Origin of the sequence: Bacteroides sp. (assembly GCF_028690125.1) — a bacterium.
GTDB lineage: Bacteria > Bacteroidota > Bacteroidia > Bacteroidales > Bacteroidaceae > Bacteroides.
Genome location: NZ_JAQVBV010000032.1, coordinates 1 through 57,671, shown reverse-complemented (window position 1 = coordinate 57,671; position 57,671 = coordinate 1). Strand labels below are relative to the sequence as shown.

46 protein-coding genes and 5 pseudogenes (1 of these 51 running past the window's edge) are annotated in these 57,671 nt (G+C 38.6%); 32 read left to right on the top strand and 19 right to left on the bottom strand.

The window, feature by feature from the left end:
* From PHO71_RS18475 to PHO71_RS18445, 7 genes and pseudogenes are all read left to right on the top strand, one after another.
* Positions 1–439, top strand: partial view of a V-type ATP synthase subunit A gene (locus tag PHO71_RS18475; protein ID WP_300206157.1) — the final stretch only. 1,316 nt of this gene lie to the left of the window's left edge; only the last 439 of its 1,755 coding nucleotides appear in the window; its start codon lies beyond the left edge, outside the window; it ends in the stop codon at positions 437–439.
* 43 nt (positions 440–482) lie between these two features.
* The gene (locus PHO71_RS18470; RefSeq protein WP_300206155.1) at positions 483–1,808 is read left to right on the top strand and encodes a V-type ATP synthase subunit B; all 1,326 of its coding nucleotides are present in this window, start codon (positions 483–485) and stop codon (positions 1,806–1,808) included.
* 37 nt (positions 1,809–1,845) lie between these two features.
* Positions 1,846–2,451, top strand: a complete 606-nt coding sequence (locus PHO71_RS18465; protein WP_025076426.1) for a V-type ATP synthase subunit D — start codon at positions 1,846–1,848, stop codon at positions 2,449–2,451.
* Positions 2,448–4,265, top strand: a complete 1,818-nt coding sequence (locus PHO71_RS18460) for a V-type ATPase 116kDa subunit family protein (protein WP_300206152.1) — start codon at positions 2,448–2,450, stop codon at positions 4,263–4,265. The genes PHO71_RS18465 and PHO71_RS18460 overlap by 4 nt, the downstream gene beginning before the upstream one ends.
* Before the next feature lie 83 nt (positions 4,266–4,348).
* Positions 4,349–4,810 (top strand): V-type ATP synthase subunit K, encoded by a 462-nt coding sequence (locus PHO71_RS18455; protein ID WP_125040199.1) that lies wholly within the window; start codon positions 4,349–4,351, stop codon positions 4,808–4,810.
* A gap of 202 nt (positions 4,811–5,012) precedes the next feature.
* Positions 5,013–6,717, top strand: a pseudogene (locus PHO71_RS18450) (glycogen/starch synthase).
* Entirely contained in the window at positions 6,714–9,278 is a 2,565-nt protein-coding gene (locus tag PHO71_RS18445) for a glycosyltransferase family 1 protein (RefSeq protein WP_300206149.1), read from the top strand. Before PHO71_RS18450 ends, PHO71_RS18445 begins: the two are co-directional and overlap by 4 nt.
* Positions 9,279–9,433: 155 nt before the next feature.
* Here the strand turns inward: PHO71_RS18445 and PHO71_RS18440 are convergent, their stop codons facing one another.
* A complete protein-coding gene (locus PHO71_RS18440; protein WP_300206147.1) occupies positions 9,434–10,534 on the bottom strand; it encodes a TlpA disulfide reductase family protein in 1,101 nt (366 codons plus the stop codon).
* 138 nt (positions 10,535–10,672) lie between these two features.
* Between PHO71_RS18440 and potA the strand changes: the two genes are divergently transcribed.
* Genes potA through PHO71_RS18420 form a run of 4 tightly spaced genes read left to right on the top strand, consistent with a single transcriptional unit; the run spans position 10,673 to position 15,031 of the window.
* A complete protein-coding gene (gene potA, locus PHO71_RS18435) occupies positions 10,673–12,064 on the top strand; it encodes a polyamine ABC transporter ATP-binding protein (RefSeq protein WP_300206145.1) in 1,392 nt (463 codons plus the stop codon).
* Between the two features lie 11 nt (positions 12,065–12,075).
* Positions 12,076–12,873, top strand: a complete 798-nt coding sequence (locus PHO71_RS18430; RefSeq protein ID WP_300206143.1) for an ABC transporter permease — start codon at positions 12,076–12,078, stop codon at positions 12,871–12,873.
* A complete protein-coding gene (locus PHO71_RS18425; RefSeq protein WP_300206141.1) occupies positions 12,867–13,664 on the top strand; it encodes an ABC transporter permease in 798 nt (265 codons plus the stop codon). Before PHO71_RS18430 ends, PHO71_RS18425 begins: the two co-directional genes overlap by 7 nt.
* Positions 13,665–13,696: 32 nt before the next feature.
* Positions 13,697–15,031, top strand: a complete 1,335-nt coding sequence (locus PHO71_RS18420) for an ABC transporter substrate-binding protein (protein WP_300206139.1) — start codon at positions 13,697–13,699, stop codon at positions 15,029–15,031.
* 307 nt (positions 15,032–15,338) lie between these two features.
* Here PHO71_RS18420 and PHO71_RS18415 read toward each other — a convergent pair whose 3' ends face one another.
* From PHO71_RS18415 to PHO71_RS18395, 5 genes are all read right to left on the bottom strand, one after another.
* Positions 15,339–16,034 carry a DNA alkylation repair protein gene (locus PHO71_RS18415; RefSeq protein ID WP_300206137.1) on the bottom strand — a complete coding sequence of 232 codons (696 nt, stop codon included), beginning with the start codon at positions 16,032–16,034 and terminating at the stop codon, positions 15,339–15,341.
* 82 nt (positions 16,035–16,116) lie between these two features.
* On the bottom strand, positions 16,117–17,427 hold the full coding sequence (fucP, locus tag PHO71_RS18410) for an L-fucose:H+ symporter permease (RefSeq protein WP_300206135.1): 1,311 nt from the start codon (positions 17,425–17,427) through the stop codon (positions 16,117–16,119).
* Between the two features lie 16 nt (positions 17,428–17,443).
* A complete protein-coding gene (locus PHO71_RS18405; protein ID WP_300206133.1) occupies positions 17,444–17,836 on the bottom strand; it encodes an L-rhamnose mutarotase in 393 nt (130 codons plus the stop codon).
* Positions 17,837–17,995: 159 nt separating this feature from the next.
* On the bottom strand, positions 17,996–18,544 hold the full coding sequence (locus PHO71_RS18400) for a 30S ribosomal protein S16 (RefSeq protein WP_300206131.1): 549 nt from the start codon (positions 18,542–18,544) through the stop codon (positions 17,996–17,998).
* A gap of 144 nt (positions 18,545–18,688) precedes the next feature.
* A complete protein-coding gene (locus tag PHO71_RS18395; protein WP_300206129.1) occupies positions 18,689–19,990 on the bottom strand; it encodes a Na+/H+ antiporter NhaC family protein in 1,302 nt (433 codons plus the stop codon).
* A 417-nt stretch (positions 19,991–20,407) separates the two neighbouring features.
* Here PHO71_RS18395 and PHO71_RS18390 point away from each other — a divergent pair, with 417 nt between their 5' ends.
* The 5 genes from PHO71_RS18390 to PHO71_RS18370 are packed head-to-tail and all read left to right on the top strand — an operon-like array spanning position 20,408 to position 27,691.
* The gene (locus tag PHO71_RS18390) at positions 20,408–21,478 is read left to right on the top strand and encodes an efflux RND transporter periplasmic adaptor subunit (RefSeq protein WP_300206127.1); all 1,071 of its coding nucleotides are present in this window, start codon (positions 20,408–20,410) and stop codon (positions 21,476–21,478) included.
* An 11-nt stretch (positions 21,479–21,489) separates the two neighbouring features.
* Positions 21,490–24,522, top strand: a complete 3,033-nt coding sequence (locus tag PHO71_RS18385; protein ID WP_300206125.1) for an efflux RND transporter permease subunit — start codon at positions 21,490–21,492, stop codon at positions 24,520–24,522.
* A 2-nt stretch (positions 24,523–24,524) separates the two neighbouring features.
* Positions 24,525–25,829, top strand: coding sequence for a TolC family protein (locus PHO71_RS18380; protein ID WP_300206123.1), 1,305 nt, complete (start codon positions 24,525–24,527; stop codon positions 25,827–25,829).
* 36 nt (positions 25,830–25,865) lie between these two features.
* Positions 25,866–26,894: a sensor histidine kinase gene (locus tag PHO71_RS18375; protein ID WP_300206165.1), complete on the top strand. Its 1,029-nt coding sequence runs from the start codon at positions 25,866–25,868 to the stop codon at positions 26,892–26,894.
* A complete protein-coding gene (locus PHO71_RS18370; RefSeq protein ID WP_300206121.1) occupies positions 26,891–27,691 on the top strand; it encodes a LytTR family DNA-binding domain-containing protein in 801 nt (266 codons plus the stop codon). Before PHO71_RS18375 ends, PHO71_RS18370 begins: the two co-directional genes overlap by 4 nt.
* 14 nt (positions 27,692–27,705) lie before the next feature.
* Here PHO71_RS18370 and PHO71_RS18365 read toward each other — a convergent pair whose 3' ends face one another.
* Together PHO71_RS18365 and PHO71_RS18360 are read right to left on the bottom strand one after the other, a co-directional pair.
* Complete coding sequence (locus PHO71_RS18365; protein ID WP_300206119.1) at positions 27,706–30,747, bottom strand: ATP-binding protein; 3,042 nt, start codon at positions 30,745–30,747, stop codon at positions 27,706–27,708.
* Between the two features lie 527 nt (positions 30,748–31,274).
* On the bottom strand, positions 31,275–31,802 hold the full coding sequence (locus tag PHO71_RS18360; protein WP_300206117.1) for a DJ-1/PfpI family protein: 528 nt from the start codon (positions 31,800–31,802) through the stop codon (positions 31,275–31,277).
* 166 nt (positions 31,803–31,968) lie between these two features.
* Here PHO71_RS18360 and PHO71_RS18355 point away from each other — a divergent pair, with 166 nt between their 5' ends.
* Complete coding sequence (locus tag PHO71_RS18355) at positions 31,969–32,313, top strand: helix-turn-helix domain-containing protein (protein WP_300206115.1); 345 nt, start codon at positions 31,969–31,971, stop codon at positions 32,311–32,313.
* A 4-nt stretch (positions 32,314–32,317) separates the two neighbouring features.
* On the opposite strand, the gene PHO71_RS18350 is transcribed toward PHO71_RS18355, so the two are convergent.
* Entirely contained in the window at positions 32,318–33,634 is a 1,317-nt protein-coding gene (locus tag PHO71_RS18350; protein WP_300206113.1) for an MFS transporter, read from the bottom strand.
* Positions 33,635–33,667: 33 nt separating this feature from the next.
* Positions 33,668–35,110 carry a mannitol dehydrogenase family protein gene (locus tag PHO71_RS18345; protein WP_300206111.1) on the bottom strand — a complete coding sequence of 481 codons (1,443 nt, stop codon included), beginning with the start codon at positions 35,108–35,110 and terminating at the stop codon, positions 33,668–33,670.
* Positions 35,111–35,309: 199 nt separating this feature from the next.
* On the opposite strand from PHO71_RS18345, the gene PHO71_RS18340 reads away from it, so the two are divergent.
* The 4 genes and pseudogenes from PHO71_RS18340 to PHO71_RS18325 all read left to right on the top strand — a co-directional run bounded on the left by PHO71_RS18340 (position 35,310) and on the right by PHO71_RS18325 (position 38,080).
* Positions 35,310–36,326: a LacI family DNA-binding transcriptional regulator gene (locus tag PHO71_RS18340; RefSeq protein WP_300206109.1), complete on the top strand. Its 1,017-nt coding sequence runs from the start codon at positions 35,310–35,312 to the stop codon at positions 36,324–36,326.
* Between the two features lie 64 nt (positions 36,327–36,390).
* Positions 36,391–36,834: an N-acetyltransferase gene (locus tag PHO71_RS18335; RefSeq protein ID WP_300206107.1), complete on the top strand. Its 444-nt coding sequence runs from the start codon at positions 36,391–36,393 to the stop codon at positions 36,832–36,834.
* 227 nt (positions 36,835–37,061) lie between these two features.
* On the top strand, positions 37,062–37,520 hold the full coding sequence (locus tag PHO71_RS18330; RefSeq protein ID WP_300206106.1) for a hypothetical protein: 459 nt from the start codon (positions 37,062–37,064) through the stop codon (positions 37,518–37,520).
* Between the two features lie 44 nt (positions 37,521–37,564).
* Positions 37,565–38,080 (top strand): annotated as a pseudogene (locus PHO71_RS18325) (DinB family protein).
* Positions 38,081–38,515: 435 nt separating this feature from the next.
* On the opposite strand, the gene PHO71_RS18320 reads toward PHO71_RS18325, so the two are convergent.
* Genes PHO71_RS18320 through PHO71_RS18305 form a run of 4 tightly spaced genes read right to left on the bottom strand, consistent with a single transcriptional unit; the run spans position 38,516 to position 41,015 of the window.
* The gene (locus PHO71_RS18320) at positions 38,516–38,743 is read right to left on the bottom strand and encodes a hypothetical protein (RefSeq protein WP_300206104.1); all 228 of its coding nucleotides are present in this window, start codon (positions 38,741–38,743) and stop codon (positions 38,516–38,518) included.
* A 16-nt stretch (positions 38,744–38,759) separates the two neighbouring features.
* Positions 38,760–40,106 (bottom strand): cell envelope integrity protein CreD, encoded by a 1,347-nt coding sequence (creD, locus tag PHO71_RS18315; protein WP_300206102.1) that lies wholly within the window; start codon positions 40,104–40,106, stop codon positions 38,760–38,762.
* Between the two features lie 24 nt (positions 40,107–40,130).
* Positions 40,131–40,427 (bottom strand): transcriptional regulator, encoded by a 297-nt coding sequence (locus PHO71_RS18310; protein WP_300206100.1) that lies wholly within the window; start codon positions 40,425–40,427, stop codon positions 40,131–40,133.
* On the bottom strand, positions 40,428–41,015 hold the full coding sequence (locus tag PHO71_RS18305) for a hypothetical protein (RefSeq protein ID WP_300206098.1): 588 nt from the start codon (positions 41,013–41,015) through the stop codon (positions 40,428–40,430).
* Positions 41,016–41,180: 165 nt separating this feature from the next.
* Between PHO71_RS18305 and PHO71_RS18300 the strand changes: the two are divergent.
* The 3 pseudogenes from PHO71_RS18300 to PHO71_RS18290 form a co-directional block, all read left to right on the top strand.
* Positions 41,181–41,348: pseudogene (locus tag PHO71_RS18300) on the top strand (TolC family protein); the annotation flags it as partial.
* A gap of 35 nt (positions 41,349–41,383) precedes the next feature.
* Positions 41,384–41,569: pseudogene (locus tag PHO71_RS18295) on the top strand (HlyD family secretion protein); the annotation flags it as partial.
* Positions 41,567–41,728, top strand: a pseudogene (locus PHO71_RS18290) (transporter); the annotation flags it as partial. The pseudogenes PHO71_RS18295 and PHO71_RS18290, both read left to right, overlap by 3 nt.
* A 118-nt stretch (positions 41,729–41,846) precedes the next feature.
* Here the strand turns inward: PHO71_RS18290 and PHO71_RS18285 are convergent.
* On the bottom strand, positions 41,847–42,911 hold the full coding sequence (locus PHO71_RS18285; RefSeq protein WP_300206096.1) for a LacI family DNA-binding transcriptional regulator: 1,065 nt from the start codon (positions 42,909–42,911) through the stop codon (positions 41,847–41,849).
* 252 nt (positions 42,912–43,163) lie between these two features.
* Between PHO71_RS18285 and PHO71_RS18280 the strand changes: the two genes are divergently transcribed.
* Both PHO71_RS18280 and PHO71_RS18275 read left to right on the top strand, forming a co-directional pair.
* On the top strand, positions 43,164–44,189 hold the full coding sequence (locus PHO71_RS18280) for a sugar kinase (RefSeq protein WP_300206094.1): 1,026 nt from the start codon (positions 43,164–43,166) through the stop codon (positions 44,187–44,189).
* A 39-nt stretch (positions 44,190–44,228) separates the two neighbouring features.
* On the top strand, positions 44,229–44,897 hold the full coding sequence (locus PHO71_RS18275) for a bifunctional 4-hydroxy-2-oxoglutarate aldolase/2-dehydro-3-deoxy-phosphogluconate aldolase (RefSeq protein WP_300206092.1): 669 nt from the start codon (positions 44,229–44,231) through the stop codon (positions 44,895–44,897).
* Positions 44,898–45,105: 208 nt separating this feature from the next.
* Here the strand turns inward: PHO71_RS18275 and PHO71_RS18270 are convergent, their stop codons facing one another.
* Positions 45,106–45,363 (bottom strand): hypothetical protein, encoded by a 258-nt coding sequence (locus PHO71_RS18270; RefSeq protein ID WP_300206090.1) that lies wholly within the window; start codon positions 45,361–45,363, stop codon positions 45,106–45,108.
* A 254-nt stretch (positions 45,364–45,617) separates the two neighbouring features.
* Here PHO71_RS18270 and PHO71_RS18265 point away from each other — a divergent pair, with 254 nt between their 5' ends.
* The 6 genes from PHO71_RS18265 (at position 45,618) to PHO71_RS18240 (ending at position 53,698) form a co-directional block, all read left to right on the top strand.
* On the top strand, positions 45,618–46,517 hold the full coding sequence (locus PHO71_RS18265) for a cation diffusion facilitator family transporter (RefSeq protein ID WP_300206088.1): 900 nt from the start codon (positions 45,618–45,620) through the stop codon (positions 46,515–46,517).
* Between the two features lie 49 nt (positions 46,518–46,566).
* Positions 46,567–48,165, top strand: a complete 1,599-nt coding sequence (locus PHO71_RS18260) for an aspartate:alanine exchanger family transporter (protein ID WP_300206086.1) — start codon at positions 46,567–46,569, stop codon at positions 48,163–48,165.
* An 83-nt stretch (positions 48,166–48,248) separates the two neighbouring features.
* Positions 48,249–48,587 (top strand): hypothetical protein, encoded by a 339-nt coding sequence (locus PHO71_RS18255; protein ID WP_300206084.1) that lies wholly within the window; start codon positions 48,249–48,251, stop codon positions 48,585–48,587.
* A gap of 93 nt (positions 48,588–48,680) precedes the next feature.
* Positions 48,681–51,008: a TonB-dependent receptor gene (locus PHO71_RS18250; protein ID WP_300206082.1), complete on the top strand. Its 2,328-nt coding sequence runs from the start codon at positions 48,681–48,683 to the stop codon at positions 51,006–51,008.
* 383 nt (positions 51,009–51,391) lie between these two features.
* On the top strand, positions 51,392–53,260 hold the full coding sequence (locus tag PHO71_RS18245) for a heavy metal translocating P-type ATPase (RefSeq protein ID WP_300206079.1): 1,869 nt from the start codon (positions 51,392–51,394) through the stop codon (positions 53,258–53,260).
* A gap of 12 nt (positions 53,261–53,272) precedes the next feature.
* A complete protein-coding gene (locus PHO71_RS18240) occupies positions 53,273–53,698 on the top strand; it encodes a Fur family transcriptional regulator (RefSeq protein ID WP_300206077.1) in 426 nt (141 codons plus the stop codon).
* Here the strand turns inward: PHO71_RS18240 and ccsA are convergent.
* The 3 genes from ccsA to PHO71_RS18225 are packed head-to-tail and all read right to left on the bottom strand — an operon-like array spanning position 53,695 to position 57,668.
* Positions 53,695–55,782, bottom strand: coding sequence for a cytochrome c biogenesis protein CcsA (gene ccsA / locus PHO71_RS18235; protein ID WP_300206075.1), 2,088 nt, complete (start codon positions 55,780–55,782; stop codon positions 53,695–53,697). The genes PHO71_RS18240 and ccsA overlap by 4 nt on opposite strands.
* A gap of 21 nt (positions 55,783–55,803) precedes the next feature.
* Entirely contained in the window at positions 55,804–56,958 is a 1,155-nt protein-coding gene (locus PHO71_RS18230; RefSeq protein ID WP_300206073.1) for a Rid family hydrolase, read from the bottom strand.
* 20 nt (positions 56,959–56,978) lie between these two features.
* Complete coding sequence (locus PHO71_RS18225; RefSeq protein WP_300206163.1) at positions 56,979–57,668, bottom strand: hypothetical protein; 690 nt, start codon at positions 57,666–57,668, stop codon at positions 56,979–56,981.
* Positions 57,669–57,671 lie beyond the last annotated feature (3 nt).

The window sequence follows — 57,671 nt, the reverse complement described above, 5'->3', positions numbered from 1 at the left end:
TGAATATCCTGAATTTGAAGAATACATCAAAAATCATATCAACGATGAGTGGATTGGTAAAGTAAATGAGCTTAAAACTCGTTTGCAACGTGGTAAGGAAATCGCTGAACAGATTAACATCTTAGGTGATGACGGTGTACCTGTGGAATATCATGTTATCTTCTGGAAGTCAGAGTTGATTGACTTTGTAATCTTGCAACAGGATGCTTTCGATGAAATTGATTCGGTAACTCCAATGGAACGTCAGGAAGCTATTCTGAATATGATAATTGACATCTGTCATACGGAATTTGAGTTTGATAACTTCAATGAGGTAATGGACTTTTTTAAGAAGATGATTAATATCTGCAAACAGATGAATTACTCGAAGTATCAGTCTGAACAATATGAAGGATTCAAACAACAGTTGAAGGAATTGATTGCTGAAAGAAGTGTTTGATCAGCAATCATAATTCAAAATTTATAATTCATAATTATTAAAGATGGCAACAAAAGCTTTTCAAAAGATATATACCAAAATTACTCAGATTACCAAGGCTACCTGTTCGTTGAGGGCAACAGGAGTGGGGTATGATGAGCTTGCCACTGTAAACGGTAAACTGGCACAGGTGGTAAAGATTGCCGGTGATGATGTCACTTTGCAGGTATTTGAAGGTACGGAAGGTATTCCGACCAATGCAGAAGTGGTATTTCTTGGCAAATCACCTACATTGAAAGTGAGCGAACAACTGGCTGGACGTTTCTTTAATGCTTTCGGTGATCCGATTGACGGAGGACCGGAAATTGAAGGACAAGAGGTTGAAATTGGTGGTCCGTCAGTAAATCCGGTACGTCGTAAACAGCCTTCTGAGCTGATTGCGACAGGTATTGCAGGTATTGACCTGAATAATACCTTAGTATCCGGACAGAAAATCCCATTCTTTGCAGACCCTGACCAACCTTTCAACCAAGTAATGGCAAATGTGGCATTACGTGCTGAAACGGATAAGATTATTCTCGGCGGTATGGGTATGACTAATGATGATTATTTGTATTTCAAGAATGTGTTCTCTAATGCAGGTGCTCTTGACCGTATCGTGAGTTTCATGAATACCACAGAAAATCCTCCGGTAGAACGTCTGTTGATTCCGGATATGGCACTGACTGCGGCTGAATATTTCGCTGTGAATAATAATGAGAAAGTTCTTGTATTATTGACTGATATGACTAGCTATGCTGATGCATTGGCAATTGTATCTAACCGTATGGATCAGATTCCGTCAAAAGACTCTATGCCGGGTTCACTTTATTCGGATTTGGCAAAGATTTACGAGAAAGCGGTACAATTCCCATCAGGTGGTTCTATCACTATTATTGCGGTGACCACTTTGTCCGGAGGAGATATTACACACGCTGTACCTGATAATACAGGTTATATTACTGAAGGTCAGTTGTTTCTTCGTCGTGATAGCGATATTGGTAAAGTAATCGTCGATCCGTTCCGTTCATTGTCTCGTTTGAAACAGTTAGTAACTGGTAAGAAGACGCGTAAAGACCATCCGCAAGTGATGAATGCTGCCGTACGTCTGTATGCTGATGCTGCAAATGCCAAAACGAAGATGGAAAATGGTTTTGATTTGACAAATTACGATGAACGTACACTTGCCTTTGCGAAAGATTATTCTAACCAATTGCTAGCTATTGATGTTAATCTTGATACGACAGAAATGCTTGATGTAGCCTGGGGTTTGTTTGGAAAGTATTTCCGTCCGGAAGAAGTAAATATCAAGAAAGAATTGTTAGATCAATATTGGCCAAAAGGTGAATAAGAGAGCAATTAGTAATTAATAATTAGCAATTAATAACGTGGCTATAAAGTTTCAATATAACAAAACCTCTCTTCAGCAGCTCGAAAAGCAACTGAAAGTGCGGGTACGTACACTTCCTATCATTAAAAATAAGGAAAGTGCTCTCCGCATGGAAGTGAAGCGCTGTAAAACGGAAGCTGCCGATCTGGAGGATAGGCTCGAACAACAAATTCAAGCCTATGAAGCCATGTTCGCCCTTTGGAATGAGTTTGATGCTTCATTGATAAAGGTGAATGATGTTCATCTTGGCGTGAAAAAGATTGCGGGTGTGCGTGTGCCGTTGCTCGAAAATATAGATTTCGAGATACGTCCGTACAGCTTGTTCAATGCTCCCAAGTGGTATGCCGATGGTATCCATTTGTTGAAAGAGCTTGCTCATACAGCTATTGAACGTGAATTTATACTTGCCAAGCTGAATCTATTAGAACATGCAAGGAAAAAGACCACTCAGAAAGTAAATCTTTTTGAGAAGGTACAGATACCGGGTTATCAGGATGCATTGCGAAAGATTAAACGATTTATGGAAGACGAAGAAAACCTGTCGAAATCATCGCAAAAGATCATGAAATCCCATCAAGAACAAAGGAAGGAGGTAGAAGCATGATTACAAAAATGAATAAACTTACATTCCTGGTTTATCACAAGGAGTATGAACAATTCTTGAATAGTCTGCGTGAACTTGGTGTAGTCCATATTGTGGAAAAACAACAGGGTACTGCTGATAATACAGAATTGCAAGAAAACATACGGCTTTCGAATCGTTTGATGGCTACTTTAAAATTGCTTCAGAATCAGAAACATACAAAAGATGCTGTTATAGCAAAGGAAGGTGGCACGTCTGCTCGTGGATTGCAGGTATTGGATGAAGTAGATGCTTTACAAATGGAGCATGGAAAACTATCCCAGCAATTGCAAAGTTATGTAAAAGAAATCGAGGCGTTACAGGCTTGGGGTAACTTTGAACCCGCGAATGTGCAGAAGTTGAAAGATGCCGGATATGTAATAGGTTTCTATAGTTGTTCGGAAGGTAATTATAAAGAAGAATGGGAGACGGAATACAATGCTATGATTGTGAATCGTATTTCTTCAAAAATATTCTTTATAACTGTAACCAATGCTGGGGAAGAGATAGACTTGGATGTAGAACAAGCCAAACTTCCTGCTTATTCTTTGACGTATCTTGATACATTGTATAATACCACTGAGCAGGCGATTGAAGAGAATGAAAAGAAGTTGGTAGTACTCTCTGAAACAGAAATTCCTTCATTGAAAAAAGCTTTGCAAGAGATACAAGGACAGATTGAATTCTCTAAGGTTGTGTTGAGTACAGAACAGGCAGCTGGTGATAAGTTGATGCTCATAGAAGGATGGGCACCTGCTTCCAATAAGTTGGAAATTGAAGCTTATCTGAATGATGCACATATTTATTATGAGATTACGGATCCGGCTCCGGGAGATAATGTTCCTATTCGGTTGAATAATAAAGGCTTTTTTGCTTGGTTCGAACCTATCTGTAAGTTGTATATGCTTCCGAAGTATAATGAATTGGACTTGACTCCGTTCTTTGCTCCATTCTTTATGATTTTCTTCGGACTTTGTCTGGGAGATTCCGGTTATGGTCTATTCCTCTTTGTCGGTGCTACGGCTTATCGGTTGATTTCAAAGAAAATTACTCCGAATATGAAATCGATCTTGTCATTGATACAGATATTGGCGGTCTCGACCTTTTTCTGCGGTTTGCTGACGGGAACCTTCTTCGGTGCTAATATTTATGATTTGGACTGGCCTATTGTGCAGCGTTTGAAACATGCTGTGTTCATGGATAATAATGATATGTTCCGCTTATCACTTATCTTAGGAGCCATTCAGATTATATTTGGTATGGTGTTGAAAGCTGTCAATCAAACGATTCAGTTTGGATTCAAATATGCAATTGCTACCATCGGTTGGATTACTTTGCTGTTGTCTATGGCTGTATCAGCTTTGTTGCCGAGTATTATGCCGATGGGTAGTACTTTACATTTGATTATACTGGGAATTTGTGGTGTGATGATTTTCCTTTTCAACAGTCCGGGCAAGAATATCTTCTTGAATATAGGATTGGGATTATGGGATTCTTACAACATGGTTACCGGTTTGCTAGGTGATGTATTGTCTTACGTCCGTTTATTTGCTCTTGGATTATCTGGAGGTATTCTTGCGGGAGTATTTAATAGCTTGGCAGTGGGTATGAGTCCGGATAATGTAATTGCAGGTCCGATTGTGATGGTACTGATTTTCGTTATTGGTCATGCAATCAATATTTTTATGAATGTACTGGGAGCAATGGTTCATCCGATGCGTCTAACATTTGTTGAGTTCTTTAAGAATTCCGGTTATGAAGGAGGCGGTAAGGAATACAAACCTTTTAAAAATTGATCATTGGCAGTGGTTATCGACTGCTTATAATAAGAGAATAAAGAAAAGATTTAGAATTAAACAATAAAAAATAGAATAAAATTATGGAAATGAATTTGTTTATTGCCTACATTGGCATCGCGGTTATGGTTGGTTTGTCAGGCATCGGTAGTGCTTACGGAGTAACTATTGCAGGTAATGCGGCTATTGGCGCATTAAAAAAGAATGATAGTGCATTTGGTAACTTTCTGGTATTAACAGCCCTTCCGGGTACACAGGGTCTTTATGGATTTGCCGGTTATTTTATGTTCCAGACTATCTTTGGTATCTTGACTCCTGAAATCACAGCTATTCAGGCGTCAGCTGTTTTGGGTGCAGGTATAGCTTTAGGATTGGTTGCATTATTTTCAGCAATCCGTCAGGGACAAGTTTGTGCCAATGGTATTGCAGCTATTGGACAGGGACACAATGTGTTTAGTAACACGTTGATTCTTGCCGTATTCCCGGAACTTTATGCAATTGTAGCTTTGGCAGCAACCTTTTTGATCGGCAGTGCACTTGTATAATTTTTCCTAAGAATATTTTTTAATAAAGAACTTTCAATCCCCTTGTGTATGCAGCTTTGCATTCGCAAGGGGATTATCTTTTTCATACTTAAACTCTGTTTCTTTCCTCTTCTTAACTTATATTTTTTGCATAAAGTATTATTTTTCAAAGAATAATGCGTACTTTTGCACTCACATACTAAAAAGAGTTTTAATATAATATATGGTAAAAGATTTATTAACCCCCGATTATATCTTCGAAGCCAGCTGGGAAGTATGTAATAAAGTGGGAGGGATATATACCGTCTTGTCTACAAGGGCAAATACGTTACAGGAGAAGTTCCGTGATAGAATATTTTTTATAGGTCCTGATGTATGGCAAGGAAAAGATAACTCCTTATTCACCGAATCAGATAATCTTTGTGCTGCATGGAAGAAATATGCGCAAGAGCAAGATGATCTTTCCGTTCGTATAGGACGATGGAATATTCCGGGTGAACCAATTGTCATTCTAGTCGATTTCCAACCTTTTTTTGAGAAGAAAGACGAAATATACACAGATATGTGGAATCGTTTTCAAGTAGATTCGTTGCACGCTTATGGCGATTACGACGAGGCTTCTATGTTCTCTTATGCCGCAGGTAAGGTAGTAGAAAGTTTCTACCGTTATAATCTTACTGAAACGGATAAGGTGGTATATCAGGCACATGAGTGGATGACAGGAATGGGAGCACTTTATGTACAAGAAGCTGTGCCGGAGATTGGGACTATTTTTACAACTCATGCTACTTCTATCGGTCGTTCGATAGCTGGTAATAATAAGCCGTTATATGACTATCTGTTTGCTTATAATGGTGACCAGATGGCTCAGGAACTGAATATGCAGTCTAAACATTCTATTGAAAAGCAGACGGCTCATTATGTGGATTGTTTTACTACGGTCAGTGAAATCACTAATAATGAATGTAAGGAATTGCTTGATAAACCGGCAGATGTAATTTTGATGAATGGTTTTGAGGATGATTTTGTGCCTAAAGGTTCTACATTTACCGGTAAACGCAAACGGGCGCGCGCCTTATTACTGAGTGTAGCCAATAAATTATTGGGAACAAATTTAGATGATGAGACGTTAATTGTCGGAACCAGTGGACGATATGAGTTTAAAAATAAAGGTATAGATGTATTTTTGGAGTCGTTGAATCGCTTGAATCGTGATAAGAATTTACATAAGAATGTATTGGCTTATATAAACGTTCCGGGTTGGGTAGGAGAGCCTCGTGAAGACTTACAAGCTCGTTTGAAGAGTAAGGAGAAGTTTGATACTCCCCTTGAAGTTCCGTTTATTACACATTGGCTGCATAATATGACACATGACCAGGTTTTGGATATGTTGAAATATTTAGGAATGAATAATCGTCCGGAAGATAAAGTGAAGGTGATTTTCGTACCTTGCTATTTAAATGGATGTGACGGAATAATGAACAAAGACTATTATGATTTGTTGCTGGGACAGGATATGAGCATTTATGCTTCCTATTATGAACCATGGGGGTATACTCCATTAGAAAGTGTAGCCTTTCATGTTCCGACTATTACTACTGATCTGGCAGGTTTCGGTCTTTGGGTGAATAGCCTCAAGAATCAGCATGGCATTAATGATGGGGTAGAGGTGTTACATCGTTCGGACTATAATTATTCGGAAGTGGCAGATGGTATCAAGGGTACAATTACACTCTTTGCGGATAAGACAGATAAAGAAATAAAGGAGATTCGCAAACGGGCAGCAGAAGTTGCTGAGCAGGCTTTGTGGAAACACTTTATACAATATTATTATGAGGCTTATGACATTGCATTGCGTAATGCTTTAAAGCGTCAGTTCAATTAGAAAAACAATTTATTCATCAATAAGTAAATTAAAAACATTATGAGAATTCAAGTAAGTAATGTGAACACTCCTAACTGGAAAGAGATTACCGTTAAGTCTCATATCCCTTCAGAGTTGGAGAAATTATCTGAGATTGCGCGTAACATTTGGTGGGCGTGGAATTTTGAAGCGACAGAACTATTTAGAGATCTAGATCCGGAACTTTGGAAAGAATGTGGGCAGAATCCTGTATTGTTGTTAGAGCGTATGAGCTATGAGAAGTTGGAAGCTTTAGCAAAAGACAAGGTGATTCTGAGACGAATGAATGATGTGTATACGAAATTTAGAGACTACATGGATGTTAAGCCGGATGACAAACGTCCGTCCATAGCCTATTTCAGTATGGAATATGGTTTGAGCCATGTATTGAAAATATATTCCGGCGGTCTTGGTGTACTCGCTGGCGACTATCTGAAAGAAGCTTCTGACAGTAATGTAGATCTTTGTGCAGTAGGATTCTTGTATCGCTACGGTTACTTTACTCAGACGTTGTCAATGGATGGACAGCAGATTGCAAATTATGAGGCTCAGAACTTTGGACAGCTTCCTATTGAACGTGTATTGGATGCTGAAGGTAAACCGATGGTAGTGGATGTACCTTATTTAGACTACTTTGTTCATGCCAATGTATGGCGTGTGAATGTAGGTCGTATTTCTTTATATCTGTTGGATACAGATAACGAAATGAATAGTGAGTATGATCGTCCTATTACTTATCAGTTGTATGGTGGTGATTGGGAGAATCGTCTGAAACAGGAGATTCTGTTGGGTGTTGGTGGTATCCTGACTTTAAAAGCATTAGGAATTAAAAAAGATATTTATCACTGTAACGAAGGACATGCTGCATTGATCAATGTTCAGCGAATTTCTGATTATGTAGCTACCGGATTAACTTTTGATCAAGCTATTGAGTTGGTTCGCGCATCTTCTCTTTATACTGTACACACTCCTGTTCCTGCCGGTCATGATTACTTTGATGAAGGTCTGTTTGGAAAGTATATGGGTGGTTATCCTGCAAAAATGGGTATTAGCTGGGATGATTTGATGGATCTTGGTCGTAATAATCCGGGTGACAAGGGCGAACGTTTTTGTATGTCTATATTTGCTTGCAATACTTCTCAGGAAGTGAATGGTGTGAGCTGGTTACACGGAAAGGTATCTCAGGAAATGTTCTCTTCTATCTGGAAAGGTTATTTTCCGGAAGAAAACCATGTGGGCTATGTGACTAATGGCGTTCACTTCCCGACATGGAGTGCGACAGAATGGAAACAACTGTACTTTAGATATTTCAATGAAAACTTCTGGTACGATCAGTCTAATCCTAAGATTTGGGAGGCTATCTATAATGTGCCTGATGAAGAGATATGGAAGACTCGTATGATGATGAAAAATAAATTGGTAGATTTCATCCGTAAGTCATTCCGTGATACTTGGTTGAATAATCAGGGAGATCCTTCACGTATCGTTTCATTGATGGATAAAATCAATCCGAACGCTTTGCTGATCGGTTTCGGTCGCCGTTTTGCTACTTATAAACGTGCTCACTTGCTGTTTACTGACTTGGAACGTCTTTCTAAGATCGTGAACAATCCGGATTATCCGGTACAATTCCTGTTTACAGGTAAAGCTCATCCACATGATGGAGCAGGACAAGGATTGATTAAACGTATTATTGAAATCTCTCGTCGTCCGGAATTTTTGGGTAAGATTATCTTCCTCGAAAACTATGATATGCATTTGGCGCGTCGCTTGGTTTCAGGTGTAGACATTTGGTTAAATACTCCGACTCGTCCGTTAGAAGCATCCGGTACATCTGGTGAAAAAGCATTGATGAATGGTGTTGTAAACTTCTCTGTATTAGACGGGTGGTGGTTGGAAGGCTATCGTGAAGGAGCTGGTTGGGCACTGACTGAAAAACGTACTTATCAGAATCAAGAACATCAGGATCAGTTGGATGCTGCTACTATTTACAGTATTCTTGAAACAGAAATTTTGCCGTTATACTATGCTCGCAATAAGAAAGGATATTCTGAAGGCTGGATTAAAGTGGTGAAAAACTCTATCGCTCAGATCGCTCCTCATTATACAATGAAACGTCAGTTAGATGACTATTTCAGTAAGTTTTATTGCAAACAGGCAAAACGTTTCCAAGTCTTGGCTGCTAACAATAATGCAAAGGCAAAAGAAATTGCAGCATGGAAAGAAGAAGTTGTTGCTAAATGGGATTCCATTGAGATTGTTTCTTGCGATAAAGAAGAAGAACTGGAAAAGGGTGATATTGAAAGCGGAAAAGATTACACTATCACTTTTGTAATTGATGAGAAAGGTTTGAATGATGCAGTAGGATTGGAGTTGGTTACAACTTATATAACTGCCGACGGTAAACAACACGTTTATTCAGTAGAACCGTTTAGTGTAATCAAGAAAGAAGGCGACCTGTATACATTCCAGGTTAAACATAGCTTGTCTAATGCAGGCAGTTTCAAGGTTTCTTATCGTATGTTCCCCAAGAATCCGGATCTTCCTCATCGTCAGGACTTCTGTTACGTACGTTGGTTTATTTAAACGGTTGAAAAAAGTAAGGATTGAGTGTCTCTCTCATTACTTTCCTATATAAAATTAGCCCCTGCAATTCGAAATTACAGGGGCTAAAATTTTATGTATTAAAATGATTTATTTTAAAGCTGATGGTAACTAAGCATTGCTTCTCTAACCTTTAATTATTTTACAGATTCAGCAATTTTAGTCTGAAGTTCTTCGCCGTGAAGACCACGGGCGATAATTGTTCCGTCTCCGTCAATCAATACGGTGTGAGGAATGCTGTTTACTGCATAAAGCTGTGCACCTTCACTTTGCCAGAATTTCAGGTCAGACATTTGCGGCCAAGTCATATTCATGCTTTTAATAGCTTCTTTCCATGCAGCTTCATCCTGATCCAATGATACACCAACGATCTCAAAGTTTTTGTCTTTGTATTTCGCATAAGTTTCTACCAGGCTCGGCATTTCACGACGGCAAGGACCACACCAGCTTGCCCAGAAATCAACCAATACTACTTTACCTTTACCTACATAATCAGACAGTTTAACTGATTTTCCTTCCGGAGTTAGCATTTCAAAATCAATGAATTTTGAACCTACAGCAGTCTTTTTCTGCTTATCAATGAATTCTTTGATTTGAACAATTCCATCGTCCTTTTGGAAATTAGCCGGGATTTGCAGTAACAGTGCATCATTTTCGGCAGTTGTATTATTCATGAAGGTTTGTTTAAACATGAAGACACCAATAGGATTCGTGATGTTTTTCTCTACTCCTTCTTTGATAACTTTGTTAAATTCTTCTTCAATTTTTGCTCCTTCTTCTTGTTTAGCTGCTTTTTGTTCGTCACTGAGAGTAGTGTCACCCATTGCTTCATAAATAGCATTCATTTTCGCATTAAGTTCATCAATCTTATTTTTGATTTCCTGGTATGCATCGTTGTTCGGTGTACCGGTAGCACTACTCTTTTCGGTTCCTAAAGCAACGTTGATATTTCCATTTTCAAGGAAGAAATCGATCATTAAAGGTTCAGCACCATTTTTGTATGTTACATAACGATTGATAGCAGAATCTTGTACACCTTCGAAAGTGAATTTTCCATTAGAGATGATGGCTGTGTCAAGTTTAGTCAGATTTCTACCGGTCCTTTCCTGAAGATAAACTGTATCACCGTCAGTGGCTCCTTCCACCGTACCGGTAATAACGTATCCGGTTTTCTGACCAGTACAAGCTGCTATACTTAATGCAGCTGTAGCAATAACTAGATAAGTAAACTTTTTCATACTTTTGTAAAATTAGTGAATAAATATTTATGCAAAGATAATTTTTTTTTCTGTTTGGCATTGAAAAACACTGTTATATTAGATTAACCTTAGGAAGAAATCATAGAAATATGTACCTTTGCAGCCCAAACTTTTAGTATGAATATGCAAGAAGATAAATCCATCATTGAAGTAAGTCATGTATCGAAGTTTTTTGGCGAGAAAACAGCATTGGATGATGTGACCTTGAACGTAAAAAAGGGAGAGTTTGTCACTATTCTCGGCCCTTCCGGTTGTGGAAAAACTACGTTATTGCGTCTCATTGCCGGTTTTCAGACGGCATCAGAAGGTGTTATCCGAATTTCCGGTAAGGAAATAACTCAAACTCCTCCGCATAAACGTCCCGTGAACACGGTATTCCAGAAATATGCTCTGTTCCCTCATTTGAATGTGTACGATAATATTGCTTTCGGTTTGAAACTAAAAAAAACACCGAAACTGACCATTGGAAAGAAGGTAAAAGCTGCTTTAAAAATGGTGGGTATGACGGACTATGAGTATCGTGATGTGGATTCTCTTTCGGGAGGACAGCAACAACGAGTGGCAATCGCGCGTGCTATTGTTAATGAACCGGAGGTGCTATTGTTAGACGAACCATTAGCAGCACTCGACCTGAAGATGCGTAAGGATATGCAGATGGAGTTGAAGGAAATGCATAAATCCTTGGGAATTACGTTTGTTTATGTAACTCATGATCAGGAAGAAGCACTCACACTGAGCGATACAATTGTTGTTATGAGTGAGGGAAAAATTCAGCAGATAGGTACTCCGATAGATATTTATAATGAACCGATTAACTCATTTGTGGCGGATTTTATCGGTGAAAGTAATATTCTTAATGGTACGATGGTTCGTGATAAATTGGTTCATTTCTGTGATACTGAATTTGAATGCGTGGATGAAGGTTTTGGTGAGAATATGCCGGTAGATGTCGTTATCCGACCTGAAGATCTTTATATTTTCCCTGTTTCTGATAAAGCTCAGTTGGTTGGGGTGGTTCAGACTTCCATATTCAAAGGAGTGCATTATGAGATGACTGTACTTTGTGGCGGTTATGAATTTTTAGTTCAGGACTATCATCATTTCGAAGTAGGAGCAGAGGTGGGGCTATTGGTAAAACCATTCGATATTCACATTATGAAGAAAGAACGGGTATGTAATACGTTTGAAGGTAAACTGCTGGATGCTACTCATGTGGAGTTCTTGGGTTGTTCGTTTGAGTGCGCTTTGGTAGAGGGTATAGAAACTTCTGCGGAAGTCAAAATTGAAGTTGATTTTAATAAAGTTATCTTGCAAGATAATGAAGAAGATGGAACATTAACGGGTGAAGTTAAGTTTATCCTTTACAAGGGTGATCATTATCATCTGACTGTTTTATCTGATTGGGACGAGAATGTATTTGTAGATACGAACGACGTGTGGGATGATGGTGACCGTGTAGGTATTACTATCCCTCCGGATGGTATTCGTGTAATTAAATTAACCGATTAACAGGAAAGGAAGTGAATAAGAGGTTTTTAGTCTTTTTGTCATCACGTAAGAGTTGGACGCTACCTTACATTATTTTTTCGGCGATCTTCGTAGTTATACCGTTGATTTTAATTGTCGTGTATGCTTTTACCGACGATAACGGTCATCTGACCCTCGCCAATTTTCAGAAGTTCTTTGAACACCCCGAAGCAATCAATACTTTCGTTTATTCGATTGGTATTGCTATTATTACTACTCTTGTTTGCGTCTTGCTGGGATATCCTGCAGCTTGGATACTTAGCAATAGTAAACTTAATCGTTCTAAAACATTAGTCGTGCTTTTTATTCTACCTATGTGGGTGAATATTTTGGTGCGTACTTTGGCTACTGTTGCTTTATTCGATTTCTTCAGCGTTCCTTTGGGTGAAGGTGCATTAATATTCGGTATGGTGTACAATTTCATTCCTTTCATGATTTATCCTATTTATAACACTTTGCAGAAGATGGATCATAGCTATATTGAGGCTGCACAGGATTTGGGAGCAAATCCCGTGCAAGTTTTTTTTAAAGCAGTGCTTCCTCTCTCTATGCCGGGAGTAATGAGCGGTATCATGATGGTGTTTATGCCCACCATTTCTACTTTTGCCATTGCGGAACTATTGACGATGAATAATATCAAACTCTTTGGTACAACTATTCAGGAGAACATCAATAATAGTATGTGGAACTATGGAGCAGCACTTTCGCTTATTATGTTGTTACTGATTGCTGCCACTTCACTGTTCAGTACGGACGATAAGGATACCAACGAAGGAGGTGGATTATGGTAAAGAAGATTCTTGCTCAAACCTACTTGTGGATATTGCTTTTATTGCTTTATTCACCGATTGTAATTATCATTATTTATTCGTTTACCGAAGCGAAAGTATTGGGTAACTGGACTGGATTTTCTACAAAACTTTACTCTTCCTTATTTACCGGCGGTACTCATCACTCTTTGATGAATGCGCTTATAAATACTGTAACCATTGCTTTGCTGGCAGCTACAGCTTCCACTTTGCTGGGTAGTGTAGCCGCTATCGGTATATTCAATCTGAAAGCTCGTTCACGAAAAGCAATAGGCTTTGTGAATAGCATTCCTATTCTGAACGGAGATATAATTACCGGTATCTCACTTTTTCTATTGTTTGTTTCCGTAGGCATTACTCAAGGGTATACCACAGTCGTATTGGCACATATCACTTTTTGTACACCATACGTTGTATTGAGCGTCCTGCCACGCTTGAAGCAGATGAATCCGAATATTTATGAAGCCGCTCTTGATTTGGGAGCTACTCCTATGCAAGCATTATGGAAAGTGATTATTCCTGAGATTCGTCCGGGGATGATCAGTGGTTTTATGCTTGCTCTGACTCTTTCTATTGATGACTTTGCTGTAACTGTGTTTACTATCGGTAATCAGGGTTTGGAAACACTTTCTACCTATATTTATGCAGATGCTCGTAAGGGAGGTCTGACTCCTGAACTTCGTCCGCTATCTGCTATTATCTTTGTTGTAGTATTGGCTCTGCTAATTGTGCTTAATTATCGGGCTGATAAAGCGAAGAAAAAATATGAATAGATTATTTAATGTGCCGCTACGTGAAGAATAAAATGAAAAGAATAATACCTGTTATTTTGTTGTTGATATCTTTATCAGGATGCTATAACTCAGGAGAGCCGCGCGAACGGGTCCTTAAAATTTATAATTGGGCAGACTATATTGGCGATAGTGTACTTGAAGATTTTCAGGCATATTATAAAGAACAGACCGGCGAGGATATCCGCATTGTTTATCAGACATTTGATATCAATGAAATTATGCTGACGAAAATAGAAAAGGGGCATGAGGACTTTGATGTAGTTTGTCCTTCGGAATATATCATCGAACGAATGTTGAAGAAGCATCTGCTGTTGCCTATTGATACAAATTTTGCTCATTCGCCTAACTATATAAAGAATGTGGCTCCGTTTATTCGCGAGCAGATTGATAAATTGAGCCAGCCGGGTGAATTAGCCAGCCGTTACGCTGTTTGTTATATGTGGGGAACAGCCGGAATTCTTTATAATCGTGCTTATGTTCCTGATTCGGATGCATTATCATGGGATTGTTTGTGGAATAAGAAATATGTAGGCAAAATTCTGATGAAAGACAGCTACCGTGATGCTTATGGAACGGCCATTATCTATGCCCATGCTAAGGATTTGGAAGAAGGAAAGGTCACTGTGGAAGAATTGATGAACGATTATTCTCCTGCTGGCATGGAACTGGTAGAGAAGTATCTGAAAGCTTTGAAACCGAATATTGCCGGTTGGGAAGCTGATTTCGGGAAGGAAATGATGACGAAAAACAAGGCCTATCTTAATATGACCTGGAGTGGTGATGCCATTTGGGCGATTGAGGAGGCAAATGCTGTAGGGGTAGATCTTGATTATGCAGTGCCTAAGGAAGGGAGTAATATATGGTACGATGGTTGGGTGATTCCAAAATATGCAAAGAATCCTAAAGCTGCCAGCTATTTTATAAACTTCATGTGTCGTCCCGACATTGCTATCCGCAATATGGATTATTGTGGATATGTCAGTTCGATTGCTACTCCCGAAATTATGGAGGAGAAGATAGATACTACTCTTGATTATTATGCAGATTTGAGCTATTTTTTTGGTCCCGGTGCGGATAGTATTCAGATTGATAAGATACAATATCCGGATCGTAAAGTAGTGGAACGTTGTGCAATGATTCGTGATTTTGGGGATCAAACGAAAGAAGTTTTGGATATCTGGTCTCGTATTAAGGGGGATAATTTAGGAGTTGGAATTACTATTCTGATTTTTGTGGTAGTGGGATTGATGAGTGGCTGGATGATTTATAAAAGATGGCAACATTATAGTCGTCAGAAACAACAAAGACACAGAAGCCGGAGGAAGAATAAACGAGTGAGAAAATAAGTCACTCAGTTTTTATAAATCATTTTTAGGTATATATTAACTCATTTATTGAGTATTAATAATCCGGATGTAGAGTATTAATAGCTGAGATGAGGGGTATTAATACTTGAGAAGTGGACTATTAATACTTGACAATGGGCAAATGACAGCCTTCTGAAACCTCTAAAATCTTCTTGCAAAAGTTGAATAGAATATTGCGAAAAGCATCTCAATGTTTGAATTCAATCTTCCCAATAATTGATTTGAAGTATTGAGGTGATTTTAAAAAACATAAGGAGTCTTTTTGCACTTTTGTATGGTTGGTCTTTTAATCTTTTCGCTTCATACTTTTAATAAGTAGTTTAGTTTTCTTATCTACGCGCAAGGATTCAACTGTTTTTTGTAATGCCTTGTTATAAGTCCAGGTATCTAATTGGCTTTGCTTCAGGTATTCTAATGTTTTGTCGGGGAATTTCACGAAACAGGTAGATAGCATCCATGCCATAGCCATACGGGCATAGTACGCTTCATGTTGAAATAGATCTGCGTATTCCAACAATCTGTCAATGTACTCTTCATTTATATAATGGAAAAGCATAACAATTCCGAAGCGTTTTTCAAATTCCTTGTCGGAATATAGATAGGGTTGTATAAATTGCCAGACTTTATCTTTTCCTTTCTTTACTAATGTTTTCAGCTCACCACAAAAAATGTCACATACTGCCCAATTATCAATCCGGGGAATAAACATCTTTACATAGTTCATTTGTTCCTCAAATTCTATTTTTGCCAATCCAATAATCATTCCTTGCAGCATTGTCTCTTCATAATAATCAACCTCTGTTGCGTTTATAAAAGGATACCAATCATTTTGCTTGGCTATTCTCTTTGCTATTGTGCGTAATTGGGGAATACGTACTCCTAATACATTTTCAGTGCCGGGAAGTAGAGAAGAATGGAATTCTTTATATTTAGCGTCAGCTAATGCATTCAGTTCCTTTCGGATATTTTCTGATGTTACCATGGTTTATATAATCAATGATTGACAAAAGTATAAAAAATAGATATATCTCAAAAGGGTGATATCATTCTGTTGATTAATAATTCTAGCATTTTCTTTTAACGGTTCGATATCCATAAACGATGATTACCAGAAAACAGATAAAAGGTAAGATAAAAGATACATTGACAGCAGGTAGTAAACCTATCTCTTTCAAGTCAATAATACTCGCTTGCAATGGAGGTAGTACAGAACCTCCCAAGATAGCCATAATTAATCCTGCAGCACCGAACTTGGCGTCGTCTCCCAAACCTTTCAGGGCGATGCCATAAATAGTAGGGAACATGAGTGACATACAAGCGGAAGTGGCAACCAAGCAATATAATCCGAAGATATTTTGTAGGAAGATAGTTCCTAATGTGAATATAGCTCCAAAAATAGCTAAAATCATCAGAAGCTTTCCGGCACTTAGAAAGCGAAGTATGAAAGTGCAAATAAAACGGCTGATACAGAAAATGACCATTGCTACGATGTTATATTGTTGCGACAGAATCTCCGCACTTTTTTCATCCATACCTTGTGACATAAACAGGCGTGTACCATATTGAATAATAAATGTCCAACACATTATTTGTACCCCTACATAGAAAAACTGTGCTATCACCCCTTCTCGATAGTGCGCTTGGGCAAAAATACGTTTTAATGTAGGAAAAAAGTCGATATGATGATTATCTTCTCCTTTCTTGGGCATTCTCACTAGACGTATTAATATTAGCATAATAAGAATCAAAACTCCAATAGCCAGGTAAGGAGCAATCAGTATGCTTAGGTCACTCTCTTTTATTGTCTGAAATTCACTCTCGCAGAGTTGTGAACGGTCTATGCTCGACATTGGATTCAATTTAGCCTGGATAAAGTTCATGGCTACATACATTCCGAGCAGTGATCCCATAGGATTAAAAGATTGGGCGAGATTCAACCGCCGTGTGGCAGTTGCCTCTGTTCCCATAGAGAGAATATACGGATTGCAGCTCGTTTCCAGAAAAGAGAGTCCGCAAGTTAGTGTGAAATAAGCTATTAGAAACGGATAATATTCTCCTGTTAGTTTGGCGGGAAAGAATAAGAAGGCTCCGAAAGCATATAGACCCAGTCCTAACAGAATACCGGCTTTATAAGAATATTTACGAATAAAGATAGCGGCAGGAAATGCCATAGCAAAGTAGCCTCCATAGAAAGCTACTTGTACTAATGCTCCATCAGTAGCACTCATTCTGAATATTTTGGAAAATGCTTTTACCATCGGATTAGTAATGTCATTTGCAAATCCCCAAAGAGCAAAGCAGGAAGTGATCAGGATGAATGGGATGAGATAATTGATTCCATCTTTTGACAGGATAGACTGTTTATTGTGTTTCATAGTAGTTTGAAGTGAATTAGATGTTATATAGATGAAACATTTTTTCCATAGGTCTCCATTTCTCTGCCGAACTCATGCCGGGCGCCACTTGTTGGAATATTGACATATACTCTTCCCATTCCTGTTGCCGTGGGAGAGTATTCAGACGTGCCATTGCGGTATCCCAGTCGAAATCAATAGGAGTCTCCACAATCATAAACAGTCGGGTTCCAAGAATATAAATTTCCATTTCCAGAATACCAACTTCATGAATGCCTGCAAGAACTTCAGTCCATGCTTCTTTTGGGCTATGTCTTTTTCTGTACTCAGCAATTAGTTCGGGAGAATCACGCAAGTTAAGTGTTTGGCAATATCGTTTGACGGGAGTATCGTAGGATTTTACTTTATAACCAGTTTGAGGTGTTTCCATATAGTATTATACTGTGAATTATGTGTGTAAAGGAAAGCAATTTATTCTGAAAGAGAAAAGGCTAAGCTTATGTTCTGTAGCATAAAACAAAAATCCTCTCCGGCTAACCGGAAAGGATTTATTGCTTTTGCAAATTTCTTATAAAGAATCTGCCGAAACTTATTCAGCAGCAGTTTCTGTTGCAGGAGCTTCTTCAACTGGGGCAGCTTCTGTTGCAGGTGCTTCAGCAGCAGCCTTTGCAGCTTCTTCAGCAGCTTTCTTTTCAGCAAGTGCTTTAGCTTTGTCTTCGTTGATTTTCTTCTCAGCGTCCATACGTGCTTTAGCTTCAGCTTGTTTAGCTGCATCATCTTTAGCTTTCAATGCAGCCAAACCTGACTGTTTGTTGTTCTTCCAAGCTTCAAATTTAGCATCTGCTTCTGCTTCGCCGAATGCACCTTTAGTTACACCGCCCAGAAGATGTTTCTTCATGTAAACACCTTCACGAGAAAGGATGTTACGTACAGTGTCACTTGGTTGAGCACCTTTCAGTACCCATGCCAATGCAGCGTCGAAATTCAAATCTACTGTAGCAGGATTGGTGTTCGGGTTGTAAGTACCAATCTTCTCAATAAATTTACCATCACGTGGTGCTCTGCTGTCTGCAATTACAATTGAATAGAACGCGTAACTTTTACGTCCGTGTCTTTGCAATCTGATTCTAGTTGCCATTTTACTAATTGTTTTTAATGATTGATTTGAATTATGCCATTAACTCGTAATAGCGTGCACAAAGATACGCCTTTTCTTTTGATTGACAAATGTTTCTGTGTTTTTTCTTTGTTTACAATCATCTATTCAGGAATTTAATCTGTCTTAAGAGTATCTTCGTGGATAGCGGAAAAGGATGGCCAGCAATGCGCAAGCTCCCATTGTGAAGGGATAATAAAGGTTGCCGATGATACTGATAGGAGAGATGTTGGCTAGTCCTGCAGCTATCAACATTTGTGCTCCGTAGGGGATGATTCCCTGTATCAGGCACGAGAAAGTATCGAGAATGCTGGCTGTCTTTCTACGGTCGAGATGAAATTTTTGAGCTATATCCTTAGCAATTGGTCCTGTTGTAATGATGGCGATAGTATTGTTGGCTGTACATAAGTTGGCAATGCTCACCAGAGCAGCAATACTAAGTTCCGCACCTCTTTTTCCATTGACATGGCTGGTCAGTTTTTGAATGATAAAATCAATACCCCCATTGTATCGGATTGTTTCGAGCATACCTCCGGCCAGTAGGGTGATGATAATCAGTTCTCCCATACCGGTGATACCTGTCCCCACTGCTCCAAACCAGTCGAAAACAGCGAAACTACCGGTAGCAATGCCAATGATACCACTCGTCAGAATGCCTATAATTAGCACAAGCATTACATTCATTCCTGCAATGGCAGTTCCTAATACTATAATATAAGGTATAACTTTTATCCATTCTATATTTTGTACTTGGGCGGGAGCAGTGATAGATAGTCCTTGAAAAATATAAATGCCTAGTACGATGATTGCTGCCGGAACTACGATCATGGAATTTACCCGAAACTTGTCACGCATCACGCATTCCTGAGTTTTTGTTGAGGCAATCGTGGTATCGGAGATAAAAGATAAGTTGTCTCCGAAGAATGAACCGCCTACTACTACAGCTACCATGAAAGGAAGGGCTATTTCTGTTTTTTCCGCTAATCCTACAGCTACCGGAGTGAGGGCGACAATGGTTCCTACACTTGTTCCGATGGATAGAGAAATGAAACAAGCTGCAATGAATATTCCTGCTAATAAAAGATTATCAGGGAGAATATGCAGTGTCAGATTGACGGTGGCATCAATAGCTCCCATTTGTTTGGCAGTTTGAGCAAATGCTCCGGCAAGGATGAATATCCAGATCATGAGCAGAATATTCTTATTGGCTGCACCTACGGAAAACTGATATATTCGTTGATCCAGTTTTAACCCGGGAGTAATAGCGATGGCGTAACACGAAGAAACAAGGAAAGCTACAGTAATGGGCACTTTATAAAAGTCATTGACAAGAATCGAGGTTACGAGATAGAGGCAGAGGAAAACGAGCAACGGACTAAGTGCCCACCAACTGCCGGAACGGTTCTTATGAATTTTTTCTTCAGTCATAAATGGATATTGTGGCTTTTATTTTTATTCTAAATTCGAAATAATGATGCAAAAGTAATGCTTTTCATAAGAAGTGGCAAAAAGTATGGTTAATATCCGCCATGTTCTTATGCTTTGGAATAACTTCTTGTGCTTCACGTGAGAGTAAAATCAAAGCCTTACAAAGAAAACAAAATACCTCTTGGTCAGGCTAAGAAGATAACAGGAAGTAAATCGGCTGAATATTATGCTTCGGGACATAATAAGTAGGTGGAAAAGTACTCTGTTTGTCTGACGAGTACAGCTTTTTTGTTTTCTTTTCATACCTCTCTTTTTCCATTTCATCTCCTTCTTTTCCGCTTCAGAAATAAAATGCCGGACGATCTCGTTTCTTTGCTCTACTTTCGTGCCGTTCATAATATAATAACTTATAACAGAATGACAATGATTAAATTTTTAATGAGCATTTTCTGCCTTTGCCTGCTCACTGCGTGCGGACAAGGAGAGAAAAAATCAGAAGAACCGGTAAGGATAAAAGTAGTGAAAGCAGAAACTACAACACCTTCTTCAAATCGTGAATTTTCATTTATTTCAAAGCCTTTCAAAGAGACCGAACTCTCTTTCCGTGTAGGTGGACCGATTGATCGTTTTGAAGTATATGCCGGTAATTACTATCACCGGGGAGATATCATTGCCGAAATAGACTCCCGTGATTTCCGTATTCGTAAAGAGAAAGCAGAAGCTATATATAAACAAGCAAAAGCTGAATTTGAACGCATCAAAGTGTTGTTTGAGAAAGATAATTTGTCTGCCAGTGCTTATGAGAAAGCACACGCTGAATATACTTCGGCAAAAACAGCTTTTGAAACTGCCACTAATGAGCTGGAAGATACCCACTTGGTTGCTCCTTTTGATGGCTATGTAGGTGAAGTGTACATTGAAAAGTTTCAGGATGTGAAAGCTACTCAACCTGTTATTTCTTTTATTGATATTACACAGCTAAAGATAGAAACCTATGTCACACAAGAGATTGCATTTCAGGCCGGACAGATAAAAGAAGTGGGGGTTCGTTTTGACGTCCGACCGAATGCTGTCTATTCTGCCAAAGTAGTGGATGTTTCAAAAAGTACTACCCGTAATAACCTTTCTTTTTTAATGACGGCTTTGCTGTCTAATAAACAAGGAGAGTGGCCTGCAGGTATTTCAGGAAAAGTATTGCTCGATCTTCCTTCTTCACAGACGGCTGAGATGGTAACAATACCGCAAGTAGCTCTTAGTCATCGTCCTACCGAAGGCGATTATGTTTGGACGGTTGATCATACTACGGGAAAGGTATCCAAAAGAAAAGTTGTTCCGGGAGAATTACTTCCTAATGGAAAAGTAGAGATAAAGGGAGGATTACAAGCAGGTGAAACGATAGCAGTCAGTAAATTGCGTTTTCTTTCTGAGGGAATGCCTGTAGATATAGTCGATCAAAAACAAGTCATGCCGGTCACTACTCAAAAGTAAGTCTGAAAAATATGAAGTTTGTAAAATATTTCTTGCAGAAGCGGTCGGTGACCATTCTGCTATTAATACTGATATTAGGAGGCGGGTTATTGGCGTATGTCAAAATGGGAAAGTTGGAAGATGCTCCGTTTACTATTAAACAGGCATTGGTACTGACTCCTTATCCCGGAGCTTCTCCTTCCGAAGTTCAATCTCAGGTGACAGATGTGCTGGAGGAATCTATTCAGTCGCTGGGTGAGTTATATTACTTAAAAACAGAAAACCGTGCCGGACTTTCTAAAATTACAGTCTATGTGAAAAAAGAAATCCGTGCGGACGAAATGCAACAGTTGTGGGATAAGCTTCGCCGGAAAGTGAATGATGTACAATCAAAACTTCCTGCCGGGGCGGGGCCTTCAGTAGTGAATGATGACTTTGGTGATGTGTTGGGTGTGTTCTACGGACTTACCGGAGAAAGTTATTCATACCGGGAATTGGAAGATCAGGCAAAGTTGATCAAGAATGAATTGCTCAAAGTAAAGGATGTGGCGAAGGTAGAAGTTTATGGGGTACAGCCTCCTACTATTGATGTCATTCTCAGTCCTTCCGTTATGGCAAAAAGCGGAATTACCACTGCCGATATATCCCGAGCGTTTGATGCTCAAAATAGAGTTGTGGATGCCGGAGGAATAGATGCCGGAGTAAACAGAATACGTATTGAATCTACGGGAAACTTTTATTCATTGGATGATATTCGGGATATGACCATTGTATCACGTACAGGTGAGCATTTCCGTTTAGCAGATATTGCTGAAGTGAAAGAGAGTTATCAGACTCCTTCCGGTAATAAAATGCGGATTGATGGGAAACCGGCAATAGGTATAGCCATTTCTACTGTGCCAACAGGCAATGTAGTTGATATGGCAGAAGCCGTAAAAGTAAAGATTGATGAGTTTATAGAGATAATGCCTGAAGGCTACGAGTTGCAAACCATTTATGATCAAGGCTATGAATCGGCAGTTGCAAATCAAGGATTTATCTGGAATCTGATTATTTCAGTAGTAACGGTAATTGCTATTTTGTTGTTCTTTATCGGATTCAAAAATGGTATTTTGATAGGTAGTGGTCTGATATTCTCTATTTTTGCCACATTGATTGTGATGCTTTCCCAAGGAATTGCTTTACAACGTATGTCACTTGCCGCCATTATTATTGCGATGGGTATGCTTGTCGATAATGCGATTGTTGTATCCGATTCGGTATTAGTCAATATGCAAAGAGGAATGCGTAAACGAGTGGCTATTTTGAGAGCTTGTTCTTCCACTGCATTACCACTATTGGCAGCAACGGTCATTGCGATTCTTACTTTTCTACCAATATATTATTCACCTCATATTACAGGTGAATTACTGTCATCCTTAGTTGTTGTGATCGGCGTTTCGCTGATGTTCAGTTGGGTCTTTGCGCTGACCCAGACTCCTTTTTTCATTCAGGAGTTTGTTCGTCGGCCGAGACCCAACGAACTTAAGGCAGCACTTTTCTCTGGTAAATATTACGATAAGTTCCGGGCTTCTTTACGTTGGGTGATTCGTCGTCGCTATGCAACGGTCGGTTGCATGGTCATAATGCTTGTGTTGGCGGCCTGGAGTTTTAAGTTTATTCCGAAAGTCTTCGTTCCTGCATTGGATAAGCAGTATTTCACGCTAGATATGTGGCTGCCTGAAGGAACGCAAATAGAGGAAACGGACAGAATGGCTGTAGAGATGGCATCTTATATTCAGGAACAGGAAGAAACGGAAATGGTATCTACCTATATCGGTCGCACACCTCCACGTTATTACTTGTCGAATGTATCTTTCGGACCTCAGCCTAATTATGCACAAATATTGGTAAAGTGCAAGACTTCTAAATTATCTCGCAAATTACATGCTCGTTTACAGGATTCAATTTCGGCTAAATATCCCGAACCGTTGATCAAAGTAAATAAGTTCGAATTGAGTCCGCTGGCGGAAGCAGTCATTGAAGCTCGTTTCTTGGGACCTGATCCCGCAGTACTCGATTCATTGACGGGACAGGCTATTGAAATCATGCGCCGAAACCCCAAAGTAGCGGACGCCCGTAATGAATGGGGGAATATGTCTATGATGATACGTCCGGTATATGATCCGGTAAAAGCCGGTGCGTTGGGAATAACGAAAGCCTCCATGATGGAGTCCGTTAAGTCTATAAACGATGGCTTGCCTGTTGGTATTTATCGAGATGATGAAAAGAAAGTTCCGGTTGTGCTAAAATCGGATAATATAGATATTATGGATGCAAATTCTCTGGGAGATTTTTCTGTCTGGAATGGTGAAAAGTCCGCTCCGCTCTCACAAGTGACTGAGCAGATTGAAACGACCTGGGAATTTCCGCAGATAAGAACCTACAACCGACAGTTGTCTATGGCAGCTATGTGTGGCGTGAAACCGGAATATACCATGTCCGAAGTACATGGAGAAATCAGGAAAGAGATTGAAAGCATTCAACTACCTGAAGGGTATACCTTCTTTTGGGATGCTCAATATAAAGACCAGAGCGAGGCAATGCAGGCAGTTGCTAAATATTTCCCGTTGGCATTTCTTGCATTGGTAGTGATTCTGGTTGCTTTATTTGGTAATTTCCGCGAACCGATAATTATTATATGCGTCCTGCCTTTGTCAGTGATAGGTATTGCAGTCGGTATGCTATTGACAGGCTTTGATTTCGGTTTCTTCCCGATAGCAGGTTGGTTGGGATTGCTAGGTATGATTATAAAGAATGTAATAGTATTGATTGATGAGATCAACGTCCAGCATCGAAGTGGTATAGACTTGTATACATCAATTATTGAGGCAACAGTCTCCCGAACCCGTCCGGTATTGATGGCGGCTACCACTACCATTTTCGGTATGGTTCCACTATTATTCGATGTAGCATTCGGAGGCATGGCTGCTACTATTATATTCGGACTAACCTTTGCCACAGGGCTGACATTATTTGTGACCCCTGCATTGTATGCTATGTTTTATAAAGTAAAAGGAAGATAAAGATGAAAAAAATAATAGTTTGTTTGTTGTTTTCCGGAAGTGTTTGTTTGTCCTTGCCTGTATTAGCCCAGCAAAGTTCTTTGTTAGAGAAATATAGGGTGATGGCATTGGACTACAATCACGACCTGAAAGCTGCTGAAAAGAATATTGCCGCCAGTATGGAAGTCGAGAAATCGGCACGTGCCGATTTGAAACCAAAACTTTCCGGTGCTGCAAATTTCCAATATACAGGGAATCCTTTAGAACTTTCGTTGGATGTTCCTTCTCTTGGATTATCGAAGACAATAGAAGGAAAACAATTGAACTATGGAGGCTCTCTTTCTTTATTGCAACCGGTTTATACGGGAGGTCGTCTTTTGGAATCCATTCGGATGGCGCAACACCAGCAGTCTTTGGCTGGTAATCAGTCCAAAGTTCTGAATGATGCTGTTTGCTATCAGACGGATATTCAGTATTGGAGTGCTGTAGGTCGGTTGGAAATCGTTTCAGTGGCAGAAGATTTTCGTAATTCGATGGCTGCTTTAGTAAAGACCATTAAGGAGCGGGTAGAAGTTGGGTTTGTAGATCCGCAAGACCTGTTGATGGCGGAAGTGAAATTGAATGAGGCAGAGTATCAATTACTTCAGGCACAAAGTAACTTTGAGACTGGTAGGATGGCATTAAACTCTATGATCGGTATACAGTTGGAACAATCCACAGAATTGGATTCTCAGATACCGATGGTTGTTGTTAATGATTCATTGTGGCTTGCCACGGGTATGGGGCGTCCGGAGATTGGTGTGGCTCATGACCGTATTCGTATAGCCGAAAGCACAAAAAAATTGAATGATTCACAATTCAAACCTCAGTTTTATGTGGGAATAGATGGAAGTTATTCATCTCCCGGGTATAATTTTAAAAAAGATCTGGACCCTAATTATGCAGTTTATGCCAAAGTTTCCGTACCTATCTTTGAGTGGGGGAAACGACGGAGTGAAAAGCGTGCTTCTTCGCTTCGTATAGGTATAGCAGAGGATAATTTGAATAAAGTGGCAGATCAGGTGGAACTGGAAGTTGGCATAGCACGTAAAGCTTTGTCGCAAGCTATCGAACGGGTACGCTTGAGTGAAAGTTCGCTTGCAAAGGCAGAAGAAAATGAAGCAAAGGCAGTGGAACGTTACAATGAGGGAAAAGTATCTGTGGTGGAGGTAATAGATGCGCAGACTTATCGGCAAACATCACAAGTAAATTATGTGCAGGCAAAAGCCGCAGCGCAGGGGCATTACTCGGAATTAATAAAAGCTCTTCATGGGTATGAAAATCGATAAAAAACAGTAACTTTGTCTGAAAAGAACCGTATGAGTATAAAACAGAACCACATATTGTATAGTAGCCTGTTTTCAGGGTTAGGCGTATTTTCCTTTTTTTTACTAGCCAACTATGCGGGATTCTCCGATAAAGTGTCCGATGCTCTCTATTCGGTAGGAACATTGTTGTTCTTTATCATAGCCTTTAATCTTTTGGGATATTCTACTATTCGTTTAAGCACTTGGATAGATAATCAATATTCGGTAAATCTTCATCGTCGCTGGAAACTGATTTTCGTTTATGCGATGGTCATGCTGATGTTTTTCCTGCTCAATTATAGTTTGCTGGTAACTGCTAAGTTCTTAGTCGGAGTTTCCCGTCCGTTTGTGTTTCCTCACGGCGGATGGAGAATCTTGATAATCGTTTGGTTGGCAGAACTCGTTATTCTTGGGTTACTGCTAGCCAATCGAACTATGCAGCATACTCTTAAACTCCAAAAGCAAGCGGCGGCATTGCAGGAAGAAAACAATATTGCTCGTTATACGGCTCTTCAAAATCAATTGAATCCTCATTTCTTGTTCAATAGCTTGAATACATTGATTTCTGAAATCAGATACAATCCCAAAAATGCGGAACTATTCACACAGCATCTTTCCGATGTATATCGTTATATTCTTCAGTGCCAGAATCAACGCTTGGCTACACTGCAAGATGAATTGGGGTTTCTCGATTCCTATATATTTCTTCATCAGGTGCGCTTGGGAGACTGTATTCATGTTCACAACCATATCCCTGCCGAATGGAAAGAGATGAAATTGCCTCCTTTGACTCTTCAGTTATTGGTGGAAAATGTCATCAAGCATAATGTGATTCATTCGGGAAAGCCAATGGTTATTGAATTGACAGGTATTGAAGAACCGCTCGGACTGATTATCAGTAATGTTGTCCGTCCTAAAAAATGCGGGAGTACTTCAGGAATGGGATTGAATAATCTTTCAGCCCGTTACAAACTCCTTTGTAATAAAAGCATTGTGATTGAACAAGAATCAGACAAATTTATCGTAAAAATACCTTTGCTTCAATGAATAAGATAATAGCCGCTATTATAGAAGATGAAGTACCGGCAGCACGTCTGCTACACGAGATGATACAATCATTGCGTCCTGACTGGGAGGTAAGGATTTTGCCGGGCACTATCGAAGAATCTGTTGAATGGTTCCAATCCAATCCTCATCCGGATATTTTGTTTCTGGACATTCAATTGACCGACGGAAACTCGTTTATGTTTATTGAACAAGCTCGTCCCGATAGCCTGATTGTTTTTACAACGGCTTATGACGAATATGCTGTTCGGGCTTTCACTATAAATAGTATTGACTATCTGCTGAAACCTATTCATCAGGAGCGTTTATTGCAAACCATTGAACGTTTTGAAAACCTGACGGAGAAATATATACGTGATTTTAATCGTGAGAACCGGATATTGGAGGTACTGGAGAGCTTATCCGATACTCAGGGACTCTCGGCAGCGGAAAGCAAGAGATACCGTACCCGTTTCCTTATTTCTTCCGGCAATAAGCTTTTTACGTTGGCAGTAAATGATGTAGCCTATTTCTACTCAGAAAATAAACTTACTTTTGTAGTGACTAAGAATAATAAGGAATATGTTCTTGACTTTGCGTTGGATAAACTTTGTGAGCAGTTAGATCCGGATGTTTTCTTCCGGACTAATCGTCAAACATTGGTTTGCGTGGATGCCATTCAGCGTATTGAACCTTATTTTCTTGGAAAGGCGGTGGTACATGTAATCCCCCCCTTTAAAGATAAAATTATTGTAAGCAAAGATAAAATTTCGGCATTCAAAGTGTGGCTGAATTATTAATCCTGAGCCATATATTACAATAAAATGATACGTTTTTTCATAATGTCCGTCAATTGAGCTTTTAGTTGGCGTGCATTAATCGGTTTAGGCATATAACCGTCGAAGCCATTTTCCATGACTTTCTGTTCGTCAGAAGCATATGCAAAAGCAGTGACAGCGATAATGGGGACTTTTGCCGAATATTTGCGGATTTCCCGAGTCGCTTCGTATCCATCCATGACGGGCATATTGATATCCATCAATATAATCTGCGGATTATATTTCTTGAACATTTCTACAGCTTCTTCTCCATTCCAGGCATGAATCAATTGATATTCTTCTTTTAGTATAGAGGCAAATAGTTTGTAATTACTTTCATTATCTTCGGCAATCAGAATAGTAAACTTGTTTTTTTCTATAGTGATAGGTTCAATATCGTTTTTTTTTATGCTATCATCAGTTGCGTTTGCCGGTTTATAAGGAAGTGTAAACCAGAATGTAGAGCCTTTGCCTTCTTCCGATTCCACTCCGATACTGCCCCCCATGTGTTCTACCAATGTTTGACAGATAGATAACCCTAAGCCTGTACCTTGTGCAAAATTGTTTAACTTCACAAAACGGGCAAAAATATTTTTTTGTTTGTCATAAGGGATTCCGCATCCGGTATCGGTTACATAAAAATAGACTTCTTTATCGCGGAGTTCATAACCAAAATTGATGCTTCCTTCAGTCGTAAATTTAATAGCATTAGTTATCAGGTTGATGAGTAATTGCGATAACCTGTTTTTTTCTGTATGAATGAAGCAAGACTCTATATTAGGAATAAAATTTAATTGTACTTTATCCGATTTAAGTTTGAAACGAAGAGAATTAACCAGTTCGCTCATAGTTGTATTCAATTCGATATCAGAGTATTGAAATTCCAAAGTTCCAGCTTCAATCTTTGATAAATCGAGGATATCGCTGATCAGTTGCAACAATAGCGTATTATTGTTCTCAATGATACTTACATATTCTTGCTTTTCTTGTTCTTCGTCCGTTGATGCCAGTATACCGGAGAAACCTACAATTGCGTTAAGAGGTGTACGTATTTCATGGCTCATATTTGCCAGGAAAGCAGATTTCAGTCGGTTCGATTCTTCTGCGCGGTCTCTTGCTGTAGTCAGTTCCATTTCCATCTTTTTCCGTTTGGTGATAACAAGAGAAGAGCCTACCAAAGTAATTGGTTTTCCATTCTCATCACGTGTTTCTACAGCAGCTTGTGCCTCCACCCAGTCTATACTGTGTAAATGGTTGTTTACAGTGACTACACGATATTCTTCTTTCACTTTGTCAGAGCGACCTTCAACTAAGTCGTCATAAGCTTTTTCCACCCGTTCACGATCTTCTTTAAATATTTTGGCAAAGTATTGAGAGTCGGGTACTGCCAATTGTTCTTCGTTTACATCATTTTCTTGAGTACTTAACTCTATTGGTCTGTTTATATCACAAAGTATAGTTTTGCTTAATAAATCCCATTTCCACGGTACAATATTAGCAACATCCAATGCCATAGCCAGTTTATTATTGGTTGCACTTAATTTCTGCTGCACTTTATGAAGTTCAGTGCTATCAACGCAAAATATATCAATAATATTACTTTGGTTTGTACCCTTTAACACTACATCATAAAAAGTATCTATTTGTTTAAAGTAATATGGGAATGTGATTGCTCTGTTTTCATCCAGTGATATTTTAATGAAATGTAGAAACTCCTGCATTGATTCAGGGAAGATTTCACTAGCATTCCTGCCTATCACCTTTTCTTTGGGGTAGAAGTTTTTTTCAAAAAAAGAATTCACATTCCGGTATATCAAATCAACAGGCTCACCTTTCTCATTAGTAATTAACTCTTCCTGCATATAGAGTATCGGCATATTGTTAATCAGATTTCTGTAGGTCGCCATGACCTCTATTTCTTTTTTTTGAGCCTTTTTCAGATTGTTTAGGTGATGGATGCGGTATTGAAAGAATAAAATAAGCAGGATAATACATACAATTGTTCCCAATAAAAAATAGTTGTATTGCTCCCAGAAGGTAGGAGGTCTGTTGAAGAAAATAGTTCCTTCTGGACAGAAAGAGAGAGGGATACCTTTACGTTTCAGTACTTCATAGTTCATAATTGGAGCACCGTCTGAAGGCAAATAAAAAGGAATATCACGAGCTTGTTTACCTTCTAATATTTCTTCTATAATTTGTGTAATCTTCGCATTATATACATCCTGATCGTAGCCATACCCACCTATCATTCCCCCTCTATAATCTTTGAGAGTGATCAGACCGATTGCAAACAAAGGTGCGGAAGTCGTTCCGATAAGATTATGTGAATTAGTAGATAACGAAGTGTTACCTGCAAACGTCTGTTTGAAGGACCAGGATGAATAAAGCACTCCCGTCGTTTTAGAGTCGATGGCATAAAGAGAATCCATTAATTGGTTTACTACAATCTTTTCCGGAGAAAGGAATTGATAAGTAACATCCGGATGTTTCTTAGCCAGTTCTTCCTGAATGACGAGGTTATTAGTTTGGTTGATTTGTTGCCCATCTCCAATAAAGATGAATTTCTTCATGTTTGGAATCATTTGGCACACCAATTCTATATTTTCCCGTATAAATAGATCTGAGTATAAGAATACTAAGTTATAAGGTTTTGCCAGTTCTGTAACCGGAATACGGTCGGATAAAGCAATTGGTTTTTTTTCAAGATACGATTTTTGTGGACCAAAGTAATCCTCTTCTCCACAAAGCATGATTGGTATATCTCCCCATTCTTTTCTGATATCATCTCTCAGCATGAGTGCAGAATTTCCCAAAAGTAATATTATGCGGGGAGGGTGGTGTTTGTACTTTGTGAATATTGTATCTTTAAATTCTTGTAGAACTGCGTCATTATCCATCATCAGCAAATTCATGTGTTCGGTATAAAGTCCTAACTGAGGAAGGTTTTGTGTGTATTCTGTTACAGTCGAAATCATTCGTACACTCCAGGGAGTAGCTTCAGTATACGAGTTGATGATTAGAATGTAATCGTTTACCATTACGGAATCCTTTTGTGCAAATAATGGATTAACGTAGAATAAGCATAGATAAAAAAGAGGTAATAGTACTTTGACTATTTGTTTATAAAAAAAACTGTTTGTCATAAAATAATTCGAGCATTGTTGCCACTTTGTTTATGTAAGTGCAAAAATACTAATAATAAATGAATTAAAAGTGTTTTTAATACTAAAAAGAGGGTTGAAAAGGAATGAATTTAATATAAAATCTGAATAAAAATCTATTTTATATTCAAAGAGAATATAGGATAGGTATAGGAGCAATACATCTAATAGAAGAGAAAGATTGCATAAAAGGCTGTAATAAGAATTACTCCTGAGGCTGTTTGTATAATTATTTGTTTTAAATATTTATTTTGAAATGAAGTCTGTCAGGTGCTATTGCAACTGTGATTTATCAATGCTAATTGGCAAGAATACTAAATTCCGGGACACTTTCCTGTTGATTAAAGGTTAGTCCCGGAATTATCGTAATCAGAAACGTATGTTTTTTCCGGATTAGCCTATTTTTATTTCAATGCTTCTATAATTTGCGGCATCATGCTCCAAATTGTATTTTCATCTTGTGCCGTGAAAAAGTTTCCGTCTATTTCTGATTTTTCATCAGTAGCGGTACCATTCTGAATAGCCGGTTTGGCTAACGGATGAACTGCTACTTTCTTTCCTTTCGTTATACCTGCAAAATCAAACATCATTGCTCCGGCACAATGTCCAATCATAATTTTCCCTTTCTCTCCGAAAGTATGGATTACTTCCATTAAGTCTACGTTATAAGGTTTATTCGCGTTTTCACGGAATACAGGTACTGCGTCTCCACAAGAGAACACAAGTGCGTCAAACTCATCTTCGTGTCCTTTCAGATTGGCAATTACGTCATCTACTGTCAGACTGATTCCTGAGTTCGTTTTGATTTCTTTCTGATCCGATACGGCAAATACCGTATATGAAATACCATTCTCGAAAAAAGCTTCCAGATATTGAAATAGTCCACAACCATTTACCGGATTCACTGCTAAAACTGCTACTTTCTTTGCCATAATTATAAATTTTATAATGAAACAATAGTTATTTTTAGTAAGTTTATTACTTTTGTGATGCAAATGTATCTTTCTTCTCTGTAACAAACAAGAACGTACCTCAGAATAAGGAAGTTACATAGAAGTAACTATTGTCGGAATTCAACAAAATACAAAACGTTAAAGAATGAAAAATTTTCATCCGACAGGAAATTGTCCCGTAAGGGATGTGCTGAGCCGCTTGGGAGACAAGTGGTCTATGCTAGTGCTTATTACTTTGAATGCCAATGGAATAATGCGTTTCAGTGATATACATAAAACGATTGATGACATTTCGCAACGGATGCTGACTGTCACATTGCGTACTCTGGAAGCAGACGGGCTGGTGGAACGAAAGGTTTATGCGGAAGTTCCTCCACGTGTGGAATATTACTTGACCACTACGGGAGGAAGCCTGATTCCTCATATTGAAGGATTGGTAGGATGGGCTTTGGAAAATATGAATATTATTTTAGAACATAGGCAAAAATAGTATTTTACAGGCATTCATTATCTTTGATACGTGAACCGACTTGTGCATAATAAAGCATAACTAATTCGCATACGACCACAATCAGCCAAGTCCATTGCCACCCTCCTAAAGTATCGGCCAGTACACCTTGTAATACGGGGAAAACAGCACCTCCGAATACTCCCATCATGAATATACCGGAGGCTTTGGAGGTATATTTTTTCAATCCTTTAATAGCCAATGTGAAGATACAACCCCACATGACCGAATGACACAGGCCGACAGACACCAGAATCCACAAGTTATCGCTAATTATTGCGATTAATGTAAGTATGACTGCAATAGAAGTGGCTACCGTCAGCAGTATACGTGGCGAGATATTATTGAACAAGCTGAAAATGAGCCTTCCTATCATAAGTCCACCCCAATAAAGTGTAGCCAGTAGCGCGGGAATGCCTAAATTCAGTCCCCAAAGCATTATATGATGTTTTCCGAAAAAAGACAATCCTTTTCCGGACTCAATCAGCTCCATGGCGTGAAGATTAACATTGACACCTACAGCTACTTCGGCTCCTACATAGAAAAAGATTGCAACTACTCCTAACCTTAAATGACGGAAGGACCAAATGCTACGTTTCAGCTTTTCGCAGCTATCTGCTCTAGTCTCTTGAATATCAGGTAAGTTTAAGCGAGAAGTGATTAATGTGGTGATGACTATACATAAGGCTATCAACAAAAATGGAATCATCAGTTGGGCAGCTGTGATGCTTTCAAGTGCTACTCCTGCAAAAATAACTCCCGTTACAAAGAAAGGGGCAATGGTAGTACCGAATGAGTTGATGGCGCATACGATATTCATACGTTGTACTGGTTGTGTGTGAGGCAATTCATAAGCGGCTACATAAGGGTTGATTACAACTTGTAGCAGTGCGGCGGAAGTTCCCATCAGATAAGAACCCAACAGAAAGATAAAATAACCGTAAGGAATTCTATCCTCGGAAACTTGCAAACAAGCATCTCCATAGTTTACAACAAACCAGGAAGAAAGAGAATACATCAATAATCCCGCTACCATTACGCCCAAAGCTCGTAATAGTGTCTTTTTATAACCATGTGTGTTGATCCACTTTCCTCCCAAGGAGCTGTTTAACAGATATCCCAGAAAGAAGAAAAATGAAATAAGCGTTGTCAATGTGTTTTTTAATTCATCGACTTGCGAGAGGAATGCGATTTTCAGAGGTCCCTGAAACTGCCCATTGACAGTCGTCAGGAAACCAACTATAAAATAGATGAAAGTCAGGATAATAAATGGTCCCAGACTATTATTTTTTTGTGTATTCATGATGTAAAGGTTGAGATAATGAAAACCTTTTTATTAAGCTAATATACTTTCCAAAACAGGCATCGCACCTTTTTCTTTAATAGCATCCGCCATTTGCAGATATTGCTTTACGAAATCACCGGCAGCTTTCAAATCTGTGCTTTGAAAAGGTGACAGTCCCAGGAAGTCGATTGGATCGTCGCTATTGATCAGGGCTTCATCTTCGGTCGTCATCCATGGTTCGGCTATTTCAAACACAATACCTTTGTCATCAACTTTGTATTTGAGATAGTGACGGTAAGTGGCAAAAAGATAAGCTACTCGCGAGAGGTCTGCGTGATCCTTGATCATTTTGATCAGATTCGGCATTATATATACCGGGAATTTAGATATACCGTCGAAGCATAAGCGTGCTACCTGATCGCTGACAGAACGATTTCCGAAACGTTCAATTAATGTTTGCTTGTATAAATCCAGATCGGTATTTCCCGGTGCCGGAACATACGGTGTAATATCTACATCCATGAACATACGGACAAATTTAGCTATCCGTTCGTCGTGCATTGCATCATCTACTTTGCGATAACCGCTTAGGAAGGATGGATATGAAAGTAATTGATGAGAGGCATTCAAAAGACTGAGTTTCATGTTTTCGTAGGCAGTAACGTCCTGAGTGAATTCTACTCCGACCTCTTCCCATGCCGGGCGACCTGCAATAAATTTATCTTCAATTACCCATTGGACGAAATCTTCACAATAGACAGGGGCTTCATCCACCGTTCTGTTTTGAGTGTTCAAACGGATGATATCGTCAGGACGCGTAGCTGGTGTAATACGGTCTACCATGCTGTTTGGGAAAGTTACGTTTTCGGTTATCCATGCTGCCAGTTCCGGGTCTTGTGCTTTAATGAAACTGGTAAATGCTTTTCGGGCAGTATGGCCATTATGTTGCAAGTTATCACAAGATAAGATAGTGATAGGTCCGTTTCCGGCATCTTTCCTTCTGCGTAATCCTTCGGCTACAAAACCAAATGTTGTCTTGGGAGCCTCCGGGTGAGTCAAATCATAATTGATATTTTCATCTTCCCGCATAAATTCACCGGTACTTTTCTCAATGTTGTATCCACCTTCCGTGATGGTCAGTGTGATAATCCGGATATTTTTATCGGCTATCTTTGCAATTACAGCTTCCGGATTTTCAATTCCCCAGATTAGTTCTACCAGCGAACCGATACGATAAACTTCGTCTTTTCCGTCACGTCCGCAAACCGTTAATGTATATTCGTTTTCTTGTTTTTTAAGTGCTCTGTATAAGTGTTCATCACTTGGCAATAACATTGCACCGCAGATACCCCAGCCTTGTTGGGTAGGATTGTCTAACAACAGACTCGTGTAATATTCTTCATGGGCACGATGGAAATTTCCAACGCCAATGTGTAAAATACCGGTTTTAACCTGTGTACGATTGTAACTGTAAGAGATAACTTGTGTCTTCATGATTTCTTTTGTTTTATAAAATTCAACTTCAATTTGGTATAGCAAAAATAAGAGGCGAAATATGATAAATATCTTTTTCTCTCGGGGATTTGCCTGCAAACGATTGCGGGAACGTTCCCAAAATCTGCAAACGTTCTCAACGAATTAGGAATTGTCGTTGCAAATTCATACTTTTGCTTTAACTTAAACAGAAACTTCCATGAAGCATATCACTATCAAAGATATAGCCCGTCATCTATCTTTATCCGTTTCAACGGTATCCCGTGCGTTGATGAATGACAAGAATATACGAAAGGAGACGAAAGAAAAGGTGCTCGAAACGGCAAAAGCTTTAGGATATAAACCCAATCCGGTGGCTATCAATCTGAAGTATGGACATACGAATACGGTTGGAGTGATTGTTCCTGAAATGGTTACCCCATTCGCTTCACAAGTAATTAACGGTATACAAAGTATACTTTATGCGAATGGAATAAAGGTGATTATTGCCGAATCGGGAGAAGATCCTGCTAAAGAAAGAGAGAACCTAAAGATGATGGAACGCTTTATGGTGGACGGTATCATTATTAGTTTGTGCAGTTATAAAGAAAATAAAGATGAGTATATCCGTTTACAGCAAGCGGAAATGCCAATGGTTTTCTTTGACCGTATTCCTCATGGCATGAATGTTTCTCAAATTATCGTGAACGATTATTTGAAGTCTTTCTTTTTGGTGGAACATTTAATTCGGGAAGGTTGTAAACGTATCGTGCATTTGCAGGGACCGGATGATGTATATAACTCTATTGAGCGGGCAAGAGGATATAAAGACGCATTGTCTAAATTCAATATTCCGTTTGAAAAGGATATGTTGCTTAAAACAGGTCTGACTTTCAAAGACGGAGAAGATGCAGCCGATGCGTTACTGGAGAAAGGATTGCTTTTCGATGCAGTTTTTGCTTTTACTGATACGTTGGCTATTGGAGCTATGAACAGACTCAGGGAGTTGAATAAAAAAATTCCGGAAGAAGTTGCCATAGCCAGCTTTTCGGGAACGGTGCTTTCGACTATTGTCTATCCGCAACTTACTACGGTAGAACCGCCTTTGCTCCAAATGGGACAGGAAGCTGCAAAGTCGATTTTGGAAAAGATAAAAAATCCTTTATCTCCCAATCATTCCATTGTGTTGGATGCGGAAATTCAATTGCGTGCTTCCAGTGCTAAGAAATCTTCGTAAGTTGAGAGATAGAAGAAAAACAGAGTTGAATGTTAATTCTATTTTTATAGAGTGGTATTAGAATATGGAAATTAAAGAGATTACCTCCAATAAGAAACAATTTCTCGAGTTATTGTTATTGGCAGATGAGCAGGAAAGTATGATTGACAAATACTTGGAACGTGGTGAAATGTTTGCTTTGTATGAGAATGGGTTGAAAGCTATCTGTGTTGTAACTTCCGAAGGCGACGGAATTCATGAAATCAAGAATATTGCCACTAGTCCGGCTTTTCAGCGTAAAGGGTACGGAAAAAAGTTGATTGATTTTCTGTTTGAGCATTATCGTGATAGGTCCTCTGCAATGTTGGTTGGTACGGGGGATGTCCCATCTGCTATTTCTTTTTATGAGTTTTGCGGCTTTTCTGTCTCTCATCGATTAAAGAATTTTTTTACGGATAATTATGATCATCCTATTTATGAAGATGGCAGACAGTTGGTGGATATGGTATATCTGAAGAAGATATTTTAGTATCGGTCACAATGGAAAAAGATATAAAACTGTCTAGAAAAAAGCCATTATACTCCATTGTAGAATGGATTTTGTGGAATCATTCTGTAATTAATTTGAAATAAGGTAATGAAAACAGGATGTAATTAAAAAAATGAAGATATCAAGATGAAATACAAAATTATTAGTATTTTTGCACTAAACCATTAATTTAATATACTATGCAATACATTAATCAACCTAGGAGAATGACAATGCCATTCATGCAAATGTCAACAAGAACACAACAAAATGTCTTTGTACATATTACAGCGAAACTACAGTTTGCAATAAATGAAGTGATAAAATATATAATTCCAGAGAAAACTTCTTTATTTACAGACGACCAATATAAAGATTCTATAACAAACAGTGATTGTGTTCTTCTGCGAATAGACTTAAAAGATATATGTAAGTGTTCACAATATAGGACTTACAAAAGAGCTTTTAGTGAAATATCAAATACACCAATACAGATACCATTAAACAATAGTTTTGAATATGTACAGAATTCAAAATCTATAAAATTTCCTTCTTTATTTAAAGCAATACTCTCACCCAAATATAAAACTGAAATTTCAATTTTAATAGATAAAAGAGTTGCGAAATTATGGATAGATGTTCATAATGACTTGGTGCGACAAATTTTTGTAGCTTTCTCATCCTAATGCAGAGGTTTCTTTGTCTCTTTATTTATATAGTTATGAACTAAATTCAATTTTTGGAGGAGTAGGTTATCGGAGGCTGAACATTCGTAAATAGTTTGATAGCAAAACTACCGGAGAATTTATGGTACATTATTCCCGAAGAAACAGATTCTAATTTTGTCTGGCAGTTCGGACATTTATTAGTTTCACAGAATTTTCATGCAATAAGTACCATAACCGGAGAAAATGAGAACGTGCAGAGTGTACTTCCTATTAAGGAATATAAAAGTATATTCAATGAAATGGGAACTTTGCATCGTTCTATTGGAAAAGATTTAATCCCGGCAGAAAAATTATGGGAACAATCGGAAACTATTCATAAAATCTGTATAAACAATCTTGGAACATTGAATGATGATATTTTATTGGGAAAACTAGAACTCATCCATTCAGGTATCCTGTTGCTGAAATAAAATATGAAGCATTATCATGGAGTTTTTAAACATGAAATGTGGCATTGTGCCGAAATGGAAGATATAAAGAGGAGATTAGGATACTCTATCGTATGGATGAAAAAATGATTATGTATTATTAAATTATCAAAGTGTTCTGATGAAATAAACTGCTTCCCGATCAAGTGAAATGGATGTTTATAATTCATTACAGTTGTAATCTGGTTTCTAATAAACGTGCACTAAGTTTATGAATAAACTTAGTGCACGTTTATGCATAAATTGTATTCAAATTTATTAATAAACTATTTTGAGGGCTTATTAGCGAATCATAGGGCAAATTACAGTCTGATAGAAATAAAATAGGACATTAATTGGTTAATTAATGTCCTATAAATAGCTGTTTTAATGCTAATGGAATATTATGTTCTTAAATGTTTTTATGTATTTATTTTTCTTATTTTATTCATCCTTTTTTATTCTTTTCTTTCCTCAAAGATACAACAAAAAAAGTCATTTGTCAAGTACTTCATGAGAAAACAGTTTATTTATTGAGTTTCCCGTTCAATTCATGTGCTGAAGTTGAATGCAGAAATAAATAATAAAAGCTACATCCAGAATAAAGGCTATAGAACACCATTGAATGAATAACTTCTCTTTTTTGTAGAGACCAAAGCAAAGTCCGACTATCGAGCTTATAAGAATGCCGATGGGAAATCCGAAGAATCCTAGTGTGGCAATTCCTGCAAGCATAATGATACCCATAATGGTTAATATTCTACTTCTGTTCATATGCTCAGGTTATTGGTTATTCATTGAACCAGTCTATCTTTTTTGAGAAATACATCACAATAGCTAAAATAGCAAATAATCCTAAGCTACCGGCTAGCAATGCAAAGGTCTCCAGTTGGATGAGGACAAATATATATAGATAAAGTATACTCAATAGCCCCACCATGATAAATGCAGGTTTTTTCTTTCTGATAATACCGAGCATATATCCGCCTACTAATAGGACGGTTAATGCTGCCGATAACAGATATGCGGGATTAAAGCCGATATGTTCGGAGAAGGAGAGGAGTAGGCTATAGAATAAGCAAAGTGCCAGTCCCACTAATAGATATTGCAAGGCATGGATACGAGTCTTATTCATAATTTCGGTAAAGAAGATCACCCCAAAAGTCAATAAGATAATGAGAATAGCATACTTTGCCGAACGCATGGATTGCTGATACTGTTCCACCGGAATTTTGAAATTAACTCCAAAACTCGAATTTTCTATATCTTTGATATTTGGATTATAGTTCATTATAACTTGCGAATAGTTGCGGTTCAGATTGAGTACCTGCCATTGTGCAGAGAAATCTTTTTCGGTGACGTTTCTATTATTGGGCAGATAGTTTCCTACAAAGCTAGGTGTATTCCAGTTAGCTTTCAGATCTACCCGGGTTGTTTTTCCTAATGGAATAAAATTAATAGACTGGGAACCTTTTAATTTGATTTTGATCTCATAAGGTAATTTTTTGTCCGTTTTCAAAGCAGAAAGGTCGGCAATAGCATGAACTCCTGTATTGTTAATTCCCCTTGTATCCATTCCCGGCTCGAATATATGCACAGAATCGTTCAGAGTGATGCTGATTTGCTCGCTGATACCTCTTAGATCAGTCAGGTTCAGGCAGATAGCAGCTTGATCAAATTTCAGATTGTCCATATCTACTCTGCTTTTTATCAACTCTTCGGAACTGAATGAGCCTTTCATCGTTAGTTCGGATTGATATACATTCACTTCATAAAGACTTCTTTTAAGAATTTCCGTTTTCAACTGGCCATCAATCAGCAGTTCATCCGGGAAGAGTATTAAATTTTTGATCAACACTTCTTTCTTGGCATTGTTCTCTGTAACAGACGGATATTGGATATTCAGATAAGGTCCGGAAATCGTTTGTGCCAGACTCCATTTCTCACTAACTTCATTGATAACTTCTTCTTGCGTTCGTCCCCGTTCGGTTATCAGATTTTCAATCATGAACATAGGTATCATCAGTAGAATTACCAGTCCTCCGACGATAAGGATCTTAATCGTCTTTGAGAAACGATGCAGACATCCCATTGGTTGCTGTGTCTGCTCATTTAATTTTTCATTGAAACCGTCCATAAGAATAGTTGTGTTAATGAATGATTATGTTGATTTTAAAAATTTCTCTAAGGCTTCAATATGTGCTTTAAAGGCTTCCTTTCCTTGCGTAGTAGCTCGAAAAACTGTTCTAGGTTTTCGCCCTACAAATCCTTTGTTGCATTCGATATAGTTGAGCTCTTCCAATGCACGGGTATGGCTGGCCAGATTTCCGTCCGTCAAAGAAAGCAACTCTTTCAGAGCATTGAAATCCATCTCTTCATTGACCATCAAGACAGCCATAATACCAAGTCGGACTTTGCTCTCGAATGCTTTATTAATATTTTGAAATGCTTCTATCATTTATGATTTCTTTCTTTCGTAATGAATGTAGAATAGTATTCCATACAGTATGTGAAACCCGCCGAATCCTATGGTCCAAAATAGAAGAGCATGACCTTCCCAAAAGCTGTCTATCATTCCCAAACAAATGAAAACGTATCCCAACCATGCTATATTAGAATAGGTGAACTTGGAAACGTTCACTAAAGTTAATCCGTAAAATAAGAGCATGATGGGAGATAAGATGTCATAATAACCATGCCACAGAATAGAGATACATAATATCCCGCCGGTTAGCATTGGAAGAGAAAAATTCCATAATGTCCGATAAGCCAGTTTACTGAAAAACTTTTGCCGCATTCTCTTTGATTTATTATAGGAGAGGATAACGGCCGTAATTGCTGAAGTTGCTAGTACAATCAAACCAACTATAACCATAGATTCCAAATTAGCCTTCAGGCTGGGAATTGCAACTACGATCCATGCACCTGTTAATGCATAAATTCCAGCCATAATAGCTGCGAAACCACTGATCGAGATAAACTTGGAGGACTTTTCCATCAACTCTTTTATCTCATTTACCGATTCTAATGCTTTATCTTTATTCATATAAAAAGAACTTTGTGTCGCAAAGTAAAATAAAAGATCTCATATGACCAACAATTAATCACATTTATTTTGAAATTTGACTTTGATAGGATTATAATACTTCTATGAGACTGTTCTAAAGGTGATTGTATGCTATCATTTTCTTTTGTTATTCTGAACTTGTCGAAGTATCATCGGATTATGTAGAATCGCTATTTGAATCAGTTGGCTATTCTGGCTGATTTGTTGGATGCCAATTCGGTGCGTTTGAATATCCAATTGCACTTGGTTGCTGCACGTACCCGTGTGATTTACATTTATTATCAATTTCAGAAGCCTTGTGGACATCTTTAATACTTCATGCGGGCGTCTTTTAATAAATGAATATTATGGCAAATAAATTAGAGGAAAAACAGCAGAAATTGAAAAAAGTCAGAGTACGTAATATTATCCTGAACATGGTGTGTATTTTGCTTGCAGGTTCCCGATTATGGTGGACGGCAACTTATTTTTGGCGTTGCATCAATTATGAAGTGACAAATGATGCATTTGTAGATCAATATGTGGCTCCTCTTTATGGAACTTTACAGCAACAAAGCTTGTAATTAGGACTTAAAGAGATTTTAGGGTATTTGCTTGTGATATCGATTATTATAGCTGTTGTGTCCCATTTTATTCCATTCCATAAAACAATCCGTGTTACATTTGCCAAGACAGGAGGTGATATGGTTTAGTGAGTGAGCGGAATTTAATATTAAATAGAAACTTCCTGCCGCAAGATTGACAGTAGCAACAGTCATATTGCCGGCAGGATTGATTTGTATAATATACTTGGTTTGTTGTATCTGATTCTTATTTGCTATGATAGTATTCGATAGTTTCTACAGTCAATAAGTCGATAGGCATATAATTGATGCAAGTAACATCTTTTTTAAAAATAAGGTGATCGCAGAGTGCTTTAATCCCATTAAATCCTTGTAGTTCCGGTTGCTGAGCAATAAGGAAAGAGATACTGCCTTCTTTTAGGCAAGTCACATTCCGCTCCAGAAGGTCGTAACCGATCAGGTTGAAGTTCTTTTTCTCACGCGTTTGCATATATTCGCCAATAATATAAACTTTGGAATTAAAAGTAATTCCGGTATTCACGTCAGGGTGAGTACGGAAAAAATCGTCCAGCATTTGATTATCTTCGTCATTACGTTCTGCATGTAAATCAAGTTCCAATATCTTGCATGATGGATGACGTTCCTTCATGTATTGTTTGAAACCGATTTCCCGGCTCTCCTGCTGGTTAGAACCGACAATGCCTTCATGTATTTTCCTGAAAATAACAATTTCCTTTTCCTCTCTGGCAAGTAACATTAGCATTCTGGCGGCGAAATATCCGCTTTGGCGTGAATTCTGTCCAAAAAAGGCTAAGGGAGGTACATCTTCTAATTTTGAATCTATATATATATAAGGTATATCCAGCATTTTCAGTTGGGTGGTGAAACCTTTCGTGTATTGCGGGGCTGTCGGAGCGACCATCACTCCATCGGGCTTTTCTTTTAAAATAGCTTTGCTTGCATTGACAAACGAATGGTAATCATACGGATCATAATAGTTGATTTCTACCGAAGTATTGAAATCTGAATAAGCAGTAACCGCTTCGTAAATCCCAGCCTCAATAGCAGTCCAATATTCTCCTTCCATATGTTGAGGTAAAAGACAGCTGAAAGCATATTTTTTGTTAGAAGCGAGTGCACTGGCATACATATTAGGTTGGTAATTCAACTGCTTAAGTATTTCTTCCACTCGTTTCTTGCTGGCTTCTGAAACTCCACTGCGACCGTGAATTACGCGGTCTACTGTTCCTACAGATACATTTGCTAACTGAGCAATGTCTTTAATCCTAATTCTTTCGGGCAATTTGTCCATACGATCCCTTGTTTATGCTAAATTTATGTGCTCGTGCACAATAATAATCTTAATATTTATTCCACAAATATATAACAATTTTTGTAATTACGAAAATTATTGTATCTTTGTGTCCGCACACGAAAGGTTTGTGAGGCTTGCTTATTTATGAATTAATGATCAAATTATCAGTGTATTATACCTGTAGGTAAGCGAAAAATGATAATTTGAAACTTTATTATATCAATAATTTAGAATTTAAAACATAGAATTATGGGAAAGAAAGTAGTTACATTAGGTGAAATCATGCTTAGATTATCAACTCCGGGTAATACTCGTTTTGTGCAATCTGACTCTTTTGATGTAGTGTATGGAGGAGGAGAGGCAAATGTTGCTGTGAGCTGCGCCAACTACGGACATGATGCCTATTTTGTAACCAAATTGCCGAAACATGAAATTGGACAATCTGCTGTAAATGCTTTGCGCAAATATGGGGTAAAAACAGACTTTGTTGCTCGTGGAGGTGACCGTGTAGGTATCTATTATTTGGAAACGGGTGCTTCTATGCGTCCCAGTAAAGTAATTTATGACCGTGCTCATTCCGCTATTGCTGAGGCTGAAGCCGGTGACTTTGACTTTGATGCTATCATGGAAAGTGCTGATTGGTTCCACTGGTCTGGTATTACTCCGGCTATTTCAGATAAGGCTGCCGAATTGACTCGTCTGGCTTGTGAAGCTGCAAAACGTCATGGGGTAACTGTATCCGTAGACTTGAATTTCCGTAAGAAACTGTGGACAAAAGAAAAAGCACAGTCTATCATGAAACCTTTGATGAAGTATGTGGATGTATGTATCGGCAACGAAGAAGACGCAGAGCTTTGTCTGGGCTTCAAACCCGATGCGGACGTTGAAGGAGGTCATACAGATGCTGAAGGATACAAAGGAATCTTTCAACAGATGATGAAAGAATTTGGATTCAAATATGTGGTTTCTACCCTTCGTGAATCTTTTTCTGCTACTCATAATGGTTGGAAAGCAATGATCTATGACGGAAAAGAGTTTTATACTTCAAAACGTTATGATATTGATCCGATTATCGACCGAGTTGGTGGTGGTGACTCATTCTCAGGTGGTATCATTCACGGTCTGCTGTCGAAAGCTAGTCAAGGCGAAGCTCTTGAATTTGCCGTTGCAGCCTCTGCTTTGAAACATACTATTAATGGTGACTTTAATTTGGTTTCTGTTGAAGAAGTTGAAGCATTGGCCGGTGGTGATGCCAGTGGTCGTGTACAACGCTAATTCTTTATTTTTAATTTTTCATTCTTACTTTAATTAGAGATGGCAAAATTCGATAAAATAGCCGTATTGAATAAGATCGGCTCCACAGGGATGGTTCCTGTTTTCTACCACAAAGATGCAGAAGTTGCAAAGAAAGTAGTAAAGGCTTGTTATGAAGGTGGTGTTCGCGCATTTGAGTTCACTAACCGCGGTGACTTTGCTCAGGAAGTGTTTGCTGAGATCGTGAAATATGCAGCTAAAGAATGTCCGGAAATGGCAATTGGTATTGGTTCTATTGTTGATCCGGCTACAGCTGCAATGTATTTACAATTAGGTGCAAACTTTGTGGTCGGTCCGTTGTTTAATCCTGAAATAGCAAAAGTTTGCAACCGTCGTTTGGTAGCTTATACACCAGGATGTGGTTCTGTATCAGAAGTAGGTTTCGCACAAGAAGTAGGCTGTGATCTTTGCAAGGTATTCCCGGGGGATGTATATGGTACTAATTTTGTGAAAGGATTGATGGCTCCCATGCCATGGTCTAAACTGATGGTTACCGGTGGAGTAGAACCCACCAAAGAGAACTTGACCGGATGGATTAAGGCAGGTGTATTCTGTGTGGGCATGGGTTCTAAGCTGTTTCCGAAAGACAGAGTGGTAGCAGAAGACTGGACCTATGTAACAGAAAAATGTAAAGAAGCTCTTGGATATATTGCTGAGGCACGTAAATAAGACTTATTAAATAAATGATTGGGATTGGTAAATAGGAAAAAGGCTGATAACAGTCAGCTTTTCTAGAATATGCCTCTATTGGTTAGTTAGTTCTGTTAGTGATGAGGCATATTTATGTTTTGTTTAAGGTGTTTAAAGGGGCAAACCATCGGAATGAGTAAACATTTCGATGGTTTTTTATATAATAAAGGGAACTTGCAACATACTTTTAAGAACGGTGTATTATTCTGGTTTTGATGATTCGTCCGATCACAAGTACTGCAATATAAAATACAGCAAAGCCGATAATAGAAAAAACGAATGGACGTTGTTCGTCAAAACTCCTGCGTGGAGGTACCATTGTATAGGCTTTAGCTGTTACTAAATTCTGTGTTTTTTGAACAGAATCGGCAGTTTGCGGTACAATGGCAGTTGATATCAAGCTGCTGTCCGTTGCTGCTATATTAGTTTGTATTTCTGTAGACATTTTCTTTACCTTTTTAATTGAATACATTTATAGTTGGTTACAACATAGTATATAGACAGAGTTCAAAAGGTCTTTTCAAACAAACGGAGACAAAGGTAATTAAAAAACTACTTGGCGGTACATGAGAAACCGATTCTTTTTAAAGGATTTGATTTAAGTCAATTTGACGATTATTTAAGAGGATAGGAGCATTCATCTAAAGTATGAACTAATTCATTGTATAAAATGTTTTTAAGATATTAAAACAATATAATATGGAAACTTATCATCACGAACATAATCACCAGCTGACTTCACTCAATAAAGCTTTTATAATAGGAATAGCTCTTAATGTAGCTTTCGTTATTGTTGAATTTAGTGTGGGCTTTTACTACAATTCTTTAGGTTTACTTTCTGATGCCGGACATAATTTGGGAGATGTGGCTAGTCTGGTATTGGCAATGCTTGCTTTCAGGTTGCAAAGGGTACGTCCTAATAGTCGTTATACTTATGGATATAAAAAGAGTACAGTACTTGTCTCCTTGTTGAATGCAGTTATTTTATTGGTAGCAGTAGGAATTATTATAGCTGAGAGTATTGATAAAATGTTTCATCCGGTAGCGGTTGATGGTTCGGCTATTGCCTGGACTGCCGGAGTGGGAGTGGTTATCAATGCTATTACAGCATGGTTGTTTATGAAAGATAAAGAGAAGGATTTGAATGTGAAAGGGGCTTATTTGCATATGGCGGCTGATACGTTAGTGTCTGTTGGAGTAGTTGTTTCGGGACTTGTCATAGCTTATACGGGATGGAGTATTGTCGATCCTATTATAGGATTGTTGATTGCAGTTATTATTGTTATTTCTACCTGGGGATTACTTCACGACAGTCTCCGTTTATCATTAGATGGAGTTCCGGTAGGTATTGATTCTCAAAAGATAGTGAAACTTATACTCAAACAGCCCAGAGTACAAAGTTGTCATCATGTTCATATCTGGGCTATAAGTACAACGGAAACAGCATTAACCGCTCATTTGGTAATTGAGGATATCACTAAAATGGAACAAGTGAAATGTTCTGTGAAGACAGTTCTGGAGCAGGCAGGCATTCATCATGTGACTTTAGAAATAGAAGGAGAGGAAACGACTTGTGATGCTGAATGTTGTAAGGATTGAAATAAATCCGTACCTTTGCCGACCTAACACTAACTAACCTTTTTTAAATATGTTGATTGACTTGTTGCAGTCCTCTTATTTTTCTCTCTTCCTGATTGTTGCGTTAGGCTTTATGCTGGGAAGAATCAAAATTAAGGGGCTATCGCTTGATGTGTCAGCGGTAATCTTTATTGCTCTTCTTTTTGGGCATTTTGGCGTTATTATTCCCAAGGAATTGGGAAATTTTGGTTTGGTACTCTTCATTTTTACTATTGGTATTCAGGCGGGACCTGGTTTTTTTGATTCTTTTCGTAGTAAAGGGAAGACGCTGATTCTCATTACTATGCTTATTATTAGTTCCGCTTGTCTGACCGCAGTTGGTTTGAAGTATGCTTTTGATATTGATACACCAAGTGTGGTTGGGTTAATTGCCGGAGCACTGACTAGTACACCGGGACTAGCAGTAGCTATTGATAGTACCAATTCTCCTTTGGCGTCGATTGCTTATGGTATAGCTTATCCTTTCGGGGTTATTGGTGTAATTTTGTTTGTGAAACTGCTTCCTAAAATAATGAGGGTAGATCTGGACAAGGAAGCACGCCGTTTAGAAATAGAACGTCGTGGACAGTTTCCGGAATTGAGAACTTGTATTTATTGTATAACTAACTCGAATGTGTTTAACCGTAGCTTAATGCAAATTAATGCACGAGCCATGACAGGTGCTGTTATTTCCCGTCTTAAACATAAAGATAAGATATCAATTCCTACAGCACATACCGTATTGCATGAAGGGGATTATATTCAGGCTGTAGGTAGTGATGAATCGTTGAATCAACTTGCATTGTTGGTAGGAGAGCGCGAAGAAGGAGAACTACCATTGGATAAAACTCAAGAAATAGAATCTTTGTTGCTTACTAAAAAAGATATGATTAATAAGCAATTGGGAGATTTGAATCTGCAAAAAAACTTTGGTTGTACGGTAACTCGTGTACGTCGAAGCGGAATTGACTTATCTCCTTCTCCGGATCTCGCATTGAAGTTTGGTGATAAACTGATGATCGTTGGTGAGAAAGAAGGAATCAAGGGAATAGCCCGGTTGCTGGGTAACGATGTGAAAAAACTATCTGATACGGATTTTTTTCCGATTGCGATGGGTATTGTACTGGGGGTATTGTTCGGCAAATTGAACATATCCTTTTCAGATAGCCTTTCTTTTTCTCCCGGATTGACCGGAGGAATATTGATGGTAGCACTTTTCCTGAGTGCTATTGGTAAAACAGGACCTATTCTTTGGTCTATGTCTGGACCTGCCAATCAGTTACTGCGCCAATTAGGTTTGTTACTCTTCCTTGCGGAAGTTGGTACTTCTGCCGGAAAGAATCTGGTAGCCACTTTCCAGGAGAGCGGATTGTTGCTGTTCGGGGTAGGTGCTGCTATCACTTTGGTTCCTATGTTAGTTGCTACTATTGTCGGTCGTTTAGTATTTAAGATCAATCTCTTAGATTTATTAGGAACGATTACTGGTGGTATGACCAGTACACCAGGTTTGGCTGCTGCCGATTCGATGGTGGACAGTAATATCCCTAGCGTAGCTTATGCAACTGTTTATCCGATTGCTATGGTATTTCTTATTTTATTTATCCAAGTGATAGCTTCAGCCATATATTAAAATCATTATTAATAAGGATTGATTGCTAAAAGAATAGTTTGTATCTTTGCCGCTTCTAAATAAATAAAGAAGTGAAACAATTGATGCTCCATATAATGCGTTACTTTCTGCCGGTACTGTTTGTTTCGTACATGGCAGGCATTACATCTTTTGCCCACGTACATGTGGTCAATGGAGCGACAATTGTCCATTCACACCCTTTTAAGAAAGGGGCGGCGCATAGCCATACTACGGTTGAGCTGTTATCCATTCAACTGTTATCTCATTTGGTAACTGATGGTGTTGCTACTCTTTTTCTTGTTTCTTTAGCTAGCCTTTGCTTATTGTGTTTGTTGCTGAAACGTCCGCAACTTTTACATTATCATGCACCTTATTATGGGGTGGTAGCCCTTCGGGCACCACCGGTTGTTCGTGTCTATTAGTTTAAAATAGAAGATAATGCCTGGTTCTTTACACAGGCTCCAAATCTCTATTCTATCAAGTCAGTATTTATAAAAACGAACAACGAACGAAAAATGAAAAAATACATATTTTCGCTTGTCTGTCTGTGCTGTGCATTTTTGCCTGCCATCGAAGGACAAGCTGCTCAAGATGAGCATTCTGAATATCCGGAATTACGTAAATCCGATGCTAATATCATCGGGCATATTCTTGATAAAAACACGAAAGAACACTTGCCATACATTACGATTGCATTAAAAGGAACTACAATTGGGACAGTTACGGATGCAACTGGACATTACTTTCTAAAAAATCTTCCTGAAGGCAATTTTATACTTGAAGTAAGTTCCGTTGGTTATAAGACGGTTACCAAGAATGTAGCATTAAAAAAAGGTCGTACTTTGGAGGAAGATTTTGAAATAGAAGAAGATGCGGTGGCTTTAGATGGGGTAGTCGTATCTGCCAATCGAAGTGAAACGACCCGTCGTTTGGCTCCGACATTAGTGAATGTGGTTGATTTGAAGATCTTTGAGAATACAAATTCTACTACATTAGCGCAGGGACTTAGTTTTCAACCAGGTGTCCGTGTGGAATCTAATTGTCAGAACTGTGGATTTCAACAAGTACGAATCAATGGTTTGGATGGTCCTTATACGCAGATTTTGTTAGATTCTCGTCCTATATTTAGTGCGCTTTCCGGTGTATACGGTATTGAGCAGATTCCCGTCAGTATGATAGAGCGTGTAGAAGTAATGCGTGGGGGAGGTTCGGCTTTGTTTGGTTCCTCAGCTATTGCAGGTACTATCAACATTATCACTAAAGAACCGATTCGTAATTCAGGTATGCTGTCGCATACAATAACCGGTATCGGAGATGGAGACTCATTTGATAACAGCACTGCCTTAAATGCTTCCCTTGTGACAGATAACCAGCGTGCCGGACTATATATTTTCGGACAAAATCGTCATCGCTCAGCTTACGATTATGATGGTGACGGTTATTCGGAAATCCCAAAACTACATGGACAGACAGTAGGACTCCGCTCTTTTCTGAAAACTAGTATTTATTCAAAACTGACATTTGAGTATCATCATATGGAAGAATTCCGAAGAGGAGGAGATTTACTAAACCGTCCACCGCATGAAGCAAATGTTGCAGAACAGACCGAACATTCTATTAACGGCGGAGGATTAAAATATGATTATTTCTCTCCGAATGAGAAACATCGTTTTAATATGTTTGCTTCTGCGCAGCATATCGATAGAGATAGCTATTATGGAGGTAAACAGGATTTGGATGCTTATGGAAATACTACTGACCTAAATTGGATGGCAGGATCTCAATACATTTATACTTTTGATAAATGTCTTTTTATGCCTTCTGATTTGACTGCGGGGATTGAGTTTAATCAGGATCGTTTGGAAGATAATATGTGGGGGTACAACAGACATACCAAACAAACCGTCGATATCTATAGTGCCTTCCTACAAAATGAATGGAAGAATGATTATTGGGGATTCCTGATTGGTGGACGTTTTGATAAGCATAACCTGATTGATCATGTTATTTTCAGCCCCCGTGCTAATTTACGTTTTAATCCGACGAAAGATATAAACTTTCGTATAAGCTACTCTTCCGGTTTCCGTGCGCCTCAGGCATTTGATGAAGATTTGCATATTGAGAATGTAGGCGGTAACGTAGCAATGATTGAGCTGGCTGACAATCTGAAAGAAGAAAGATCCAATAGTTTGAGTGCTTCCGCAGATGTTTACCATCGTTTCGGAGTTTTTCAGGTAAACTTTCTGGTTGAAGGATTCTATACAAAGTTATCAGACGTTTTTGCCTTGACAGATGGAGAAGTGGTAGACGGAATTTTGAAACGTACACGTTACAATGCACCCGGTGCACAGGTAATGGGAATCACTTTGGAAGGAAAAATGGCTTATCTGAATAAGTTTCAGGTTCAAGCGGGGGTAACATTACAACAAAGTCATTATGATGAACCGCATGAGTGGAATAAAGAAGCACCGAAAGTAAAGAAGATGATGCGTACCCCGAATACGTATGGGTATGTTACGGCTACTTATACTCCGGTTAAACCTCTATCCATTGCTCTATCGGGAACTTATACGGGCTCTATGCTGATTCCTCATGAAGCGGTACCCGGCTATCTGGAAGCTCCGACCACAGTCACTACCAAAGATTTCTTTGATCTTAGTTTGAAAGCTGCTTACGACTTCAAACTTTATAAATCAATGAGTTTACAAGTAAATGCCGGTATACAGAATATGTTTAATTCTTATCAAAATGACTTTGATAAAGGTCCCGACCGTGATTCCGGCTATATTTACGGTCCTTCATTGCCCAGAAGTTTCTTTGCAGGGGTGAAAATCAGCTATTAACGAATCTGTCTACACAGCATAAAGTAAAATGTCCAGTCTTCATAGGTCGGACATTTTACTTTGAGAATAAGTAACTTACATACTTTTATATTGTCCATATTAATAGTTGCAAAGAAACAATCTCTAAATGAAACAGCAGATTGGAAAAAATCACTTCGATCGTATTTCTGCATATTATACAAATGTGGATACGTAATAAATTGTGATTAATTAAATTTATATTTATACTCCAAAGATAGTGAGATGAGCTTATTCGTAGAATCCCATGGAATAGGTATAATAATAAGAATAAATCACAATAAATAATGAGAATAGCGCCTTTGCAACCAGTTTGCATTTATTTCTCCCTATTTTTGCCGTCAAAGAAAGAAAAAAAGAAGAATATGAAAGAGTATCGTTATGAATGTTTTTCGTTCCTGATGTTGATAGGCGGGATTTTAGCTTCTCATTTTGAATTAGATTGCTTTCTCGGAAAATATGATAGATTAGTTTGGTATATCATCGCAATATTACCTGTGGGACTTCCTGTTTTGAAAGAGGCATTGGAATCATTGAGAGAGAAAGATTTTGCTAATGAGTTTATGTTAATGAGTCTTGCTACGATTGGTGCTTTCATTATCGGAGAATATCCGGAAGGAGTTGCCGTAATGCTGTTTTATGCAGTTGGCGAGAAATTACAAGAGAGTGCAGTCGATAAAGCACGTGACAATATTCGAGCATTATTAGATATGCGTCCTCAGACAGCTTCTGTACAGCGGGAAGGTAAATTCCAAATTGTTTCTCCTGCAGAGGTACAGATTGGAGAGACTATTGAAGTAAAAGTAGGTGAGCGAGTACCCTTAGATGGCACATTACAGAATGAATCGGTTCTTATGAATACGGCAGCTTTAACGGGAGAGAGTGTTCCCCGCTTGTTGAAACAATCAGAAGAAGTGTTGGCTGGTATGATTCCTTCGGATTGTATGATTCATCTGACAGTAAACAGGTCGGCAGATCAGAGTGCTTTATCACGTGTTTTGGCGATGGTGGAGGAAGCGGCAGAACGGAAAGCACCGACTGAAGTTTTTATGAGAAAGATAGCTCGTATTTATACCCCCGTGGTAATGGGAGTAGCTTTATTAATTATGAGTTTACCTTTTATCTATGGTATCTTGCAACCTACGTTCAATTATGTATTTGCTGATTGGTTATATAAAGCATTGGTATTTCTGGTCATAGCGTGTCCTTGCGCATTGGTTGTCAGTATTCCATTAGGATATTTCGGAGGTATAGGAGCAGCTTCCCGCAGGGGTATTTTATTTAAAGGAGGAAACTACTTAGATGCTATAACAAAGATTGATACCGTAGTATTTGATAAAACCGGCACATTGACTACCGGTAAATTTAAATTGGATAAAGTTATTGGAATTGTTCCTGACGTAGAGATTATACAGTACATAGCTTCTGCTGAAAGTCAAAGTACGCATCCGATGGCAAAGGCTGTGGTGGAGTATGCCAAACAAGAAAACATTCCGGTTCTTCCCGTGGAGTTTTCGAAAGAAATGGCAGGATACGGCTTGGAAACAAAGATTAACGGACAACAAGTGGTGGTTGGTAATTATCGTCTGTTGGATAAACTACATATAGCTTATCCCATGGAGTTACGTTCTGTGCCGGAGAGTCTGATATTATGTGCCCGTGATCAACAATATATAGGTTGTGCCGTATTAGTAGATGAACTGAAAGAAGATGCACACCAGGCTATTCAAGATTTGAAGAAACAGGGAATCCGGCAGATTGAAATATTGTCAGGAGATAAGGATGCCCTTGTACAGAGTATTGCCCGGAAATTGGAAGTTGATAAAGCTTACGGAGATTTATTACCGGGTGGAAAAGTGGAACATCTGGAGACCTTGAAACGAGAGGGTCGTCAGGTTGCTTTTGTTGGTGATGGTATAAATGATGCTCCGGTCTTGGCTTTAAGTGATGTAGGAGTTGCGATGGGAGCTTTGGGAAGTGATATCGCTATTGAAACAGCAGACGTCGTGATACAGAATGACCATCCATCTCAATTGGCAACGGCGATAAAAATAGGAAAGTATACCCATCGTATTGTCTGGCAAAATATTACCTTTGCATTTGTAGTTAAGATTGTTATTCTGATTTTGGGCACAGGGGGGCTTGCTACATTGTGGGAAGCTGTATTTGCAGATTCCGGAGTAGCACTTTTGTCTATTTGCAATGCAATGCGTATCGGAAAATTACTAAAATAAATGATGCTGAAAATGGATGCAAATCAAATTTATATAGAACGACTGGAGAAGAAAGGCATAAAGCCTACTTCCATACGCATATTGATTCTACGTGCAATGATGGATGTGCCGTATGCAGTTTCATTGGCAGACTTGGAAGCTAAATTGGATACGGTTGATAAATCGACAATTTTCCGCACATTGACTTTATTTCTGAGTCGCCACCTGATACATGGAATTGAAGATGGCAGCGGATCTTTGAAATATGAGGTTTGTAGTAGTGAGTGTGTATGTAGTGTAGATGATATGCATACCCATTTTTATTGTGAAAGATGCCATCGTACATTCTGTTTCAAAAGAATACAAATTCCGGTCATTGATTTACCGGAAGGATTCGTGATGGAGAGTATTAATTATATGGTGAAGGGTGTTTGTTCGGATTGTGCTAATCTTTTTTAGCCATTAGCATAACTGTGTATTCCTCCAAGAATGTAATTTACTCCAAAATAAGTCATTAGTACAGTCAGGAAAGCCAAAATCATATAGATATGGAAAAATAAGGGCTTATGGAACATGCGTAAACTTTGTGAGTGGAAAGCTACACCATACACCAGAAAAGTAATCAAAGCCCATACTTCTTTAGGGTCCCATGCCCAATAACGTCCCCAAGATATATTTGCCCAAACTGCACCTAAAAAGATTCCCGCGCCTAAAAAGAAAGTTGCCGGATAGAGTAACAGACGGCTGAGTAATGTCAATTGTTCTACTCGCTCGTTACTGTATGCAAACTTGGAAATGGAAGAATTCCTTTTCCATATACATAATGCAAGTATTCCGTTGAGCATGATAAATGCAAACAAAGCATAGGACATCATAATCAATGAGACATGTATACTCAGCCATGGAGATACAAGCACTGGCATCAAAGGAGTGATCTGAGGATTCATTTGTCCCAAATACGAAACTAGTAGTGCAAAACCGGAGAGTAAAAAACCGAATGGGAGGGTATATGGAAATTTATGATGAAGCAAACAAGACAGTAAAAGGATGCAAAGTGCCATGAATTGCATGGTTTCGTAACCATTGCTAAGTGGAATACGCCCGCTGATATACCAACGCAAGCAATAACCAACCATTTGAAATAAAAATGTAGCATATAGGGAAATGGAGAAAAATAGATTGGTGAAATGAAAGAGGTTTCTTTTATTTGCCGGAATAGGTGTTTGTTTCAAACAATAATAGATTAATCTCCCAAAAGCTAATAATCCTAATGATAAATTTACCATAAACAGAATTTTGCTGAAAGGGATACAGTTATAGAGTATTTCTGCTTCTACTTTTGTTTGGGAAAGAGATATTACATTTTCATCGTTGGGCAAAGGACGAATGAGCGTTCCATTGGTAAGCATCAAAATCAGACCTACCTTTTCATCAGTTTCTTGAATTGCTTTTGCTAATTTACTTTGTTCCTGCTCTTGCTGAAAATATTCTTGTAAACGATAGGTGGAACCGTTGAATAAATCACTTAGACGTGCGTAAGCTGTTTTTAATTCAAGTAGATGCCGTAGTTTGGTGTTCTTTATATAAATCATAGGTTCATCTTTCCATACTTCAGGGCGAAGTAGCCATCCTCCCAATACCTGTTCGGGAGTCAATCCTTTATAAGATGTACTCCCTGTGAGTTTTTGTACAAAATCGCGGGCTAAGGTATTCAATGGTACTACACGGTCGTTGTAGATCACCTGTTTATAAGCCAGACTGTCCGCTTGTATTCGTGTGAGAACGGGGAGTGTTTTCTTTTGCCCTTGCATACTTCCCGTTAAACATAAAAGAAAGGTTACGAATAATCCTCCTTTTTTTAATAAAGGGTGATTTAGCAGTCGAAGGAATTTACCTTTGCGTGAAAATAATAAACTAATCATGGAAATGCCGAGTAAAATATATCCGGTATATGTTACTCTTGTTCCCCATGGATCATAATTTACAGACAACCAACTACCTTGCTTGTCATCATCGAACGATGACTGGTAAAAACGATAACCTTGAAAAGTAAAGATGTGGTTCATAGAGATACATTCCTGAGATGAATTCTCTTCCTGTCCCAGTATGGAATAAGTGAAATAACTGACATAATCGGCTGGCGCTTCAGTCCCTGGATAATATTTCACCTGAAAACTGTCTAAGCGCATAGTGAACGGTAAGTCTATCTGATTTCCGTTTTCCTTTTCTTGAAAACATCTTTCCACCATTCCCGGTCGTAAGTGTATATAACCTTCCTTACCTCCGATAAATGTGATCATAGCCCCCACCAAGATAACAAAGAGGGAGCCATGAAACAACAATAAAGGAAGCCGATGCCATAGAGAACGTCGGATGAGAACAACGAAAGCTGTTGCGACTATTGCTCCCCACAAACAACAAAACCAAATTGTATGATATATATTCTTTTCTACGAAATCTGTCCCGTATACTTGTTCCACAAAAGTGGTTGCGGCAAGCAGAACGATGAGACAGCCATATAAAATAACAAGTAACTTTTTCAACGGCATAACTATTTAGCAAAACTAAAAGGAAGGATACTCCTTGTTTTCACAAGTTCTCACTCCTATACATTCCATCTCAATCAACCATCCCGGGCGACAAACGGGGGCATGAACAAATACTTTGGGTGTGCTTGGAAAACGTTTGTCGTACATTTTTTTAACAACAATATAATCTGCGGTATCACGTAGGTATACGATCATCTGTCCTATATGATCGAACGTACATTCAGCCTCTTGCAATAAAGCTTCTACATTTTCCCACATCCGTTTGGTCTGTTTACGAATATCTCCGGGATACACCACTTCACCTTTGTTATTGATACTTGCTGTTCCGGAGATGAATACCTGACGTCGATCTCCATAATCTACATATGTTCCACGTTCGAAGCTGACGCCATATTCGTAAGTCGGATTTAGATGAGTCGGTGCGTAAAGGAAGTGAATTTGTTCCGATTTTAAACCATCTACCGCGTATGTATCCATCTGAACCAGAACTTTAGTATCTGCGTGGCGTCCACCAATTCCTGTACTGGAAATGTAGTGAGTTTTTTCTGTTAGATCCTGAGTGACAAAGACCTCATTTCTTGCCTTTACTACGCCGGCATAATTTACATCTACATTTTGTACGAAAAACCAGGTGCGGATACAGTTGTCGGCTAATTTACAGCCTTGATCTATGAGTTGCATCACATAGTCGTTCAATAGTAAGCGGGTTTGGTATTCCGAATTTGCTGCACGATTGAAAGCGCTGCCTCCCCAGAAATGACGATAGGAACTGTGTTTTACTTCGAATAGACCATTGTGGAGAACCTGAGTCTGTACATTGGTTTGAAGATAAATCCATAAGGCGACTTTTGTCCCATTCAATGGCGGTTGTTCTACAACGGAGAGTGCACAATCTGTACTTTCTGCTGTTATAGCCAACAATGCATCTGCTTGATTAGAAGCATCACTTAGGAAATAGCGTTCGAAGACGGTGATTGCTCGATGCAGTTCTTTCTCACGTAACTGATAATAAGTATCTATGATGGCATTTAATTGCTCCTCATAAGTAGCTTCCGGATTAGTGGAATGAATCATTACATGATACTCCGAAACTCCGGTTTTTACTTCATATTTAAATATCTCGGTTAAAGTGTTTTCTGAATAAATAGTTTGTTGCTTATTGTTGTTCATATCAATTTTTAAATTACTAATTACTGTTGTGCACCATCATCAATCCAACTGTCGATCAGTTCCAATAATTCTGTTTTGGTTTTGGCGGGAAGTATATCCGTATGTGGGTGATGTGTATAATCATTGCTATTTAATATAAGATGTAGAAGGCTTTCTTGTGTATTATTGGTTTTTACTCGTAATATATTCCCGTTAATTGTTGAAGGTTGATTGACCAATGCGCTATAACTTACTCCTTCTGTCAGATGTAGTTGGGCTGCTGCCTCTGTACTTTCACCGTGACAACCGATACAGCTAGTGGTGAAAATGTGGGTCTGGATTGCATGGTACATACTGACGTCAATCGTACCTGCATCCATTCTGATCGTATCGGCTTCCGCAGTACTGCTATTTATCGAGCAGAATGTTACCACACGTCTTCTCAACCTGTCAATAGCACATAGTTCTACTTTTGTTACATCATCGCTAATACCTGCCATGATTACTTGAGTATTGTCGTCTTCTCCTACCGAAGTGGAGACTATCTTTGATATAATGGCATACTCGCTCTTATCATCAAAGCCTGCCACAACTATATTATAGTCATTAGTCCATTTATCTATCCCATTAATCTTACCGGTCAATTTTAAGGTACGACCTTCTCGGGGAATATGAACTGTTTTTTCATAAATCCGTCCGTCATCACATGAACTAATGACTATGGAAATCAAGGT

Bases quoted from the DNA above. Each gene is read 5' to 3' on its own strand.
- PHO71_RS18470 (WP_300206155.1), top strand. From the start codon at position 483: ATGGCAACAAAAGCTTTTCAAAAGATATATACCAAAATTACTCAGATT.
- PHO71_RS18460 (WP_300206152.1), top strand. From the start codon at position 2,448: ATGATTACAAAAATGAATAAACTTACATTCCTGGTTTATCACAAGGAG.
- PHO71_RS18455 (WP_125040199.1), top strand. From the start codon at position 4,349: ATGGAAATGAATTTGTTTATTGCCTACATTGGCATCGCGGTTATGGTT.
- PHO71_RS18445 (WP_300206149.1), top strand. From the start codon at position 6,714: ATGAGAATTCAAGTAAGTAATGTGAACACTCCTAACTGGAAAGAGATT.
- PHO71_RS18440 (WP_300206147.1), bottom strand. From the start codon at position 10,534: ATGAAAAAGTTTACTTATCTAGTTATTGCTACAGCTGCATTAAGTATA.
- potA (WP_300206145.1), top strand. From the start codon at position 10,673: ATGAATATGCAAGAAGATAAATCCATCATTGAAGTAAGTCATGTATCG.
- PHO71_RS18425 (WP_300206141.1), top strand. From the start codon at position 12,867: ATGGTAAAGAAGATTCTTGCTCAAACCTACTTGTGGATATTGCTTTTA.
- PHO71_RS18420 (WP_300206139.1), top strand. From the start codon at position 13,697: ATGAAAAGAATAATACCTGTTATTTTGTTGTTGATATCTTTATCAGGA.
- PHO71_RS18415 (WP_300206137.1), bottom strand. From the start codon at position 16,034: ATGGTAACATCAGAAAATATCCGAAAGGAACTGAATGCATTAGCTGAC.
- fucP (WP_300206135.1), bottom strand. From the start codon at position 17,427: ATGAAACACAATAAACAGTCTATCCTGTCAAAAGATGGAATCAATTAT.
- PHO71_RS18405 (WP_300206133.1), bottom strand. From the start codon at position 17,836: ATGGAAACACCTCAAACTGGTTATAAAGTAAAATCCTACGATACTCCC.
- PHO71_RS18400 (WP_300206131.1), bottom strand. From the start codon at position 18,544: ATGGCAACTAGAATCAGATTGCAAAGACACGGACGTAAAAGTTACGCG.
- PHO71_RS18395 (WP_300206129.1), bottom strand. From the start codon at position 19,990: ATGACTGAAGAAAAAATTCATAAGAACCGTTCCGGCAGTTGGTGGGCA.
- PHO71_RS18390 (WP_300206127.1), top strand. From the start codon at position 20,408: ATGACAATGATTAAATTTTTAATGAGCATTTTCTGCCTTTGCCTGCTC.
- PHO71_RS18385 (WP_300206125.1), top strand. From the start codon at position 21,490: ATGAAGTTTGTAAAATATTTCTTGCAGAAGCGGTCGGTGACCATTCTG.
- PHO71_RS18380 (WP_300206123.1), top strand. From the start codon at position 24,525: ATGAAAAAAATAATAGTTTGTTTGTTGTTTTCCGGAAGTGTTTGTTTG.
- PHO71_RS18370 (WP_300206121.1), top strand. From the start codon at position 26,891: ATGAATAAGATAATAGCCGCTATTATAGAAGATGAAGTACCGGCAGCA.
- PHO71_RS18365 (WP_300206119.1), bottom strand. From the start codon at position 30,747: ATGGTAAACGATTACATTCTAATCATCAACTCGTATACTGAAGCTACT.
- PHO71_RS18360 (WP_300206117.1), bottom strand. From the start codon at position 31,802: ATGGCAAAGAAAGTAGCAGTTTTAGCAGTGAATCCGGTAAATGGTTGT.
- PHO71_RS18355 (WP_300206115.1), top strand. From the start codon at position 31,969: ATGAAAAATTTTCATCCGACAGGAAATTGTCCCGTAAGGGATGTGCTG.
- PHO71_RS18350 (WP_300206113.1), bottom strand. From the start codon at position 33,634: ATGAATACACAAAAAAATAATAGTCTGGGACCATTTATTATCCTGACT.
- PHO71_RS18345 (WP_300206111.1), bottom strand. From the start codon at position 35,110: ATGAAGACACAAGTTATCTCTTACAGTTACAATCGTACACAGGTTAAA.
- PHO71_RS18340 (WP_300206109.1), top strand. From the start codon at position 35,310: ATGAAGCATATCACTATCAAAGATATAGCCCGTCATCTATCTTTATCC.
- PHO71_RS18335 (WP_300206107.1), top strand. From the start codon at position 36,391: ATGGAAATTAAAGAGATTACCTCCAATAAGAAACAATTTCTCGAGTTA.
- PHO71_RS18330 (WP_300206106.1), top strand. From the start codon at position 37,062: ATGACAATGCCATTCATGCAAATGTCAACAAGAACACAACAAAATGTC.
- PHO71_RS18320 (WP_300206104.1), bottom strand. From the start codon at position 38,743: ATGAACAGAAGTAGAATATTAACCATTATGGGTATCATTATGCTTGCA.
- creD (WP_300206102.1), bottom strand. From the start codon at position 40,106: ATGGACGGTTTCAATGAAAAATTAAATGAGCAGACACAGCAACCAATG.
- PHO71_RS18310 (WP_300206100.1), bottom strand. From the start codon at position 40,427: ATGATAGAAGCATTTCAAAATATTAATAAAGCATTCGAGAGCAAAGTC.
- PHO71_RS18305 (WP_300206098.1), bottom strand. From the start codon at position 41,015: ATGAATAAAGATAAAGCATTAGAATCGGTAAATGAGATAAAAGAGTTG.
- PHO71_RS18285 (WP_300206096.1), bottom strand. From the start codon at position 42,911: ATGGACAAATTGCCCGAAAGAATTAGGATTAAAGACATTGCTCAGTTA.
- PHO71_RS18280 (WP_300206094.1), top strand. From the start codon at position 43,164: ATGGGAAAGAAAGTAGTTACATTAGGTGAAATCATGCTTAGATTATCA.
- PHO71_RS18275 (WP_300206092.1), top strand. From the start codon at position 44,229: ATGGCAAAATTCGATAAAATAGCCGTATTGAATAAGATCGGCTCCACA.
- PHO71_RS18270 (WP_300206090.1), bottom strand. From the start codon at position 45,363: ATGTCTACAGAAATACAAACTAATATAGCAGCAACGGACAGCAGCTTG.
- PHO71_RS18265 (WP_300206088.1), top strand. From the start codon at position 45,618: ATGGAAACTTATCATCACGAACATAATCACCAGCTGACTTCACTCAAT.
- PHO71_RS18260 (WP_300206086.1), top strand. From the start codon at position 46,567: ATGTTGATTGACTTGTTGCAGTCCTCTTATTTTTCTCTCTTCCTGATT.
- PHO71_RS18255 (WP_300206084.1), top strand. From the start codon at position 48,249: ATGCTCCATATAATGCGTTACTTTCTGCCGGTACTGTTTGTTTCGTAC.
- PHO71_RS18250 (WP_300206082.1), top strand. From the start codon at position 48,681: ATGAAAAAATACATATTTTCGCTTGTCTGTCTGTGCTGTGCATTTTTG.
- PHO71_RS18245 (WP_300206079.1), top strand. From the start codon at position 51,392: ATGAAAGAGTATCGTTATGAATGTTTTTCGTTCCTGATGTTGATAGGC.
- PHO71_RS18240 (WP_300206077.1), top strand. From the start codon at position 53,273: ATGGATGCAAATCAAATTTATATAGAACGACTGGAGAAGAAAGGCATA.
- PHO71_RS18230 (WP_300206073.1), bottom strand. From the start codon at position 56,958: ATGAACAACAATAAGCAACAAACTATTTATTCAGAAAACACTTTAACC.